Annotated in this window: 50 protein-coding genes, 1 other RNA gene and 3 pseudogenes (1 of these 54 only partly in view); 28 read left to right on the top strand and 26 right to left on the bottom strand. The window is 65.0% G+C overall.

The window, feature by feature from the left end; genetic code table 11:
* Positions 1–134, top strand: the end of a protein-coding gene (ligD, locus tag XBLMG947_RS12030; protein ID WP_065468921.1) for a DNA ligase D. 2,494 nt of this gene lie to the left of the window's left edge; only the last 134 of its 2,628 coding nucleotides appear in the window; its start codon lies off the left edge, out of view; its stop codon occupies positions 132–134.
* 206 nt (positions 135–340) lie between these two features.
* Here the strand turns inward: ligD and rnd are convergent, their stop codons facing one another.
* Positions 341–1,432, bottom strand: a complete 1,092-nt coding sequence (gene rnd / locus XBLMG947_RS12025; RefSeq protein WP_065468920.1) for a ribonuclease D — start codon at positions 1,430–1,432, stop codon at positions 341–343.
* A gap of 148 nt (positions 1,433–1,580) precedes the next feature.
* Between rnd and XBLMG947_RS12020 the strand changes: the two genes are divergently transcribed.
* Together XBLMG947_RS12020 and XBLMG947_RS12015 are read left to right on the top strand one after the other, a co-directional pair.
* Complete coding sequence (locus XBLMG947_RS12020) at positions 1,581–3,398, top strand: formylglycine-generating enzyme family protein (protein ID WP_245228178.1); 1,818 nt, start codon at positions 1,581–1,583, stop codon at positions 3,396–3,398.
* 527 nt (positions 3,399–3,925) lie between these two features.
* The gene (locus XBLMG947_RS12015; protein WP_065468918.1) at positions 3,926–5,188 is read left to right on the top strand and encodes a virulence factor; all 1,263 of its coding nucleotides are present in this window, start codon (positions 3,926–3,928) and stop codon (positions 5,186–5,188) included.
* A gap of 293 nt (positions 5,189–5,481) precedes the next feature.
* Here the strand turns inward: XBLMG947_RS12015 and xseA are convergent, their stop codons facing one another.
* Positions 5,482–6,819: an exodeoxyribonuclease VII large subunit gene (gene xseA, locus XBLMG947_RS12010; protein ID WP_065468917.1), complete on the bottom strand. Its 1,338-nt coding sequence runs from the start codon at positions 6,817–6,819 to the stop codon at positions 5,482–5,484.
* 143 nt (positions 6,820–6,962) lie between these two features.
* The gene (gene queG / locus XBLMG947_RS12005) at positions 6,963–8,030 is read right to left on the bottom strand and encodes a tRNA epoxyqueuosine(34) reductase QueG (RefSeq protein ID WP_065468916.1); all 1,068 of its coding nucleotides are present in this window, start codon (positions 8,028–8,030) and stop codon (positions 6,963–6,965) included.
* Positions 8,031–8,054: 24 nt separating this feature from the next.
* Here queG and XBLMG947_RS12000 point away from each other — a divergent pair, with 24 nt between their 5' ends.
* From XBLMG947_RS12000 to XBLMG947_RS11975, 6 genes are all read left to right on the top strand, one after another.
* The gene (locus XBLMG947_RS12000) at positions 8,055–9,542 is read left to right on the top strand and encodes a bifunctional ADP-dependent NAD(P)H-hydrate dehydratase/NAD(P)H-hydrate epimerase (protein WP_065468915.1); all 1,488 of its coding nucleotides are present in this window, start codon (positions 8,055–8,057) and stop codon (positions 9,540–9,542) included.
* Positions 9,539–10,039, top strand: coding sequence for a tRNA (adenosine(37)-N6)-threonylcarbamoyltransferase complex ATPase subunit type 1 TsaE (gene tsaE / locus XBLMG947_RS11995; RefSeq protein ID WP_065468914.1), 501 nt, complete (start codon positions 9,539–9,541; stop codon positions 10,037–10,039). Before XBLMG947_RS12000 ends, tsaE begins: the two co-directional genes overlap by 4 nt.
* A gap of 70 nt (positions 10,040–10,109) precedes the next feature.
* Entirely contained in the window at positions 10,110–11,804 is a 1,695-nt protein-coding gene (locus tag XBLMG947_RS11990) for an N-acetylmuramoyl-L-alanine amidase (RefSeq protein WP_181093239.1), read from the top strand.
* Positions 11,805–11,942: 138 nt separating this feature from the next.
* Positions 11,943–13,820 (top strand): DNA mismatch repair endonuclease MutL, encoded by a 1,878-nt coding sequence (gene mutL, locus XBLMG947_RS11985; protein ID WP_065468912.1) that lies wholly within the window; start codon positions 11,943–11,945, stop codon positions 13,818–13,820.
* Positions 13,820–14,755, top strand: coding sequence for a DUF1684 domain-containing protein (locus XBLMG947_RS11980; RefSeq protein WP_065468911.1), 936 nt, complete (start codon positions 13,820–13,822; stop codon positions 14,753–14,755). The genes mutL and XBLMG947_RS11980 overlap by 1 nt, the downstream gene beginning before the upstream one ends.
* Before the next feature lie 33 nt (positions 14,756–14,788).
* Positions 14,789–15,763: a TraB/GumN family protein gene (locus XBLMG947_RS11975; RefSeq protein WP_065468910.1), complete on the top strand. Its 975-nt coding sequence runs from the start codon at positions 14,789–14,791 to the stop codon at positions 15,761–15,763.
* Between the two features lie 44 nt (positions 15,764–15,807).
* Here the strand turns inward: XBLMG947_RS11975 and phaR are convergent, their stop codons facing one another.
* The 3 genes from phaR to gluQRS all read right to left on the bottom strand — a co-directional run bounded on the left by phaR (position 15,808) and on the right by gluQRS (position 18,272).
* Positions 15,808–16,383, bottom strand: a complete 576-nt coding sequence (phaR, locus tag XBLMG947_RS11970) for a polyhydroxyalkanoate synthesis repressor PhaR (protein ID WP_065468909.1) — start codon at positions 16,381–16,383, stop codon at positions 15,808–15,810.
* Between the two features lie 159 nt (positions 16,384–16,542).
* A complete protein-coding gene (gene phbB, locus XBLMG947_RS11965) occupies positions 16,543–17,283 on the bottom strand; it encodes a beta-ketoacyl-ACP reductase (protein WP_065468908.1) in 741 nt (246 codons plus the stop codon).
* A gap of 89 nt (positions 17,284–17,372) precedes the next feature.
* Positions 17,373–18,272, bottom strand: a complete 900-nt coding sequence (gene gluQRS / locus XBLMG947_RS11960) for a tRNA glutamyl-Q(34) synthetase GluQRS (RefSeq protein ID WP_065468907.1) — start codon at positions 18,270–18,272, stop codon at positions 17,373–17,375.
* Between the two features lie 97 nt (positions 18,273–18,369).
* Here gluQRS and htpX point away from each other — a divergent pair, with 97 nt between their 5' ends.
* Positions 18,370–19,248 carry a protease HtpX gene (gene htpX, locus XBLMG947_RS11955; RefSeq protein ID WP_065468906.1) on the top strand — a complete coding sequence of 293 codons (879 nt, stop codon included), beginning with the start codon at positions 18,370–18,372 and terminating at the stop codon, positions 19,246–19,248.
* Positions 19,249–19,350: 102 nt separating this feature from the next.
* Here the strand turns inward: htpX and XBLMG947_RS11950 are convergent, their stop codons facing one another.
* From XBLMG947_RS11950 to XBLMG947_RS11935, 4 genes are all read right to left on the bottom strand, one after another.
* The gene (locus XBLMG947_RS11950) at positions 19,351–21,420 is read right to left on the bottom strand and encodes an EAL domain-containing protein (RefSeq protein ID WP_065468905.1); all 2,070 of its coding nucleotides are present in this window, start codon (positions 21,418–21,420) and stop codon (positions 19,351–19,353) included.
* Positions 21,421–21,595: 175 nt separating this feature from the next.
* Positions 21,596–22,777, bottom strand: coding sequence for a BaiN/RdsA family NAD(P)/FAD-dependent oxidoreductase (locus XBLMG947_RS11945; RefSeq protein WP_065468904.1), 1,182 nt, complete (start codon positions 22,775–22,777; stop codon positions 21,596–21,598).
* Complete coding sequence (locus tag XBLMG947_RS11940; protein WP_017114650.1) at positions 22,774–23,322, bottom strand: YaeQ family protein; 549 nt, start codon at positions 23,320–23,322, stop codon at positions 22,774–22,776. Before XBLMG947_RS11940 ends, XBLMG947_RS11945 begins: the two co-directional genes overlap by 4 nt.
* 56 nt (positions 23,323–23,378) lie before the next feature.
* Positions 23,379–23,864: a YaiI/YqxD family protein gene (locus tag XBLMG947_RS11935; protein ID WP_065468903.1), complete on the bottom strand. Its 486-nt coding sequence runs from the start codon at positions 23,862–23,864 to the stop codon at positions 23,379–23,381.
* Positions 23,865–24,132: 268 nt separating this feature from the next.
* On the opposite strand from XBLMG947_RS11935, the gene XBLMG947_RS11930 reads away from it, so the two are divergent.
* On the top strand, positions 24,133–24,348 hold the full coding sequence (locus tag XBLMG947_RS11930; RefSeq protein WP_005923176.1) for a cold-shock protein: 216 nt from the start codon (positions 24,133–24,135) through the stop codon (positions 24,346–24,348).
* A 172-nt stretch (positions 24,349–24,520) separates the two neighbouring features.
* The gene (locus XBLMG947_RS11925; RefSeq protein ID WP_065468902.1) at positions 24,521–25,219 is read left to right on the top strand and encodes a glutathione S-transferase; all 699 of its coding nucleotides are present in this window, start codon (positions 24,521–24,523) and stop codon (positions 25,217–25,219) included.
* Between the two features lie 171 nt (positions 25,220–25,390).
* Here XBLMG947_RS11925 and XBLMG947_RS11920 read toward each other — a convergent pair whose 3' ends face one another.
* Positions 25,391–26,266, bottom strand: coding sequence for an alpha/beta hydrolase (locus XBLMG947_RS11920; RefSeq protein WP_065468961.1), 876 nt, complete (start codon positions 26,264–26,266; stop codon positions 25,391–25,393).
* Positions 26,267–26,560: 294 nt separating this feature from the next.
* On the opposite strand from XBLMG947_RS11920, the gene XBLMG947_RS11915 reads away from it, so the two are divergent.
* Both XBLMG947_RS11915 and XBLMG947_RS11910 read left to right on the top strand, forming a co-directional pair.
* Positions 26,561–28,117: a protein adenylyltransferase SelO gene (locus tag XBLMG947_RS11915; protein ID WP_065468901.1), complete on the top strand. Its 1,557-nt coding sequence runs from the start codon at positions 26,561–26,563 to the stop codon at positions 28,115–28,117.
* Positions 28,118–28,211: 94 nt separating this feature from the next.
* Positions 28,212–28,772: an adenine phosphoribosyltransferase gene (locus XBLMG947_RS11910; protein WP_065468900.1), complete on the top strand. Its 561-nt coding sequence runs from the start codon at positions 28,212–28,214 to the stop codon at positions 28,770–28,772.
* 101 nt (positions 28,773–28,873) lie between these two features.
* Here XBLMG947_RS11910 and dbpA read toward each other — a convergent pair whose 3' ends face one another.
* On the bottom strand, positions 28,874–30,250 hold the full coding sequence (dbpA, locus tag XBLMG947_RS11905; protein ID WP_065468899.1) for an ATP-dependent RNA helicase DbpA: 1,377 nt from the start codon (positions 30,248–30,250) through the stop codon (positions 28,874–28,876).
* A gap of 101 nt (positions 30,251–30,351) precedes the next feature.
* On the opposite strand from dbpA, the gene XBLMG947_RS11900 reads away from it, so the two are divergent.
* Positions 30,352–32,244 (top strand): ATP-binding cassette domain-containing protein, encoded by a 1,893-nt coding sequence (locus XBLMG947_RS11900; RefSeq protein ID WP_065468898.1) that lies wholly within the window; start codon positions 30,352–30,354, stop codon positions 32,242–32,244.
* Between the two features lie 38 nt (positions 32,245–32,282).
* Here XBLMG947_RS11900 and XBLMG947_RS11895 read toward each other — a convergent pair.
* From XBLMG947_RS11895 to XBLMG947_RS11885, 3 genes are all read right to left on the bottom strand, one after another.
* Positions 32,283–32,358: non-coding RNA, sX9 sRNA (locus tag XBLMG947_RS11895), on the bottom strand.
* Positions 32,359–32,416: 58 nt separating this feature from the next.
* Entirely contained in the window at positions 32,417–32,842 is a 426-nt protein-coding gene (locus XBLMG947_RS11890) for a barstar family protein (RefSeq protein ID WP_065468897.1), read from the bottom strand.
* Positions 32,839–33,279, bottom strand: coding sequence for a guanyl-specific ribonuclease (locus XBLMG947_RS11885; RefSeq protein ID WP_065468896.1), 441 nt, complete (start codon positions 33,277–33,279; stop codon positions 32,839–32,841). Before XBLMG947_RS11885 ends, XBLMG947_RS11890 begins: the two co-directional genes overlap by 4 nt.
* Before the next feature lie 253 nt (positions 33,280–33,532).
* Between XBLMG947_RS11885 and XBLMG947_RS11880 the strand changes: the two genes are divergently transcribed.
* Positions 33,533–34,144 (top strand): superoxide dismutase, encoded by a 612-nt coding sequence (locus XBLMG947_RS11880; RefSeq protein WP_065468895.1) that lies wholly within the window; start codon positions 33,533–33,535, stop codon positions 34,142–34,144.
* A 257-nt stretch (positions 34,145–34,401) separates the two neighbouring features.
* On the opposite strand, the gene XBLMG947_RS11875 is transcribed toward XBLMG947_RS11880, so the two are convergent.
* The gene (locus XBLMG947_RS11875; protein ID WP_065468894.1) at positions 34,402–35,235 is read right to left on the bottom strand and encodes an inositol monophosphatase family protein; all 834 of its coding nucleotides are present in this window, start codon (positions 35,233–35,235) and stop codon (positions 34,402–34,404) included.
* A gap of 116 nt (positions 35,236–35,351) precedes the next feature.
* Here XBLMG947_RS11875 and XBLMG947_RS11870 point away from each other — a divergent pair, with 116 nt between their 5' ends.
* Genes XBLMG947_RS11870 through XBLMG947_RS11860 form a run of 3 tightly spaced genes read left to right on the top strand, consistent with a single transcriptional unit; the run spans position 35,352 to position 39,211 of the window.
* Complete coding sequence (locus XBLMG947_RS11870) at positions 35,352–36,116, top strand: RNA methyltransferase (RefSeq protein WP_065468893.1); 765 nt, start codon at positions 35,352–35,354, stop codon at positions 36,114–36,116.
* A gap of 51 nt (positions 36,117–36,167) precedes the next feature.
* Positions 36,168–37,097, top strand: a complete 930-nt coding sequence (locus tag XBLMG947_RS11865) for a phosphate/phosphite/phosphonate ABC transporter substrate-binding protein (RefSeq protein WP_065468892.1) — start codon at positions 36,168–36,170, stop codon at positions 37,095–37,097.
* A complete protein-coding gene (locus XBLMG947_RS11860; protein ID WP_065468891.1) occupies positions 37,094–39,211 on the top strand; it encodes a putative bifunctional diguanylate cyclase/phosphodiesterase in 2,118 nt (705 codons plus the stop codon). Before XBLMG947_RS11865 ends, XBLMG947_RS11860 begins: the two co-directional genes overlap by 4 nt.
* Before the next feature lie 145 nt (positions 39,212–39,356).
* On the opposite strand, the gene epmB is transcribed toward XBLMG947_RS11860, so the two are convergent.
* Positions 39,357–40,385: an EF-P beta-lysylation protein EpmB gene (gene epmB, locus XBLMG947_RS11855; protein WP_065468890.1), complete on the bottom strand. Its 1,029-nt coding sequence runs from the start codon at positions 40,383–40,385 to the stop codon at positions 39,357–39,359.
* A gap of 101 nt (positions 40,386–40,486) precedes the next feature.
* On the opposite strand from epmB, the gene efp reads away from it, so the two are divergent.
* The 6 genes from efp to XBLMG947_RS11825 all read left to right on the top strand — a co-directional run bounded on the left by efp (position 40,487) and on the right by XBLMG947_RS11825 (position 45,507).
* Entirely contained in the window at positions 40,487–41,053 is a 567-nt protein-coding gene (efp, locus tag XBLMG947_RS11850) for an elongation factor P (RefSeq protein WP_065468889.1), read from the top strand.
* A gap of 4 nt (positions 41,054–41,057) precedes the next feature.
* Complete coding sequence (locus XBLMG947_RS11845) at positions 41,058–41,927, top strand: PA3715 family protein (protein WP_065468888.1); 870 nt, start codon at positions 41,058–41,060, stop codon at positions 41,925–41,927.
* A complete protein-coding gene (locus XBLMG947_RS11840) occupies positions 41,924–43,261 on the top strand; it encodes a TRZ/ATZ family hydrolase (protein WP_065468887.1) in 1,338 nt (445 codons plus the stop codon). Before XBLMG947_RS11845 ends, XBLMG947_RS11840 begins: the two co-directional genes overlap by 4 nt.
* Positions 43,262–43,291: 30 nt before the next feature.
* Complete coding sequence (gene ubiG, locus XBLMG947_RS11835) at positions 43,292–44,011, top strand: bifunctional 2-polyprenyl-6-hydroxyphenol methylase/3-demethylubiquinol 3-O-methyltransferase UbiG (RefSeq protein WP_065468886.1); 720 nt, start codon at positions 43,292–43,294, stop codon at positions 44,009–44,011.
* A gap of 85 nt (positions 44,012–44,096) precedes the next feature.
* A complete protein-coding gene (locus tag XBLMG947_RS11830; RefSeq protein WP_065468885.1) occupies positions 44,097–44,789 on the top strand; it encodes a phosphoglycolate phosphatase in 693 nt (230 codons plus the stop codon).
* Between the two features lie 28 nt (positions 44,790–44,817).
* On the top strand, positions 44,818–45,507 hold the full coding sequence (locus XBLMG947_RS11825) for an isoprenoid biosynthesis enzyme family protein (RefSeq protein WP_065468884.1): 690 nt from the start codon (positions 44,818–44,820) through the stop codon (positions 45,505–45,507).
* Between the two features lie 14 nt (positions 45,508–45,521).
* Here XBLMG947_RS11825 and XBLMG947_RS22650 read toward each other — a convergent pair whose 3' ends face one another.
* Positions 45,522–45,881 (bottom strand): hypothetical protein, encoded by a 360-nt coding sequence (locus tag XBLMG947_RS22650; protein WP_139074390.1) that lies wholly within the window; start codon positions 45,879–45,881, stop codon positions 45,522–45,524.
* Entirely contained in the window at positions 45,850–47,031 is a 1,182-nt protein-coding gene (locus tag XBLMG947_RS11820) for a putative acyl-CoA thioester hydrolase (RefSeq protein ID WP_065468883.1), read from the bottom strand. The genes XBLMG947_RS22650 and XBLMG947_RS11820 overlap by 32 nt, the downstream gene beginning before the upstream one ends.
* 398 nt (positions 47,032–47,429) lie before the next feature.
* Here XBLMG947_RS11820 and XBLMG947_RS11815 point away from each other — a divergent pair, with 398 nt between their 5' ends.
* On the top strand, positions 47,430–47,933 hold the full coding sequence (locus XBLMG947_RS11815; RefSeq protein ID WP_181093241.1) for a pyridoxamine 5'-phosphate oxidase family protein: 504 nt from the start codon (positions 47,430–47,432) through the stop codon (positions 47,931–47,933).
* Between the two features lie 338 nt (positions 47,934–48,271).
* Positions 48,272–48,562, top strand: coding sequence for a hypothetical protein (locus XBLMG947_RS11810; protein ID WP_065468881.1), 291 nt, complete (start codon positions 48,272–48,274; stop codon positions 48,560–48,562).
* A 55-nt stretch (positions 48,563–48,617) separates the two neighbouring features.
* Here the strand turns inward: XBLMG947_RS11810 and XBLMG947_RS11805 are convergent.
* The 7 genes and pseudogenes from XBLMG947_RS11805 to XBLMG947_RS23640 all read right to left on the bottom strand — a co-directional run.
* A pseudogene (locus XBLMG947_RS11805) lies at positions 48,618–48,815 on the bottom strand (ethanolamine ammonia-lyase light chain EutC); the annotation flags it as partial.
* A pseudogene (locus XBLMG947_RS11800) lies at positions 48,776–50,190 on the bottom strand (ethanolamine ammonia-lyase subunit EutB). The pseudogenes XBLMG947_RS11805 and XBLMG947_RS11800, both read right to left, overlap by 40 nt.
* Positions 50,190–51,549: pseudogene (gene eat, locus XBLMG947_RS11795) on the bottom strand (ethanolamine permease). Before eat ends, XBLMG947_RS11800 begins: the two co-directional pseudogenes overlap by 1 nt.
* Before the next feature lie 519 nt (positions 51,550–52,068).
* Positions 52,069–52,908 carry a M23 family metallopeptidase gene (locus tag XBLMG947_RS11790; protein WP_065468880.1) on the bottom strand — a complete coding sequence of 280 codons (840 nt, stop codon included), beginning with the start codon at positions 52,906–52,908 and terminating at the stop codon, positions 52,069–52,071.
* Entirely contained in the window at positions 52,908–54,257 is a 1,350-nt protein-coding gene (locus tag XBLMG947_RS11785) for a dihydroorotase (RefSeq protein ID WP_065468879.1), read from the bottom strand. The genes XBLMG947_RS11790 and XBLMG947_RS11785 overlap by 1 nt, the downstream gene beginning before the upstream one ends.
* Entirely contained in the window at positions 54,254–54,553 is a 300-nt protein-coding gene (yidD, locus tag XBLMG947_RS11780; RefSeq protein WP_167352023.1) for a membrane protein insertion efficiency factor YidD, read from the bottom strand. Before yidD ends, XBLMG947_RS11785 begins: the two co-directional genes overlap by 4 nt.
* A complete protein-coding gene (locus tag XBLMG947_RS23640; protein ID WP_245228172.1) occupies positions 54,553–55,149 on the bottom strand; it encodes a hypothetical protein in 597 nt (198 codons plus the stop codon). Before XBLMG947_RS23640 ends, yidD begins: the two co-directional genes overlap by 1 nt.
* A 184-nt stretch (positions 55,150–55,333) precedes the next feature.
* Here XBLMG947_RS23640 and dksA point away from each other — a divergent pair, with 184 nt between their 5' ends.
* Positions 55,334–55,696: an RNA polymerase-binding protein DksA gene (gene dksA, locus XBLMG947_RS23635; protein ID WP_223293187.1), complete on the top strand. Its 363-nt coding sequence runs from the start codon at positions 55,334–55,336 to the stop codon at positions 55,694–55,696.
* The last annotated feature ends 38 nt before the right edge of the window (positions 55,697–55,734 follow it).

The following is a 55,734-nucleotide window of genomic DNA, read 5'->3' as shown; positions in this document are numbered from 1 at the left end:
AGCTGCAGCGCGCCGATGCCTTCACCTTGCGCGATGTGCCGGAGAAGCTGCGCCGCCGCCGCAAGGATCCGTGGGCAGACATGGACCGCGTCCAGCAGAACCTGGCGCGCTGGGCGGAGCAGGATGAGGACTGACGCGACGTGCGGCGAACAACTATCGCGTAGCCATTCGGCGGGCGCGACCGTGATTGAACATCGGCGCGTACGGTTCATGCGATTCGCATCGTCCATGTCCAGCCGACGACGGCGCGTGACACGCTCTCAGCAAGCTTGGTGACGGCTCACCGGCACGTCACCAAGAGCAGGCATCGCTGCGCTTTGGGGTCAAAACCGCAGTAACGCTATGCCGCCGTCTCTTCCAGCAGCGGCATCAGCTGCGCTTGCAGTACCGCACGCCGCCACTCGCCCAGCGCTGTGGGCCAACTGCGGTGTTCGATCAAGGTTTCCAGGTGCCTGCGCGAGGCCAACAGGCCATCCGGCAGACCGAGTTCGCGGCTGCGCTGCGCCACGGCGTCCTGCAGGCGTTTGAGCACGGCCTTGTTGCCGTCGGTAGCGGCTTGCGCCAGTGGCGCATGCTCTTCGTCGGGCAGCGGGGTGTTGAGCGCGTCCCACACCGCATTGGCGAGCTTGCGCGGCGCCTTGGGAAATTTATCGAACTGGCGCAGCAAGGCGTCCAGATCGGCGGGCGGGAACCGCGCCAGTTGGCTGGCCAGTTCGTTGTCCAGAATCCAGCTACGCGGGCGATCGCTCTGACGCGCCTGCAGGTCGCGCCAACGCAGCAGGCGCAGCAGCCGCCGTTGCGCCGCGGGCTCCAGGAATTGCGCGGTGCGCAGGCTCACATGCGGCCAGCGTTCGCCATCGTCGTGCTCCACCGTGGCGAGCAGGCGTTCGGCATCTTCGGCCAGCCAGCCCAGGCGGTTCTGCTCGGTGAGGCGGCGGGTGAGTTCGTCGTGGATCGCGAATAGATAGCGCACATCGTCGGCAGCGTATTCCAGCTGCGCCGGCGACAACGGGCGGCGCATCCAGTCCGAACGCGTCTCGCCCTTGGTCAGCAAGGTGCCGGTCACTTCCTGCACCAGTTTCTGGTAGCCCATGCCGCCACCGACACCGGCGAGCGCCGCGGCGATCTGGGTGTCGAACAACGGCCGCGGCAACACACCACACGCGCACTTGAACGTGACCAGGTCTTCGCTGGCGCTATGCATCACCTTGACGATGTCGGTGGCGGTCAGCCACTCCTTGAGCGCCTCGTTCATGCCCGGGATCAGCGGGTCGATCAACAGGATCTCCTCGCCGATGGCCATCTGCACCAGCGCCAGTTGCGGCCAGTAGGTGCGTTCGCGAATGAATTCGGTATCCAGGCCGATGCGCGATGGACGCGCTGCCTGCAGGCGGTTGGTCAGCTCTGAGGGGTGGGTAATCCAATGGGGCACGTGATTTCCGTCGACAGCAAGGGTTTGCGCAGAACGCGCAGAATAGCCTAACGTCGCGATCGCCTGTCGTGCGGCAGAGCACTGGAAGGAGCAGGTGGTGGGCAACTGTGGCAAGCCGATCGTAGCGTGGGTATTGGTCGCGCTCAGCATGTGCGGCTGTTCGCGTGCTCCCGCACCGCCACCGGCACCCGCCGCCGCGCGCGCGCCGGCAGCGACTGCGCAGCCGGCCACGCCGAATGTGTTGATCGGCGGCGAAGAATCCGCCGAGACCGTTGCGCAATGGCAACCGCCGGCGGTGAATCTGGGCGATGAGCCGTTGGCGCAGGTGCGCAAACGCGCCGACCAGGCATTGCAGGAAGATCGCCTGTATCGCGATGCCAACGATGCGATCCCGCTGTATCTGGCGATCCAGCAGCGTGCCGGTGACAAGGATGCAGCCAGCCATCGCGGGCTGGAGCAGGCGCGCGGCCGGTTGCTCGAACGCGGCGCGGCCTTGGTCGAACAGACCGAGCGCCAGGACACGGCGTTGGAGCAGGCGCGCGAGGTGGCCTTCGTCGCGCTCGCCCTCGCGCCACAGGACCCCAAGGTGCGCGCACTGCAACGCCAGGTGGAAACTACACAGCGCGTGCTTGCGTTCAACCGCGCTGGCGAAGAGGACCTGCGCGGTGGACGGCTGGGCGAAGACGGCAATGGCGCGCTGGTGAATTTTCGCGATGCCGCGCAACTGGACCCCGACAACCCGCGTACCCGGCAGGGCTTGGCCGCAGTGGAAAGCGGACTGCTGGAGCGCGCCGAACGGGCGGCACAGGCAACCGACTTCATCGGTGCCCGCTACTGGCTGCAGATGGCTGGGCAGGTGCGCGATCGTGCGCCCGCCATTGCCGATGCGCGCGCGCGCGTGGAACGCATGCGCCGCGCGCAGATCGCCGCCTTGCACGATGCCGGTTTGCACGATCTGACCTCGCCGCGCGGGCTCAAGGCGGCCGGCGAAACACTTGCCGAAGTGCTGCGCATCGCCGACCCCGGCGACCCGGTGGCTGGCGATCTGCGTCGGCGCCTGGAGCTGGCCACGCACTACGGCAGCTTCCGTCCCGGACAGGTGTTCACCGACGGACTCAAAGTCGGTGGGCGCGGCCCGCAGATGCTCGTGGTGCCGCACGGTGCGTTCCAGATGGGTGCCGGCGATGCCGAACCGGGCGCATCCGACAACGAGCGCCCCGCCCATTACGTGCGCTTCGCACGCGGCTTTGCGTTGTCGATCACCGAGGTCACGGTCGCCGAGTTCCGCCAGTTCGTCGAAGCCACCGGTGCGCGCCCACGTGCCACCCGGCGCGGGCATTCGGTGGTGTACGACGAGCGCAGCGGCAACTTCATCCGCCGCAGCGGCGTGGATTGGCAGTCCGATTACAACGGCGCCCAGGCTGCGCCCAACAGCCCGGTGATGCACGTGAGCATTCGCGATGCCGAAGCGTATGCATCCTGGCTTTCGGAACAGACCGGCCGCCACTACCACGTGCCCAGCGAGGCCGAGTTCGAATATGCCGTGCGTGCCGGCACGACCGGCCGTTACCCGTGGGGCAATGCAGGCTCACCGCCGGCCGATGCCGGCAATTTCACCGGTGGCAACGACGTCTCGCGCAGCGGTCGGCACTGGAACAATGGGTTCGTCGGCTACGGCGACGGCTTCTGGGGCCCGGCGCCGGTCGGCAACTTTCGCGCCAACGCCTGGGGTTTGCACGACATGGGCGGCAACCTGAGCGAATGGGTGGCCGACTGCTGGCATGCCAGTTACCGCCGTGCGCCGGCAGATGGGGTTGCCTGGTACAACCCGGGCTGCCGGCAGCGCATGATCCGCGGCGGTAGCTGGGCCAATTCGCCGCAGCAGACGCGTGCGGCCTGGCGGCAGTCGCAGGATTCGGATACCACCAGTGCGCGTATCGGCTTCCGCGTGGCGCGCGGCATCTAGCGACTGCTGAGAGGGCGTGCGGCGCGGTGATCGTGGTCCCGCGTGACGGCCTCATCCGGCCTGCGATTGTAGTCGCCGGGGAGCGCTCTCGGGTCGAACGTGCGAACAGGGGATGGCGCTACCGAAGCATGTTCGCGCCGATAGAGTCCAGGCGTGGGCGGAAGCGAACGAGCTAGGCGCCTTTGCCGCACCAAGAGCGAACACCGCCGGAAGAACGCTGCACTCGCGCACGCGGTTTTTTTTGGTGCATGGAGTGCTTGCGGATGGCGGTTCGATTCCGTTTACCTCCACCAGCAATGCTCCTAGGAGGACCAAACCAAGGCCGGGAATTCTCGCTGATGGGCGTTCCCGGCCTTTTCATCGGCGTTGCCGCGGGGGAAATGCAGACTGCGTGCAGTGCCAGGCGAGCGCCCCAGGCAACGTGCGCGGATCGGCTGGCTTAACAGCAGCGAACAACGCGCGCATCACGGTGAAACCGGTCGTGTCTTGCTGTGGTCAAATTGCGACCGCTATCAAGGACTGCCGTGATGGGCATGGGGATTAAGATGTTTCGTTGGGTCATGGCGATCTTGCTGATCGGCGGCAGCGGCTATGCCGTGGCGCGGCATCTGCAGGACAGTAATACGGCCGGGCATTACGGTTCGGTGGAAGTCATCCGCCCGGAAGGCACGCCCAAGGCGATGGTGATCTTGCTGCCCGACAGCACAGATCCCCAGGACGGCCAGCGGCTGGCCGACACGCTCAGTAACGATGGCGCGCTGGTGGCAGTGGTCGATACCGCAAAGTATCGCGAACGTGTGCGTTCGCACCAAGCCGCCTGCAGCTCGCTGGCCGACGATGCCGAGCGACTGGGCAAGAAATTGTTGCGCGCCGAGCATGTCGATGCGTTCCTGCCGCCGGTGTTGGTCGGGCAGGGCGACGGCGCGGTGCTGGCGCGCCAGGCAGTGGCCTCGGCCGCGCCCGACGTGCTGGGTGGCGCGGTGGTCGCCGACGCCGGCAGCAAGGATCCAGGCCTGGCGTGCTCGCGCGACATGCCCAATGCCAGTCAGGGCTTTCTCGACGATCTGGCCGATAAATCCAGCCCGATGCAGATCGCCGCGGCCACACGCGGCCACTTCCTGGCTGCGCAGTCGCAAGGCCTGGGCGACCTACCGCTAGTAGAGCTGCACGCACCCGGCAGCGACCGTCTGGTGGTGATGCTGTCCGGCGATGGCGGCTGGCGCGAACTGGATAAAGGCATCGCCGCGCAGCTGCAGCGGCAGGGCGTGTCGGTGGTGGGCTGGAACAGCCTGCGCTACTTCTGGGGTAGCCGCACGCCGCAGCAGGTGGGCGCGGATCTGGACCGGGTGATCGCCAGCTATCGCCAGCGTTGGCATATTCAGCACGTCGCCCTGGTGGGCTATTCGTTCGGTGCCGATGTGTTGCCGTTTGCCTACCCGGAACTGTCGCCGCAGCAACGCGCCTCGGTGCAGTTCGTCAGCCTGCTCGGCCTTGGCCACCAGGCCGACTTCAAAGTGCGCGTCGGTGGCTGGCTGGGCTGGCATAACGATGCCGAGCGCGATGTGGAGCCGGCCATCCAGTCGCTGGACGTGCACCGTCTGCAATGCATCTACGGTGACGAAGAGAAAGACACGCTGTGCCCGGAACTGCGCGCACGCGGCGTGCAGGTGCTGGCACGCCCGGGTGGGCATCATTTCGACCACGATCCGGTGGTGCTGGCCGGGCTGCTGATGCAAGGCTGGCAGCACGCAGTGCAAACACCGATGGCGCAAACACCGAGCCGCTCATAACGCCGCCCGGAGCTCGCGACGCGCGGCATATCGGTCTCGCAAGCGTTCGATCGACACCCGGGAAATACCGCCGAGCACCTTTCAACAGGTGCAGGAGCTCGGCTCCTGGCATGAATGACCGCGGTGATTTAGCGAAACCCCCGAGCTCACTCGCCGGGGGTGAGGGAGTCAAAGATTCCCCGGCAGCGCGCCGACCCTGGCAGTGCCATGTGAAATTGAACTCTTCGAACGTTCATGTCACCGCCAAGCGCTGGCCGTATTGCCGGAAGCGTGTGGTCGTGCGTTGGTGGTTGTCAGCCTTCGTCCGATTCCACACGCACCTCGATACTGCCATCTGCCAGCTGTGCGCGGAGGCGTTCGCCTGCGACCACTTCGGCGGCGCTGCGTACCACGCTGCCATCGGCAGGGCGGGTCACGATGGCGTAGCCGCGCGCGACCGTCGCCAGCGGGCTGACCGCTTCCAGCGAGCGCGCAATGCCGCACAGTTGCAGCTGGTCGTGCTGCAGGCGCCGTTGCATCGCTGCTTGCGGATGCAATGCGCGCAAGCGTTGCTGCAAGCCGGCCAGATGGCGTTGCGGGTTGTGTGCCTGCAACTGCGCTTGCCCACGCTGCATGCGCACCTGCATGCGTTCGAGCACGTGCGCCATGCGCGCGCGCAGCTGGCGACCGGCGTCCTCCTGGCGGCGGTGCAGCAATTGCAGGCGCGCCTGCGGGCTGTGCGCACGCAGGCGCAACGCAAGCCGGTCGGCACGTTGCATCGCATTGCCCAGGGCGTGTTGCTGCAGTTGGGCCATACGCGCCTGTGCACGCCGTACGCGCGCGACCAGCTCGCGTTGATCGGGCACCAGTAATTCGGCCGCGACCGAGGGTGTGGGTGCGCGCACGTCGGCGACGAAATCGCTGAGGCTGAAGTCGGTTTCATGGCCGACTGCTGAGACTACCGGCGTCTGTGCGGCAGCAATCGCGCGCGCCAGGCGTTCGTCGTTGAACGCCCATAGATCTTCCAGCGAGCCGCCACCGCGGGTGATCAGGATGACGTCGTAGCGCCCGGATGCATCGGCGCGCTGCAGCAGCGAGGTGATCTGCGCGGCCGCGCTGTCGCCCTGCACCAGCGAGGGCAGCAGGTCCAGTTCCAGCAGCGGAAAGCGACGTGCCAGGACGCTGAGCACATCGCGCACCGCCGCGCCGCTGGGCGAGGTGATCACCGCGAGACGCTGCACATGCGCCGGCAGTGCCTGCTTGCGTTCGGCATCGAACAGGCCTTCGGCAGCAAGACGTGCGCGCAGTTCGTCGAAGGCGCCACGCAAGGCGCCTTCACCGGCTTCTTCCATGTGGTCGAGCACCAACTGATAGTCGCCGCGCGCTTCGTACAGGGTCAGGCGCCCACGCGCGAGCACGCGCAGGCCTTCGCGCGGCTGGAATTTCAGCCAGGTGCTCTTGGGCTTGAACATCGCGCAACGAATCTGCGCCCGTGCATCCTTCAGCGTGAAATACAGATGCCCCGACGATGGCCGCGTGACGCTGCTCAGTTCGGCTTCCACCCAGACCAACGGGAAGCTGCCTTCCAGCAGGTCGCGCGCCAGCGAATTGAGCTGGCTGGGAGTGAGGATCTGTTCGTTGCGGTCTGCCATCGCCGCATTATCCCGCAGCGAAGAAGATCGTGGGTGATCGGCTGAAGCAAGCCCATGCAATCGGTGGCTGCAACGATGGCCAGCGCGTGCCACGCAGGTATCGCAGACGCTTCATGCGTGCGGCGCGCTGACTAGAGGCCGGGTCAGAGGCCGTGTTGCGCCAGCGCCCAGCCAACGTGTTCGCGCACCAGCTCCGAGTCGTCGTGGCGGCGTGCTTCCAGTGCTGCGAGCACCTGCGGTGTGCCGGGCGCATTGCCCAGGCCGATGGCGATATTGCGCAGCCAGCGTTCGTGTCCGCTGCGGCGGATCGGGCTGCCCTCGGTGCGGTGCAGGAATTCGTCCTGGTCCCAAGCGAATAACTGCGGCAATGTCGCCACATCCAGGTCGTTGCGGGCGCGGAAATCGGCTTCGTCGGTGCGCTTGGCGAACTTGTTCCAGGGGCAGATCAGCTGGCAATCGTCGCAGCCGAAGATGCGGTTGCCGATCGGCTTGCGCATGTCTTCCGGAATGGCGCCGTCATGTTCGATGGTGAGGTACGCAATGCAACGGCGCGCATCCAAGCGGTACGGCGCGATGATGGCTTGGGTGGGACAGATATCGATGCAGCGCGTGCAGGTGCCGCAATGCGCGATGGCGGGCGTGTCGATCGGCAACGGAAGGTCGACATAGATCTCGCCGAGGAAAAACCACGAGCCGCCGTTGCGATCGATCAGGCAGGTGTGTTTGCCGATCCAGCCCAAGCCGGCATTGCGTGCCAACGCACGTTCAAGCACCGGAGCGGAATCGACGAACACGCGGAAGCCGAATGCGCCGATTTCGCCCTGGATGCGTTCGGCCAGCTTCTGCAACCGGTTGCGCATCAGCTTGTGGTAATCGCGCCCCAGTGCATAGCGCGCCACGTAGGCGCGGTTGCCGTCGTGCAAGGTGTTCCATGCCTCGGTGTCGTCCTTGCGGCCGTAATCCATGCCCACCGACAGCACCCGCAAGGTGCCCGGTACCAGCTCCTGCGGGCGCGAGCGTTTGTCGCCGTGCTGGGCCATCCAATGCATGGTGCCGTACAGCCCTTCTTCCAGCCAGCTGCGCAGATGCGCTTCGTCTTCGCCCAGCTCGATGCCGGTGATGCCACAGCGTTGAAAGCCTGCTTCGCGTGCAAGCACGCGAATGCGCGCGGCGGCATCGTGGGGGTCGGGGCGGGCGAGGGCAGCAGACATGGCGACAAGTATAGAATTCCCGGCATGTACGCACCGCTCGATCTTTACGACACCGCCGCCGCGCGCACGCTCGATGCGCAGGCCACCACGCTGCTCGGTGGCGACGGCTATATCCTGATGCAACGCGCCGGGCAGGCGGCGTGGCAGTGGTTGCTGGAACGCTGGCCGCGCGCGCGCCGCATCGTGGTGGTATGCGGCACCGGCAACAACGGTGGCGATGGCTATGTGCTGGCGCGCCTGGCCCAGCGTGCAGGGCGTCAGGTACGCGTGGTGCATCTGCCCGAGCACGGCCCCGGTTCGGACCTGGCGCAGCGTGCCTGCACCGACTACCTGGCGGTCGGTGGCGCGATTGAATTGTTTCCCTATCCGCTGGCGCAGGCCGATGTGATCGTCGATGCGCTGTTCGGCATCGGCCTGAATCGCGTGCCTGACGAGGCGACCGCCGCTTTGATCGACGCCATCAATGCGGCCGGCGTGCCGGTGTTCGCGCTGGATGTTCCCAGCGGCATCGATGCCGACCACGGGGTGGCCTTCGGTGCGGCGGTACGCGCTGCGCTGACCTTGCAGTTCATCGTGCCGCATCTTGGGCTCTACACCGGTGACGCGCTGGAACACGCTGGCGAGCGCGCCGTCGCGTCGCTGGAAGTGCCGGCGTCGGCATTCGATGGACTGGCGCCAGCCGCGCATAGTTGGAATCGCGATGCACTGGCGGCGCAGTTGCGTCCGCGTCGCCGCAACACGCACAAAGGCGAATCCGGGCGGGTGCTGTGCGTGGGCGGCAATCTCGGCAGCGGTGGCGCCATCCTGCTGACCGCCGAAGCGGCGTTGCGCAGCGGCGCCGGCTTGGTGCAGGTCGCGACGCGTGCCGAGCATGTGACTGCGTTGCTGGCGCGCTGCCCTGAAGCGATGGTGCGCGCCGTGCAGGCCGATGACGACATCCGCGCACTGGCGGAGGCCGCCGATGCAGTCGCACTCGGCCCCGGGCTAGGGCAGGACGCCTGGGCGCAGGCGTTGTGGCGTGCAGCGGTGGGCGCCGACACGGCGACGGTGATCGACGCCGATGGCCTGAATCTGCTGGCTGGCAACGCTGTACCGATGCGCGGTCCGCGCATCTTGACCCCGCACCCGGGCGAAGCCGGTCGTTTACTGGGGCTTTCGACCGGGCAGATTCAGCGCGATCGCCCGGCCGCTGCCGCCGCACTGGCAAAACGCTACGACGCAGTGGTGGTGCTCAAGGGCGCCGGTACCGTGGTCGCTGCGCCAGATGCGGTGCCGCGCATCATCGATGCCGGCAATCCAGGCATGGCGGTCGGCGGGATGGGCGATCTATTGACCGGCGTCATCGCGGCATTGCTGGGCCAGGGCTGGTCGCCATTCGACGCTGCCAGCCTTGGCGCCTTGCTGCATGCCTGCGCCGGCGATGCGGCTGCGCGCGCGGGCGAGCGTGGCCTGCTGCCCACCGACCTGCTTCCCGAGCTGCGCCGCCTCGCCAACGCTGGAGCCATTGGATGAGCGACCTTAACGGACACCTGCACGACGCGCAGGCCACCGAAATCCTGGGCCAGGCCCTGGCTGCGGCGCGGCCCGCCAGCGCGGTGGTGCAGTTGCATGGCGACCTGGGTGCGGGCAAGTCCACGCTCGCACGCGCGCTGCTGCGCGCACTCGGCGTCACCGGGCCGATTCGCAGCCCGACATACACCTTGGTCGAACGCTATCCGCTGAGCAGCGGCGATGAAGCCTGGCATCTGGATCTGTATCGCATCGGCCATGCCGGAGAGCTGGCCTTCCTCGGGCTAGACGAAGGCAGTGCGAGCCTGTGGTTGGTGGAATGGCCGGAGCGCGGTGCCGGGGTTCTGCCGCCGGTCGATCTGGATGTGGAACTGGCCGTTGCCGGCGAAGGTCGCAGCGTTCGGTTGCTCGGCCGCAGCGCGACCGGGCACGGCTGGCTGGAGCACCTGTCGCAGCAGCCCCAGTTGCGGGCTCTTTTTGCCGCCTCACGAGAAGAATGAACGCCAGGTTACGGATTATTAAGGGAAATTACCTTGCAATTCACGCAGTTGGATGATTGAATCCAGCGCCATGACACCGGGGATCCGCCACCTCTGTATTTCCGCCCTGACCGCCAGCCTGAGTCTGGCGGTTTTTGCTGCGTGGGCCGGCGAAATCAAGGCAGTGGGCGTGAGTGCCGGCGCAACCGGCACGCGTGCGGAAATCCAACTGGCCGGCAGCGGCGGCTTCAAGACCTTGTCGCTGGCGAACCCGAATCGCCTGGTCGTCGATTTTCCCGATTCCTCCGGTGTGCGCGGCCTCAAACTGCCGCCTGCTGCCGGATTGGTGACCTCGGTGCGCACCGGCCAGCCGGTGCCAGGAACGTTCCGCGTGGTGTTCGAACTGGCAACGCCGGTAACCCCGCTGAAGCCGCAGATGCAGACGATGGGCAGTGCGTCGACGTTGGTGATCGAATGGCCGGGCGATCCGGCCCCGTCAGCGACATCTACGGTTGCCGCAGCCACCGCGCCACCGGCTGCCCCGGCACCGCGTCCGCTCGATGCACAGACCGAGGCCGCACGCGCCACCGCTGCGTTGGCCGCGTCTGCGCAACGGGCCTCCTCCATGCCACCACCACAGCCAACGACTCCGCCGCCTGCGCCATACGTGCCGGCATCGGCGATGCCGACTGTTACGCAGGCTCCGGTGCCGACCACCGTTGCCACCGGTGTACCGACGCCGCGGCCTGGCACCATCATCAATCATGCAGCGCCGACCGGCGTCGCCGGCGACACGCCCAGCCGTTCCACCACGACCACGACCAATAGAGCGGTAGCGGGCAGTAGCGCGTCTGCAGCTGCCATCTTGAACGGCGGAAGTGCGCCGACGGGTGCGCTGTCCGGTGGTACCGCAGCAGTCAGCTCGACTCGTGCGGCAAGTGCGGTGGCTGAGGCGAACGACGACGACCTTCCACCGCGTCCGGTGCTGCCCAGCGAAGCGTCGCGGGTCAAGATGGCACCGGGCATGCGTCCGTTGATCGTGGCGATCGATCCGGGCCACGGCGGCCAGGATCCGGGCGCCATGGGGCCCACCGGCAAGCGCGAGAAGGATGTCACCCTGGCCGTGGGCCGTGAACTCGCACGCCAGATCAACGCCACGCCGGGCATGAAGGCCTTCCTGACCCGCGATACCGATGTCTTCATCCCGCTGCCGATGCGCGCGCAAAAAGCCCGCGCCGCCAAGGCCGACATCTTTATCTCCATCCACGCCGACGCCGCCGAAAACCGCAGCGCAACCGGCTCCTCGGTGTACGTGTTGTCGACCAAGGGTGCATCGTCGCAACGTGCGCGCTGGCTGGCCGACAAGGAAAACGCCGCCGATCTGGTCGGTGGCGTGCGCTTGCAACAGACCGAAAGCACACTGGCCAACGTCTTGCTGGATCTGGCCCAGAGCGGGCACATGAAAGCCTCCGAAGACGCCGCCGGCCATGTGCTGGGTGGGCTGAAGCGTATCGGCAACAATCACAAGCCGCAGCTGGAACGGGCTAATTTTGCGGTGCTGCGGACGTCCGACATGCCGGCAATGCTGGTGGAAACGGCCTTTATCTCCAATCCGGATGAAGAGCGTCGCCTGATCGACCCGGCCTACCAGCGCAGGATCGCCGCAGCCGTCTTGGACGGCATCGATACCTTCTTTACCCGCCAGCCCCCGCCGGGCACATTGTTCGCCGCGCGTGCGCAGGCCGAGGCCGATGCAGTCGGCACCGTGGCCGGCGGCAGCCGCTGACCCGCTCGGCTATCATCGCGTCCTGATTCCCGAGAGGTCGGCGCCTGTGCGCCGCCGGGTTGCCGTGCCGAGGTCTGTCTTGTCCGTGTCACCCCCGCTGTTCTGCATGCCGCGCGTCCTGCGCCGGAGTGCGCGCTGATGGCGATCCGTCAGTTGCCCGAGATCCTGATCAACCAGATCGCTGCCGGCGAGGTCGTCGAACGGCCCGCATCGGTGGTCAAGGAACTGGTCGAAAATGCGCTCGATGCCGGCGCCACGCGCGTGGATATCGAACTCGAAGAAGGTGGCGTGCGGCTGATCCGCATCCGCGACAATGGCGGCGGCATCACCCCGGACGAGCTGCCGCTGGCGGTGTCGCGGCATGCCACCAGCAAGATCGCCTCGCTGGACGATCTGGAAACCGTCGCCACGCTGGGATTCCGCGGCGAAGCGTTGCCTTCGATCGCCTCGGTCAGCCGTTTCACCCTGACCTCGCGCCGGCACGATGCCGAACACGGCTCCGCATTGGAAATCGATGGCGGCCGCCTGGGCGAGGTGGTGCCGCGTGCGCATGCGCCGGGCACCACGGTCGAAGTGCGCGAGCTGTTCTTCAACGTACCGGCGCGGCGCAAGTTCCTGCGTGCCGAACGCACCGAACTCGGCCATATCGAAGAGTGGCTGCGTTCGTTGGCGCTGGCGCGGCCGGATGTGGAATTGCGCGTCTCGCACAACGGCAAGCCGTCGCGTCGCTACAAGCCAGGTGATCTGTATTCGGATGCGCGGCTGGGCGAAACCCTGGGCGAAGATTTCGCACGCCAGGCCTTGCGCGTCGACCACAGCGGCGCCGGTCTGCGCTTGCATGGCTGGATCGCGCAGCCGCATTACTCACGTGCCAGCACCGACCAGCAATACCTCTACGTCAACGGCCGTTCGGTACGCGACCGCAGTGTGGCGCACGCGGTGAAGATGGCCTACGGCGATGTGCTGTTCCATGGCCGTCAGCCGGCCTATGTGCTGTTTCTGGAGCTGGACCCGGCACGCGTGGACGTCAACGTGCATCCGGCCAAACACGAGGTGCGTTTCCGCGAAGCGCGGCTGATCCACGATTTCGTCTATCGCACCTTGCAGGATGCATTAGCCCACACCCGCGCCGGCGCGACCCCCAATAGCATCGGCAGCGATGGCGTGGGCGATACGGGTGCGACCTCTGGCGGAATGGGCAGCCTCGCTGGCGGAGGCATTCCCAGCCATGGCAGCGCATCCGGTGTCAGCAATCGCGCGTACAGCTACGCCAGCTGGACGCCTTCGCAGACGCCATTGGGCCTGCGCGTGGACGAAGCGCGCGCCGCCTACAGCGCGCTGTATGCGCCGCCGCCGAGTAACGCACAGCCATCGGCGGGGATGCCGGCCATGGCCGGCACCGGATTGCCGGCAACCGCAGAAGACAGCGGCGTGCCGCCGCTCGGGTATGCCCTCGCACAGTTGCACGGTATCTACATCCTGGCCGAAAACGCCGAGGGTTTGATCGTGGTCGATATGCACGCGGCGCACGAGCGCATCGGCTATGAGCGGCTCAAAAATGCGCACGACAGCATCGGCCTGCACGCACAGCCCTTGCTGGTGCCGATGACGCTGGCGGTCGGCGAGCGCGAAGCCGACACCGCCGAGCGCGAGGCCGACACGCTGGCCACGCTCGGTTTCGAGATCACTCGCGCCGGCCCGCAATCGCTGCACGTGCGCAGCATTCCCGCGCTGTTGGCCAATGCCGAACCGGAGGCGTTGCTGCGCGACGTGCTGGGCGATCTGCGCGAGCATGGTCAAAGCCGCCGCATCGCCAGCGCACGCGACGAACTCCTCTCCACCATGGCCTGTCACGGCGCGGTGCGTGCGAATCGCCGCCTGACCGTGCCGGAAATGAACGCCTTGCTGCGCGACATGGAAACCACCGAGCGCTCGGGGCAATGCAATCATGGCCGACCGACCTGGGCGCGGTTTACGCTGAGCGATATCGATCGTTGGTTTCTCAGGGGACGTTGATGGCAGTGCACAGGGGAAAGCGCTGGCTGCTCGGCATGCTGGTGGTGGCAGTGTTGGTCGGGTGCGGGCGCGATGCACCACCGCCGGCCGCGCCGGTGGCACACGACAAGGCATTTCTGGCCGACACCGCCGCTTGGCGGCAAGCGCGCCTGAAAGAACTGAGCGCGCCCGACGGCTGGACCAGCCTGGTCGGCCTGCACTGGCTGTCGCTGAAGGCGCATTACATCGGCAGCAGTGCCGACAGCGGCATCAAACTGGCGGTGGGCCCGCCGAAGATGGGTATGGTGGCCACGGAGAACAACGCGGTCTGGTTCGTGCCCGAGCGTGGCGCGGCGCTGACCCTCGACGGCAAGCCGCTGACCGGCAGGATCCGCTTCCAGTCCGACCGCGATCCGCAGCCCACCCTCATCCATTTCGACGACGGCAAGGGTGTGCTCAGCCTGATCCATCGCGGCGACCGTTATGCGCTGCGCGTCAAGCATGCCGACGCGACGTCGCGCACGCACTTCGCGGGTCTGGATTACTGGCCGGTGGATCCCTCCTGGCGTATCGCCGCGCGCTATGTGCCCAATCCTGTCGACAAGACCATTCCGATCGTGGATATCGTCGGTATCAGCAGCGAGCAGCCGAACACGGGCGCGATCGCGTTCGAACGCGACGGCAAGACCTATCGATTGGAAACCATCGGCGAGCCGGGGCGGCCGATGTTCGTGGTATTCGCCGACCGCACCAGCGGCCACGGCAGCTATCCGGCCGGACGCTTTCTGGATCTGGACGTGCCCGACGCCTCCGGGCACGTGGTGGTCGATTTCAATCTCGCCTACAACCCGCCCTGTGCGTTCACCCCGTTTGCCACCTGCCCATTGCCGCCGCCGGAAAACCGCATCGACCTGGCGGTGTCGGCGGGCGAGAAATCCTACAAGGCGCCGCACTGACATGCGTGAGACTGACATGCGCGGAGGAACGCGATGAAAAAGCAACCGGCTACCTCGACGCGTCAACGTATCGCCGCCTGGTGCAGCGGCGCGCTGCTCGGCCTGACCTTGTGGAGCGGGGCGCTCGTGCCAGTGCTGGCGCGCGGTGCCAGCGATGCACCGGCCGGCCCGCCGGTGCCGCTGTTGTGGAAGGTCGATGGCAAGGGCGGCACGCTGTATCTGCTGGGCTCGTTCCATGTGCTCAAGCCCAGCGACTACCCGTTGTCGCCGGATGTGATGCAGGCCTTCGCCAAGGCCGACCGTTTGCTGTTCGAGTTGCCACCTGACGATGCGCAATCGCCTGAGCTGGCCAGCCGCATGTTGCAGGCCGCGCGGCGCACCGATGGGCACACGCTGCAGGCCACCCTGGATGCGAAGACCTGGCAGGCACTGAGTGCCTATGCGCGCAAGTACGGCATGTCGCTGGACAGCCTGCAGCCGCTCAAACCCTGGTTCGTGGCGCTGACGATCAGCCTGGCCGAGATGACCCGGCAAGGTATGGACCCGAACGCCGGGCTGGACCATTACCTGATGGAACAGGCGCAGACGCGCGGCAAGCCGGCCGACGGCTTGGAGCGCGCCGCCGAACAGATCGCTTTACTCGATGGCATGTCGCCGACCGAGCAGCATCAGTTGCTGGAAGAGTCCCTGGACGAGGCCGATGCCACCGACCAACTACGCCACTTGCATGCGGCCTGGCGCAACGGCGATGTGCATACGCTCTCTACGCAGATGGCCGAAGACATGCGCCGCCACTATCCGGCGCTGTATCAGGACATCAACGTCGAGCGCAATGCGCGTTGGGTGCCGCGTCTGGAACAGCGGCTCGGCAAGGGCGGTGGAACCACGCTGGTGGTGGTCGGTGCGCTGCACTTGCTGGGGAACGACGGGGTCGTGGAGCGTCTGCGCGCACGCGGCTACCACGTGGAGCGGATCTGCACGGCCTGCGCAACGCAGGCCGGCCGCTGATGGGCTGCGCCTAGGAGCGTGATGCTCCTGGCGCAGCGTTCGACTCAGCCTCGATTGCGTGGCTTGCCGGTTGTACCGTGAGTATTGCCGGCTGAGCCGTGCGTGCCGGTCCCCATCGGGCCGCTGCCCATGCTGCCGGCGCCCGGCGGAGTCGGCGGCGTGCCAGGGCCGCCCGGACGACCGAAGCCGGCGCCGAAGTTGCGCTGGAACTCCTGCCACAACTCCAGGTTGCGCTCGGTCAGCTGGTTCATCATTGCCCACGGGGTCTGCCCGAGCAGGTTGCCCATCTGCTGGCGGAACTGCTGCTGCTGGTCCAGGAAGACCTGCATGCTGCGCTCCAGGTAGTTGCCCATGAAGCCCTGCAGCGAGTCGCCATAGAAGCGGATGATCTGGCTCAGCAACTGGGTGGAGAGCATCGGCTCGCCGTCCTGTTCGCGGTCGGCGATGATTTGCAGCAGTACCGCTCGGCTGAGATCTTCGCCGCTCTTGGCGTCGCGCACTTCGAATTCTTCGCCATCGATGATCAGTTGGCGCACATCTTCGATGGTGATGTAGCTAGAGATTTCCGTGTCGTAGAGACGGCGATTGGGATACTTCTTGATGATGCGAAGTCCGGCCATGGAACGTTCACCCGCACTGATAGTGCGCGCAGGATGGCGCACCGCAGCAGTGCTTGCAACAGCCAAATAGCCTTATTTGCTTAAGCGGACACACTAAAAATGTTGCGCAGCATGATTTTTGCCGTGAATCCATGCTGCGCCGCAAAGTTGCAGCAAACCTTACCAGCCCATGTGATGGCCGCCGTTGATGTCCAGATTGGAGCCGGTGATCCATGCAGCCTCTTCCGCGACCAGGAACGCCACCGCGTAGGCGATCTCCTCCGGGCGGCCCAGGCGCCCGGTGGGGATCTCGGCCACGATCTTGGCGCGCACTTCCTCCGGGACTGCCATCACCATGTCGGTGGCCACATAACCGGGCGAGACCGTGTTGACGGTGACCCCGAACGCGGCGTTTTCGCGCGCCAACGAAATGGTGAAACCGTGCATGCCGGCCTTGGCAGCGGCGTAATTGGCCTGGCCGTACTGGCCCTTGAGCCCGTTGATGGAGCTGATCTGGATCACCCGGCCCCAGCCGCGCTTGCGCATGCCCTCGATCACCGGACGGGTGACGTTGAACACCGAATTGAGGTTGGTGTTGATGACGTCGTGCCACTGTTCGGCGGTCATGCGGTGGAAGGTGGTGTCGCGGGTGATGCCGGCGTTGTTGACCAGCACCTCGATCGGCCCCAGCGCCGCTTCGACGTCTTCCACCAAGGCGCGCGCATGCTCGGATGAGGCTACATCGCCGCGAAACAACGCGAAATCATAGCCCTGTGCCTGCATGCGCTGCTGCCAGTCGCGTGCCTTTTCTTCATTGCGGAAATTGCTGGCGACCCGGTGGCCCTGGTCAGCCAGGCGCTTGCAGATGGCGGTACCGATGCCGCCGGTGCCGCCGGTGACCAATGCGACGCGAGATGTCATGACGACTCCAATCAAAACAAGTGAGGCTGAGGGCGATCCGGGCGCGTGGCGACGCTGCCGCGCCCGGTCACCGGTGCTGGGGCGCAATTCTAGTCACGCTGGAGCCCGGATGCGCGCCTATCGAAGTCCAGCGAGCCTCGGCGCGGCAGCCGGTGTGGCGAAAAATGCTGCACGGCATGCTGCAGCAGCGTCTCCACCGCGGCATGCCGTGGCAGCGCGGCCGGCCGTTGGCCTAGCGCGGCCCAGGCGGCGTGCAGGGCCGGCAGTGGATCGGTATCGTCCAGCGGCGGTGCATCGTGCGATTTGGACAGTTTGCGGCCGTCGCCATCCAGTATCAGCGGCAGGTGCAGGTAGCGTGGCTGCGGCAGGCCCAGTGCGCGCTGCAGCAGGATTTGGCGCGGGGTGGAGTCGAGCAGGTCGGCGCCGCGCACCACGTCGGTCACGCCCTGCGCTGCATCGTCCACCACCACCGCCAGTTGGTAAGCCCAATAGCCATCGGCGCGGCGCAGCACCACATCGCCCACATCGGCGTAGACATCCTGCAGCACCCGGCCTTGTAGCGCGTCGTCGAAGCCGACCGCCGGTTGCGGCGGTACCCGTAGGCGCACCGCACGGCGCTTGCCCAACGGTGCGATGCAGCCGTGGTGGACGCCGCCCATGCCAGCCAGGTGGGCGCGGCTGCAACTGCACTCGAATGCGTGGCCGGTTTCCAGCAGGTGGGTGATGGCGGCGGTGTAGGTCGCATCGCGCTCGGACTGCCGGATTACCGGCATGTCCGAGTGCAGCCCGAACGCGGCCAGCGTACGCAGCTGCCGTTCGGAGGCGCCAGGTTCGGCACGCGGCGGGTCGATGTCTTCGATGCGTACGCACCAGTGTCCACCGGCGTGCCGTGCCAGCAGCCAGCTGCCGAACGCAGCCAGCAGGGAGCCGAAGTGCAGGGGGCCGGTAGGCGAGGGCGCGAAGCGCCCGAGATAGGAGGGCGATGGCATGGGCTGCTGAATCGTCGGTCAGGTGCTCGCTTGATTTCAAGCCGCGGCACCCGCAAATCCGCAACAGTTCACCCCGCATCCGTGGAGCCATCGCGCCATGTTCAACCGCATTTTCCTGTTCCTGCTGACCAACCTTGCGGTCCTGATGCTTGCCGGCATCGTGATGTCGGTGCTGGGCGTCAATCCTGCGCAAATGAGTGGTTTGTTGGTGATGGCCGCCATTTTCGGCTTCGGCGGCTCGTTCATCTCCCTGCTGCTGTCCAAGTTCATGGCCAAGCGCAGCACCGGTGCGCAGGTCATTACCGAGCCGCGCACGCCCATCGAGCGCTGGTTGCTGGAGACCGTGCGCCGTCAGGCCCAGGCCGCCGGCATCGGCATGCCGGAAGTGGCGGTGTACGACGGCCCGGAGATCAATGCGTTCGCGACCGGCGCCAACCGCAACAACGCCTTGGTTGCGGTGTCCACCGGCTTGCTGCAGAACATGGACCAGGATGAGGCCGAGGCGGTGCTTGGCCACGAGATCGCCCACGTCGCCAACGGCGATATGGTCACCATGGCGCTGTTGCAAGGCGTGCTCAATACCTTCGTGATCGTGCTCGCACGCGTGGTCGGCGGCATCATCGACAGCGCCGTGTCGGGTAACCGCGAAGGCGGGCGTGGCTTTGCGTACTACATCATCGTGTTCGCATTGGAGATGGTGTTCGGCATGTTCGCGACCATGATCGCCATGTGGTTCTCGCGGCACCGCGAATTCCGCGCCGATGCCGGCGGCGCGCAGCTGGCCGGCCGCAGCAAGATGATCGCTGCGCTGGAGCGTCTGTCGCTCAACCATGGCCAGAACACCTTGCCTTCGCAGGTGCAGGCGTTCGGCATCTCCGGCGGGGTGGGTGAGGGGCTACGCCGCCTGTTTCTGAGCCATCCGCCGCTGACCGAGCGTATCGCGGCGCTGCGTGCCGCCAACGGCACTACCATGTAAGTTGCCGAGGCTGTCGCTGCCTGCCAGCCAACAAAAAACCCGCGAGATGCGGGTTTTTTGTTGGCGCGCGATGTGGTGGAACGAGCGGGGTGGTGCCGGTTTTCAGCCGAATTCGTAATTCATCAACGGCCCCGTCGGCGCAACGAAATCACCTTGCACGTAGTCCACGCCGGCACTGAAAAAGCTGCTCATCGATTGCGCATCGGCGACGAATTCGGCCACCGTCAGGATGCCCGCCGGCTGCGCGCGCGAGGTGATCTCGCGAATCTTATCCTGGCTTTCCCGGGCCGAGGCGATGTCGCCGGTGATGCCGCGATCCAGTTTGAGGAAGGCGGGCTGGAAATGCGCCAGCAACTGGAACGAATCCAGACCCGAGCCGAACTGTTCCAGCCCAACCTTGCAGCCCATCGCCGACACCGATGCCAGGAACTGCTGCGCGTTGCGCAGATGCGTGAATACTTTCGATTCCGGCGTCTGCAGCCACAGCCGCTCACCGGGCACGCCGTAGACCGCCAATTGTTCACGGATGGTGTCGATCATCTGCGGGTCGGAGAACGAGTTCGGCCCGATGCGTACCAGCAGGTGCGTCTTGTGCCCGGCACGCTGGCGTTCGCCCAGATGCCGGATCGCGCGCGCCACCACCCAACGGTCGATCTCGGTGATCAGATCGTGTTCTTCGGCAATGGCCATGAAGGCGTTCGGCGACATCATTTCGCCATTGCGCTCCAGACGCAGGGAGGCCTGGTACAACTCCAGCGGATCGCCCTGCAGATTGAGCGCTGGCTGGTAATACAGCACAAAGCCATCGCCGACCAGGGCCTGGCGCAATTGCTCGACCCAGCGTTCGATCCGTTCTTCTTCCGCCCGGTCGGATGCGGCCGGGTCGTAGATGCTGATCGCATTTCCACCGAGCTCGGCGGTGGTACGTACCGCTTCAGTACCGCGATTGAGCACCTGACCGATGCTGGCAATCTTTTCGCCGATCTGTACGCCGCCGATGCTGACCGTCACCGTGGCAGAGCGCGTGCCGACGCTGAAGACATGCTGCGCGAACGCGTCGCGCACGATTTCCGCCAGTGCGTGCGTGCGCGCGTAATTGCCGTTCATCAGCAGCGCGAAACTGTGTTCGCCGAAGCGTGCGGCCACCACACTGTCGTCGAGCACGCTGGCCACGTGCGCGGCGAGCGCGGCAATCAGCGCATCGGCCGAATCCAGACCGAATTCCGGCAGGATGCGTGCGTAGTGATCCGGCTCGATCAGCAGGAAACCGGACTGGCCTTCGCTACGGCCAGCCTGCGCCACTGCCTGTTCCAGCGCCACCATGAAGGTGGGACGATTGAGCAGGCCGGTGACCTGGTCGCGCTGGCGCAGGTCCTCGACCTCGCGCGCCAGTTCCGGATCGAATTCCTCGCGACGCCGGAACACCACCTGAATGCACGGCTCGCCTTCGTAGGTGGCGGTGGCAAATTCCATCGTGGCCGGGAAGGTGTCGCCTTCCAGCCGACGCGCGTCGACCTTGTATTGCGCGGGCGGCGGCTCGCCCTTGGACATTGCCTTGAGCAGCTGTTTGAAATCGTCGACGTATTGCGCGGCGATCAGGTCCAGCAGCGAGATACCTTCGACATCATCGAACGACTCGAAGCCGAACATTTCCAGATAGGCGTCATTGGCGCGGATGTGCATGCCTTCATGCACGTAGGCGATCGGGTCGCGCGATGAGGCGATGAGTGCGTCGCAGCGGCGCTCGGTCTCGCGCATCTGCGCTTCGATACGGCGCAACCCGCGGCGTGCCTGCAGGTCGTCCCACTCCGAGCGCACCAGCGCGAGCAAATGTTCGGGGCGGTGACGCAATGCGATGGCACGCACGCCGTGCGAAGCGGCCTCGACCAGCGCATTCTCTTCGATCCGCTCGGCCAGCAAGATCATCGGAATGTCCTTGCCGCTGCCGGCGACTTGCGTCTGCAAGGCGCTCATGGGTATTTGTTGCGCCTGACCCAGGATGGCCAGATCGATCTGGCCCGACAGCATGCCGGCCAGCTCTTCCTGGTTTTGCGGCCGCGAAGGACGCACTGCAATCCCGCCGTTGCGCAGCGCGGTGACGATGGTCTCGGCACTCTCCACGCTGTCGTCGACGATCATCAGGCGGAGGGTGAGATCTTTGCCTTTTTGCATGCGAGTCTCCCTGGAGACGGGCTTTAATACACGAAGGGGGTTTGGCACGTCCACGTGTGTGGAGCATGCCGCATGGAGTGTGAGACGTGGGGCAAAATTTACGGGTGGGAGATGCCTTGCCTGTACGCACGCATGGCTTAAGTCGCTAGCCACCAGCGTCGTCTCGCCATCGGCGTTACGCCACGCTTCCTGCTGCATGGCCGGATGCCCACGCCCACTGGAAGTTGTAACCGCCCAGCCAGCCGGTGACATCCAGTACCTCGCCGACAAAATACAGGCCTGCCACCAGGCGCGACTCCATGCTCGCACTGGAGACCTGGTTGGTATCGACCCCGCCCAAGGTGACTTCAGCAGTCCGGTAGCCCTCGGTGCCGCTGGCGATCAACGGAAAGCTTCCGAGCAGCTCGGCAGCAGCGAGCAGCTGCGGCGGATCCAGCTGACGCACCGGCTTGTCTGGCAGCCACACCTCGCACAGGCGTTGCGCAAATCGCTTCGGCAGCACCTCGGCCAGCACGTTGCGCAGCTCGGTGGCGCCGCGTTGCTGCTTTTGTTCGCGCAGCCACGCCGCTGCATCGTGACCAGGTAACAGGTCCAGCCGTAGGTCGTCGCCCGGCTGCCAGTACGAGGAAATCTGCAGGATCGCCGGGCCGCTGACGCCGCGGTGGGTGAGCAGCATGAAATTGCGGAAGCTGACCCCGTTGCAGTGCGCTTCGACTGGCAATGCCAGCCCGGACAATTCCTGCAGACGCTCCTGATGCTTGCCGCTCAGGGTCAGCGGTACCAGCCCCGCACGCGTCGGCAGCAGCGTATGGCCGAATTGCTGGGCCAGCGCATAGCCGAAGCCGCTGGCGCCCATGCTCGGTATCGACAGCCCGCCGGTTGCCACGATCAAGGACTGCGCCTGTACGTGTCCCTGGCTGGTCCGGACCTCGAACCCATCGCTGCTACGCTGGACCGACAGCACCTCGCACTGGGTGCGGATCTGCACGCCTGCCGCGTCGCATTCGTCCAGCAACATGCGCACGATCTGCTTGGACGAGACGTCGCAGAACAACTGGCCCAGTTCTTTCTCGTGATAGGCGATGGCATGCCGTTCGACCAGTTCCACGAAATCCACCGGGCTGTAGCGCGCCAGCGCGGATTTGCAGAAATGCCGATTGGCCGAAATGAAATTGCCAGGCGTGGTGCCGGTATTGGTGAAATTGCAGCGTCCGCCGCCGGACATCAGGATCTTCTTGCCCACCTTGTTGGCATTGTCGATCACCAGCACCTGGCGGCCGCGCCGCCCGGCAGTGAAGGCGCTCATCAGCCCGGCGGCGCCGGCACCGATGACCAGCACTTCGCAACGCATGCTCATTCGGCAGGGGCTTGCCGCACCATCGGGGTCAGGGTGACGCTGCCGTGGTCGGCCAGCATCTGCACTTCGCCGTCCTGAATGATCACGTCAAAGCGCATGCCGCGCTGGATGAGTGCGCCGAGCGCTTCGGTAGCCTGCGAGTCGAGTTCGATCACGCGCAGGTTGCGGTGCCGACCCATGGCGTTTGCGTGCTTCTTCCACCAGGTTTCGGTGGCCTGGCCGCCGTAGCCGATCACCACCGCTTCTCGCGAGCGATTGCAGGCCTTGCGCACACGGCTCTCGTCGGGCTGGCCGAGGTCGATCCACAGATCCGGATCGCCGGTGTAATCGCGGCGCCATAGGTCGGGCTCGTCTTCGTTGCTGAGGCCGCGGCCGAATTCCAGACGGTCGTCGGCGAACAGCGCAAACGCCAGCAGACGCACCATCAGGCGCTCGTCGGTCTCAGAAGGGTGCTGGGCCAGGGTCAGCGAATGGTTGGCGTAATAGCCGCGGTCCATGTCGCTGATCTGGAGTTCCGCCCTGCGGACGGTGGCGGTGAGGGCCATCAGGATGCCGGTTGCAAAGGGCGCTCATGATACGCGCCCGCTTCAGCTGCGGCGCGTTACCTCGGTGCGTGCGGTTGCGCGGCCAGCCAGCGGTCCAGCTGGGCGGCGAAGGCCTGGCGATCGCGTGCATGTAATGCCGGCGGCCCGCCGGTCGCGATGCCGGCGCCGCGCAGCTCCTCCATGAAACCGCGCACCGACAGGCGCTCCTTGATGGTGTTGTCGGTGAACGCCTCGCCGCGCAGTCCGATCGCTGTGGCGCCGGCGTCCAGTGCGCGCGCAGCCAGCGGGATGTCCTGAGTCACCACCAGGTCGCCTGCGGTCACTCGTTCGGCGATCGCATCGTCGGCTGCGTCCGGGCCGCATGGCACCTGCCATGCGCGCACATGCGGCAGGCTGGGCGTGCTGAGAGAGTGGTTGGCGACCAGGGTCACGGCGATGCCTGTGCGCGCGGCGGCGCGGAACAGGATGTCGCGGATCGCCGCGGGGCAGGCGTCGGCATCGACCCAGATCTGCGCTGGTGTGGGGGCTTGAAGCGTATTCATGGGGCGATTGTGGATCGGGACGGGCCTGACAGACAGTCGGATTTGGCCCGACTGCAAAAGATTTGACGCAAGGTGTCGCTTTTTGCCGAAAACACGAGTACTGTGCACGCACTGTGTTTGCAAGGGTCACCGTGAATCGTGGCCTGGTGCAGCCGGATCGTTACAGATCTCGCTTCATCGTTCCGCTTTACCAACGCCTGCAACTCAGTCTCAGTTCCGGCTTTTCGGACGCTGCGATTTATCAATCTATAGTTCAGGAGTTAGTAAAATGTCAGATGCATCACGTCAGAGCGGTACCGTGAAGTGGTTCAACGATGCCAAGGGCTTCGGCTTCATCACCCCGGAAAGCGGCCCGGACCTGTTCGTGCACTTCCGTGCCATCCAGGGCACCGGCTTCAAGTCGCTGCAGGAAGGCCAGAAGGTCACCTTCGTCGCCGTGCAGGGCCAGAAGGGCATGCAGGCTGACCAGGTGCAGGCGGTCTAATCCGTCTGCAACCCTAGGGTTGCCAAAAACGCCGGTCGCGCAAGCGCCCGGCGTTTTTTATTGCCTGCAAGAAAAGTGGGGCAGCGTTGGTCAAGCGTCCGCCAGGCGCTACGTGCGCACAGCGACGACGTGTGGATCGGTAGGATGTGCACTTTCCGCGTGCAGCCATCTCATGATCACTGTTCACCATCTCAATAACTCCCGTTCCCAGCGCGTGCTGTGGCTGCTGGAGGAACTGGCGCTTCCGTACCGGATCGTGCGCCATGAGCGCGACCCCAAGACCATGCTGGCGCCGCCAGCGCTGCGTGCTATCCATCCGCTGGGCAAATCGCCGTTGCTTGTCGATGGCGATCTGGTGGTGGCCGAGTCGGGGGCGATCCTGGAGTATCTGACCGAGCGCTACGACACCGAGTGTGCGCTGTCGCCGTCGCCGCGGCCGCTGGATTCGCCCGAGCGCCTGCAGTTCCGCTATTGGATGCATTACGCCGAAGGCTCGGCGATGCCGCCGTTGCTCATGACACTGATCTTCGGTCGGATTCGTAGCGCGCCGATGCCGTTCTTCGCCAAACCTATCGCGCGTGCGATCGTGGACAAGGCGATGTCCGGCTTCGTTGGTCCGCAGCTCTCGCTGCATCTGGACTGGATGGAGCAGTCGCTGCAATCCAGGAGCTGGTTCGCTGGCGAACGCTTTACCGCTGCCGACATCCAGATGAGCTTCCCGGTACAGGCCGCGGCTGCACGCGGCGGCGGGCTGGAGAAGTACCCGCGTCTGCGCGCGTTTCTGCAACGGAGCGAAGCCCGTCCTGCCTATCAGGCCGCGCTGAAGAAAGGTGGCCCGTTCGAGTTGATGGGAGGCAAGTCGCCGACGTGATTTGCGCAGGGTCGTAGGGCGCAAGCCAGGGCGGGCGGAATGGATTGCGTTCTACCGCCACTGGGCGATGCATTCCCCAATCCCTAGACCAACGAGACCTTCGTCGGCATCGACTCTCTCAGTCATTGTCAGCAGGTAATCGTTGACCAGCCAGGTCAGGCGTATCCATGTTCAGGGCGCCCGACACTGACGTATGAACTGCAGCGTGTCGCTCAGCACCTGCGAGTGCTCGGGTGATTTGCGTAGCGCCAGCAGGATGCCGAGATGGCCCATGCCCGGGTAGACCTTCAGCTCGGCGGAGCCGCCTTCGCGTTTGAGCGCTCGCTGCAGCGAGATGCTGTTCTGTAGTTCGACCACGCGGTCGGCATCGCCGTGCAGCAACACCATGGGCGGTTCGTCGCCACCGACGTAGCGCACCGGCTGGGATTGCCGTTGCGCTGCCGGCGCGTCGCCGAAGATCTCGACCAATTCCGGGTCGGTCATCGGCATGAAATCGTAAGGTCCGGCCAGGCCCACCACGCCGCATAGCTGGTGGGGTTTGAGGCCTTGTGCCTGCAGCCAGCGGGCATCGGTGCCGAGTAACGCGGCCATGTGTGCACCGGCCGAATGGCCCATTACCGCCAGCCGGTTGGGGTTGCCACCGTAGGCGTGCGCGTGCCGGTAGCCCCATGCGGTGGCGCCTGCGGCGTCAGACATGAAGCCATGCAGTCCGACCTGCGGATACTTGCGGTAGTCGGCCACCATTGCCACGACGCCCTGGCGCGCAAGCGCGCGGCCAACCCAGCGATAGTTGGCGCGCGAACCGTGCTTCCAGGTGCCGCCGTAGAAGAACACCACCACCGGCGCGTCGACTGCCCCGCGCGGTTGGTAGACATCCAGTGCCAGGCCGTGTGCGGGATCGAACACCTGGTCGCGATGCTCGACGATACCGGCCCGGCTGGAGGTGGCGTTGATGCCGCCAAAGAAGACGCTGCTGCAGGCCGTCATCGTCAACGAACCGAGCAGCAGCATGGCAGGACGGAACCAGCGGGAGGTGCGCGAGGGCATGGGCAATATCGGCAGGAGGGCGGGAAAGGTGTTTGGTAGCAGTTGCGAACGCAACAGGCCAGGCAAGCGCAGACCGAGACGGTGGCGACCCGGCACTGCGGTCTCCGTCATCACCGGTGTCTGGTCTACATCGGATCCGCGGCCAGCGGCTATTAGCGGCTATCGCACGTCGCAAGCATGTGCAGGACGAGTCCGCTCGGTGCAAGCCAGTCGAGTGAAGATACGGTGCGCAGGCAGCACCGGATGCGGCGTTACCCATGTCAGGTTCACCGCCGGTGACCTAGGCTTGCGGACATGACACAACTGCACTTCGACAACCGCTTGCGCCAGCAGCTGCCCGGCGACCCGGAAGAGGGGGCACGCCGGCGCGAGGTGACTGCCGCCTGGTCGGCAGTGCTGCCGACACCGGTCGCCGCTCCTTGCCTGATTGCGCATTCGGCAGAAATGGCCCACGTGCTGGGCCTTGATGCAGCCGAGATAGCCAGTGCACGGTTCGCCCAGGTGTTCGGCGGCAATACGCTGTACCCAGGCATGCAGCCTTGGGCGGTGAATTACGGTGGTCATCAATTCGGGCATTGGGCTGGGCAGCTCGGCGACGGGCGGGCGATCTCGCTGGGCGAGGCGATTGGTGTCGATGGCGGGCGCTACGAATTGCAGCTCAAGGGGGCCGGCCCGACGCCTTATTCGCGCGGTGCCGATGGGCGTGCGGTATTGCGTTCGTCGATCCGCGAATTCCTGTGCAGCGAGGCCATGCATCATCTGGGCGTGCCGACCACGCGCGCCTTGAGTCTGGTCGGTACCGGCGATGCGGTGGTGCGCGACATGTTCTACGACGGCCGCCCGCAACGCGAGCCCGGTGCGATCGTGTGTCGTGTGGCGCCCTCGTTCATCCGCTTCGGCAATTTCGAATTGCCCAGCGCACGTGGCGATAGCGCCTTGCTGCGGCAATGGGTGGATTTCACCATTGCGCGCGATTTTCCGGAGCTGGCCGGTACTGGCGAAGCGCTCTACGCCGACTGGTTTGCACAGGTGTGCGAGCGAACCGCGGTGATGGTGGCGCACTGGATGCGGGTCGGGTTCGTGCATGGGGTGATGAATACCGACAATATGTCGATCATGGGGTTGACCATCGATTACGGCCCGTATGGCTGGGTCGACGATTACGACCCGGACTGGACGCCTAACACCACCGATGCGCAGGGCCGGCGCTATCGCTTCGGCACCCAGCCGCAGGTGGCGTATTGGAACCTGGGCCGGCTTGCGCAGGCGCTAGCACCGTTGTTCGCCGACCAAGCGCCGCTGCAACAGGGGCTGGATCGCTTCCGCGAGACCTATCTGGCGTGCGACCGGCGCGACGCCGCCGCCAAGTTGGGGTTGGCCGAGTGCCACGACGAGGATCTGCAGCTGATCGATGCGCTGCGCGCACGGATGCGCGACGCGCAGATGGATATGACCCTGACCTTTCGAGGCCTGATCGACCTGTCGCCCGAGCATCCGGACCCCGCGCAGCTGCGCGATGCTTTCTACGATGAAGACAAGCGCGCGGCGGATGCGCCGCAGTTGCAGGCGTGGTTGCAGCGCTACGCCGCGCGTCTGCAGCAGGACGCGCTGTCGCCCGAACAGCGCCGCGCGCGCATGCGCCTGGCCAATCCGCGCTACGTGTTGCGCAACTATCTGGCCCAGCAGGCGATCGACCAGGCCGAGCAGGGCGACCCGTCCGGGGTGCAGGAGTTGCTGGAAGTCATGCGCCGCCCTTACGACGATCAGCCCGGGCGCGATGCATTCGCTGCACGGCGGCCGGAGTGGGCACGCGATCGCGCCGGGTGTTCGATGCTGTCGTGCAGTTCCTGAGGCGCTCAGATGCAGGTATGCCGTAAAACCAACGGCAGCGGCGTGCGCGGCCTAGAATAGGTGCATCCCCACCGGCTAAGACGCCACCGCCCTCATGACTGACTGCAGCCGCTGCACCGGCACCAGCTCTTCCGGACCCAACCATTGGTCGGAACGGATCCGCGACATCGTCGATTTCCCCAAGCCGGGCATCGTGTTCAAGGACATTACGCCGCTGCTGTCCGATGGTCCGGATTTCGCTTCGGCGCTGGACGAAATGGCGCAGCCGTGGCGGACCACGCCGCTGGACGCGGTGCTAGGCATCGAGGCGCGCGGTTTCATTCTGGGCGCGGCCTTGGCGCGCGAACTGCGGACCGGTTTCGTACCCGTGCGCAAGCCGGGCAAGTTGCCCGGGCGCACGCTGATCCAGGAATACGCATTGGAATACGGCACCGATCGCATCGAAATGCACGAGGACGCGTTACCGCGCGGCGCGCGCGTGCTGATCGTCGACGATGTGCTGGCGACCGGCGGCACCTTGCGTGCGGCGCTGGGGCTGGCTGCACAGCTTGAGCTTGAAGTCGTCGGCGCGGCGGTGCTGGTCGAGTTGCAGGCGCTGCAGGGTCGCCAGAAATGGGCCGACGATGTGCCGTTGCTGGCGACGCTTTCTTACTGATTCGCGCGTTCTGCGGCGACCCTGGATGCGCGGATGTGCGCGCATCCAGGCGTGTTTTTACTGAGAAACATGCGGCCGTCAGCACGCCGGCCGCGCTGGAGTCAGAGCTTGCTGACCCGGAACCGGCGGCCCTTGATCTTGCCTGCGTGCAAGTGCGCCAGCGCCTTGGCGACCTGCGCACGGGCAATGGCGACATAGGAGCGGGTGGGGTAGATGGCGATCTTGCCGATCGCCGCGCCCGACAGGCCGGCCTCGCCGGTCAAGGCACCGAGGATGTCGCCGGCACGCAGCTTGTCGGTCTTGCCGCCGTCGATGCGCAAGGTGGTCATCGCCGCCTGCGGCAGTTGTGCGGGGCGGGCAGTGGCCAGCGGCGCACGCGACCACTTCAGTGGCTGGCCCTGTTCGGCCTCCAGTGCCTGCGCACGCGCGGTTTCGCGCGGTGCCACCAGGCTCAGCGCCAAGCCATGCTTGCCGGCGCGCGCAGTGCGGCCGATACGGTGGCGGTAGGTCTCGGTATCGGTGGGCAGCTCGTAGTTGACTACTGCGGACAGGTCTTCCACGTCCAGCCCGCGGGCGGCCACGTCGCTGGCCACCAGGACGTTGCAGCTGCGGTTGACGAAACGCACCAGCACCTCGTCGCGGTCGCGCTGCTCCATGTCGCCGTGCAGTGCCAGCGCGGAGAAGCCGAACTCCTGCAGCGAACCGGCCACCTCGTCGACTTCCTTGCGGGTATTGCAGAACACCACGCTGGATTCGGGATTGAAGCGCAGCAGCAGGCCGGCCACCGCTTTTTGCCGATAGGTGGGATCGACCTCGAAGAATTGCTGGTCGATTTCCGGGGCGTTGTCGGCGCCTTCGACGGTGATTTCAATCGGGTCCTTGAGGATCTCCCGCGCCAGCGTGCGGATGATGTCCGGGAACGTGGCCGAGAACAGCAGGCTCTGGCGATGTTTGTCGCAGCGGCTGGCGATCTCGCGGATAGGTTCTTCGAAGCCCATGTCGAGCATGCGGTCTGCCTCGTCCAGCACCAGCGTGCGCACGCCGCCCAGATGCAGGGCGCGCTTGCGGGCAAGCTCCTGGATGCGGCCGGGTGTGCCCACCACCACCTGCGGGTCGTGCGCTTCCAGCGAGGCCAGTTGCGGCCCCAGCGGCATGCCGCCGGTGAGCACCACCAGCTTCATGTTGGGGATGCCGGTGGCCAGCTTGCGCAGCTGCTTGCCGACCTGGTCGGCCAGTTCGCGGGTAGGGCAGAGCACCAGGGCCTGCGCGCGGGTCAGCGCAGGGTCGAGCTTCTGCAGCAGGCCCAGCCCGAACGCAGCGGTCTTGCCACTGCCGGTCGGCGCCTGGGCGATGACGTCCAGCCCCTGCAGGATCGGCGGCAGGCTCTGCGCCTGGATGGGAGTAAGGACGGTGTAGCCAAGGGCGTCGATGCCGGGGGCCAGGGCCGGCGACAGCGGCAGCGCGGAGAATTCGTTCATGGCGCATTTTAGCGGGAATCGTGAGTGGGGAATCGGGTATCGCAACGGCGAAGGCTTTTCCATTCCCGATTCACCATTCCCGATTCCCGTACAATTGCGCCATGCCTTTAATCACTCTGCAAAGCGTCGACTACAGCGTCGGCGGCCCCTTGTTGCTGGAAAAAACCGACCTCACGATCGAGCCGGGCGAGCGTATCGCCTTGATCGGCCGCAACGGCGCCGGCAAATCGACCCTGATGAAACTGATCGCCGGCGAACTGAAGCCCGACGATGGCGAAGTGCGCGTGCAACAGGGCGTGCGCATCGCGCGGCTGGAGCAGGAGGTGCCGCAGGGCACCGGCGGCAGCGTGTTCGACGTGGTGGCCGAGGGCCTGGGCGAGTTGGGTCATTGGCTGGCCGAATTCCACCAACTCAGCCATGCCGAGGTGTTCGACGGCGATGCATTCGGCAAGGTGCAGGCCAAGATCGACGCGGCCGATGGGTGGGCGCTGGATCAGCGCGTCACCGAGACGCTGACCAAGCTGGAACTGGATGGTGATGCGGAGTTCGCGCGGTTGTCCGGCGGTATGAAGCGCCGGGTGTTGCTGGCGCGCTCGCTGGTGTCCTCGCCGGATGTGCTGTTGCTGGACGAACCCACCAACCATCTGGATATCGAAGCCATCGATTGGCTGGAAACCTTCCTGAAGGGCTGGAGCGGCAGCGTGCTGTTCGTGACCCATGACCGGCGCTTTTTGCGTGCGTTGGCGACGCGGATCGTCGAAATCGATCGCGGCCAGGTCACCAGCTGGCCGGGCGACTGGGCCAATTACGAGCGTCGCCGCGAAGAACGGCTCAATGCGCAGGCGCAGGAAAACGCGCGCTTCGACAAGATGCTGGCGCAGGAGGAAATCTGGATCCGCCAGGGCATCAAGGCGCGGCGGACCCGCGACGAAGGCCGTGTGCGGCGCCTGGAATCGATGCGCAACGAGCGCGTGCAACGTCGCGATCTCACCGGCAACGTGCGCATGGAAGTCTCGCAGGGCGAGTCATCCGGAAAGAAGGTGATCGAAGCCAAGGAGGTCGGCTTCGCCTTCGGCGCACGCACGATGGTCAAGGACTTTTCCACCATCATCCAGCGTGGCGATCGCATCGGCCTGATCGGCCCCAACGGCAGCGGCAAGACCACATTGCTCAAGTTGTTGCTGGGCGACTTGCAGGCGCAACAGGGCGAAATCCGCATCGGCACCAATTTGCAGATTGCGTATTTCGACCAGTACCGCTCGACCCTGCGCGAGGACTGGAGCGCCATCGAAAACGTGGCCGAAGGCCGCGATTTCCTGGAGATCAACGGCAAGCGCAAGCATGTGCATGCCTATCTGCAGGACTTCCTGTTCACGCCTGAACGCGCACGCGCGCCGATTACGCGCCTGTCCGGTGGCGAGCGCAATCGCCTGTTGCTGGCGCGTCTGTTCGCGCAGCCGTCCAATCTGCTGGTGATGGACGAACCGACCAACGATCTGGATGTGGAAACGCTGGAACTGCTGGAAGAATTGCTCGGCGAATACACCGGCACCTTGCTGCTGGTGAGCCATGACCGCGACTTCCTCGACAACGTGGTGACCTCGACGTTGGTGATGGAAGGCGATGGCCTGATCGGCGACTACATCGGCGGTTACAGCGATTCGTTGCGCCAGCGCCGCACGCCGGTGGGGAATGCGATGGCGGTGGCCAAGGCTTCTGCCACTGCGGTGGCGACCGCAGCGGTGGTGGTTACGCCGCCAGCGGACGCCGCGCCCAAGCGCAAGCTCAGCTACAAGGATGCACGCGAGCTGGAGCAACTGCCTGCCCTGATCGAAACGTTGGAGCAGCAGGTCGCCGCGCTCACCGCGGCGATGAACGAGCCGGCGTTCTATCAGCGCGACAGCGCGGCGATGGCGGCCCACACCGCCGCGTTAGGCGATGCGCAGAAGCAGTTGGATGCGGCATACGCGCGCTGGAGCGAGCTGGATAGTTGATGGCTGGCCGGCACGTTCGCTGCGTGCCGGCCTAAAGCGGCTAACAAAACGTCGCGAGCGGTCGTCGGGCGGGTGCGGGCGGCGCGCGGGAACCGGATGGTACAAGGGGTACATCAGGATTCCCCGCACCGACCGCGCCTGCCTGGCCGCGCAGTGGTTTTGTCAGAGGCTCTTAGTCGCAGGCGCTCGCAGGCGCAACGAATGCCGCAAAGGTCAGCCCGCGTGCTGCCCAGGCAGTTGCCACTTCGTCGAGGATATCCAGCAAGGTGTCGCGGTCGTTGGGCGCCGCGCTGGCCAGCGCCTGGGCGCCGTCGATGAGCAGTGCATAGCCATGCGGGGAGGGTAGCCACGCCAGGTCGCGCAAGGCATCGCTGAGTGCGTCCCAGTTGCGCCCGAAGCTGGCCGGGAAATCCAGTTGCGTGGCCAGGCGCATCAGCAGCATGCGCTTATCGCTGCAGGTGGCCAGATCCACGCGCAGGATGCGCAGGCCGGCATCGCGCGCAAGCGCCGCCATTGTGTCCAGATCGTCGGTATCGGCCTGATAGACGCCCGACTGCTGCGGATCGGACAGATCCAGTGCGAAGTCGCCCGCGCTCATGGTGCCTGGTCCGGGGTCGGGCCATCGAAGGCTTTGAAGCTCTGGTAATGATCGTCGCTGTAGTACCACGCCTCGGGCGGGGTGCCGCCGGTGACGATACGGCGTGCGCCACGATCCGGACTGCCGGGCGTATCGACGGTGTATTCGCGGTAATAGCCGCGCGGGCGCTCGGGCAGGCGATGCTCGCGGTTGCCGAATACGCTGCCGTCCTGTGGATGCGGAAACGGCCCGCCGCGCTGGATCAGCACGATCGTCGTCATTGCCTCGATCGGCAGAAAGGCCGGCAGCCGTGGCACTTCACGCGTTGGCGTGGTCGCAATCGTCGGCGCGTCGAGTTGCGGTGCGAACTGCGGTTTGGGCGTCTGCATTGCGCGCATGCTCCACAAGCCGGCGACGAGCAGCGCGACGGCAACGATGAGCAAAGCTGGCTTGCGCATGAAGACGGTCCGAAGAAGGGTTACGGCAGCGCAAGTATGCCGACGTGCGGCTGTGCCGACTTTGAACGTGCCGGACGCCGGTGCGGTTCACGCCCAAGTAACCGGGGCATGGTGCAAGGTGTGCAGCGAACGACGCGCGGCATGCGATGGGATGAAGTTTTCCTGCCTGCACCCTTGGTAAGCGCTGTCGCCGTCCTTACCATCTACCCCGCAACGCCCGGTCTTCGCCGGGCGGCAAGTCCAGGAGACCCTCATGGCTTACACCCTTCCGCAGTTGCCCTACGCTTACGACGCGCTGGAACCGAACATCGATGCGCAGACGATGGAAATCCATCACACCAAGCATCATCAGACCTATATCAACAACGTCAACGCGGCGCTGGAAGGGACTGAGTACGCCGATCTGCCGATCGAGGATTTGGTCTCCAAGTTGAAGAGCCTGCCGGAAAACCTGCAGGGCGCGGTGCGCAACAACGGTGGCGGCCACGCCAACCATTCGCTGTTCTGGACCGTGCTGTCGCCCAATGGCGGTGGTGAGCCCAAGGGCGAGGTCGCCAAGGCCATCGACAAGGACATGGGCGGTTTCGAGAAGTTCAAGGAAGCCTTTACCAAGGCGGCTGTGAGCCGTTTCGGCTCGGGTTGGGCGTGGTTGAGCGTGACTGCGGACAAGAAGCTGGTGGTGGAAAGCACAGCCAACCAGGACAGCCCGCTGTTCGAAGGCAACACTCCGATCCTGGGCCTGGACGTGTGGGAACACGCGTACTACCTGAAGTACCAGAACCGTCGTCCGGAATACATCGGCGCGTTCTACAACGCCGTCAACTGGGAAGAAGTCGAGCGCCGCTATCACGCCGCGATCGCCTGAGTCCTGGGTCCGTGCAGTAATGCCAGAAGGCCGGGAGCGATCCCGGCCTTCTGCTGTGAGGCGGTCTGATTTTTTTCACAACGATGCGATTGCGCACGATGTGACGTGCCGGCCGCGCTTGAGGCACACACGCGCGCGGCGAAGAGGCCCTTTCCTGAGCTTCATACAACGCAGAAGGCCGGGTTTGATCCCGGCCTTCTGTATGGGTGTCCTGCTGCAGCGACATGCGGCGTGCGTTTCGCCGTCAGGCGCGGCACTCAGAACTTGGCCTCGAACTCGCGCGCATAGCCGGTGTTGACGATGACCTTCTGCAGCGCCTCGCTGATCTTGATGTTGCCCGCGACGATCTGCTGCGTTTCCGGACCCATGTTATCCATGCGCGGCGGGGTGGCGCCCTTGTAATCGCAGACGCGGCCACCGGCTTCGCGCACCAGCAAGACGCCGGCGGCGATGTCCCAGGCTTTGACGCCGGCTTCGAAATAAGCATCGGCGCGACCGCAGGCCACATAGGCCAGGTCCAGCGCGGCAGACCCAGTACGACGCACGTCTTCGGCCTGCACCAACAACGCATCCACGCACTTGAGCTGGGCACTGGCGCGCGCACGTTCGCGCGGCGGGAAACCGGTGTGAACCATCGCGCCTTCCAGATCCTTGCGTTCGGCGATGCGGATGCGGCGGTCGTTGAGCACCGCGCCGGCGCCGCGGCTTGCAGTGAACAACTCATTGCGTAACGGGTCGAAGATCACTGCATCGGTGGGTTCGCCGTTTTCCACCAGCGCGATGGACACGCAGTAATGCGGGAAGCCGCGCAGATAGTTGCTGGTACCGTCGAGCGGATCGATCACCCAGGTGTAGCGCCCACTCTTGCCGCCTTGCACGCCGCCTTCTTCGCCGAACACGGCGTATTCGGGGTAGCCGCGCTTGAGTTCCTTGATGATGACCTTCTCGGCATCGGCATCCACTTCGCTGGCGTAGTCCATGCGGCCTTTCTGCACCACGTTGAGCGCATCGAGCTTGTTGATACCGCGCAGCAGCACATTGCCGGCGAGGCGGGCGGCTTTGACCATGACGGTGACGGCGGGTTTCTGCATGGTTAAAGCTCCCGTGAAGGCAGAATCGGAAATGGCGAAGGTAAAAGAGCGGTCCGGCGCGAAAGCCGGCCGCGCAGTTTACCATCTACGGCCGAACTGCTCTCCAGTCTCCGTTCATGTCCGTCAGTCAGCGCATCCGTTTTGTTCTTGTCGGTACCCAGCATCCAGGCAACATCGGCGCGGCCGCGCGTGCGATGAAGACCATGGGGATTTCGCGCCTGGTGCTAGTGGCGCCCGAGCGCGCACTCGATGAAGACGCGTACCGGCGCTCGGCCGGCGCCGAGGACGTGCTGGGCGAAGCGCCGCTCTTCGCGACGCTGGGCGAAGCGGTGGCCGACTGCACGCTGGTGATCGGCTGCACCGCGCGCGCGCGCCGGGTGGCGCTGGAAGAATTGCTGCCTAACGAAGGCGCGCAACGCGCCCTGGCCAGGGCGAGCGAGCCGGCCGAGGTAGCGTTCGTGTTCGGCCGCGAACGCACCGGTCTGACCAACGACGAGTTACAGCTTTGCCATGCCGCGGTGCACATTCCCTCGGACCCGCAATTCAGTTCGCTGAATCTCGCCGCAGCCGTGCAGGTGCTGGCGTATGAGGTGCGGCTGGCGCAGCTGGCGGCAGGCCAGGCCGAGCCGGCACCGACGGCGGCCAGCGGCTTGCGCGACGGACCGGCCAGTCATGCGCAGCTGGAAGGCATGTTCGGCCAGTTGGGCGACACGCTGGACGAGATCGACTTCCATAAGGGGCGTGCGCCGGAGTCGGCGATGCGCAAGCTGCGTCGGCTGCTGCTGCGCGCCGAAATGACCGAGCAGGAGGTGCGGCTGATCCGTGGCATCCTGTCCGATGCGCAGCGGATGGCCATGCTCGCCAAGCAGGCTGGAAACTGACGTGTGTCACATCTTCATGGATTCGGCTAGGCTGTCCGCGGCTCTAGGGGAGTGTCCGTTTTGCGCGGTCTACAATGCTGTCTGATTGCCTGCTGGCTGATCGCCGGGACATGCTTGGCCGCGGCGGCTGCGGCCAAGCCCTCCTCGGTGCTGGTGCTTGGACGGATCAGCGATGATCCCGCTGCCCATTACGAGCAGCTCAAGCCCTTGCTGGATTACGTGGTGCCGCGAATGCGCGAGGTCGGGATCAGCCGTGGCGAAATTCTGATGGCCCCGGATGCGCGCCAGATGTCCAGCTACTTGCGGCGCGGTCGGGTCGATTGGGTCAGCGAGACCACCGGTGCGGCGATGCTGCTGGAGCAGCGCGGCAGCGCGCACCCCTTGCTGATGACCGAGCGTGGCGGCCTGCGCGACTTCCATACGTTGTTCTTCGTGCGCCGCGACAGCCCGATCCAGTCGCTCGCGCAGGTGCGCGGCCACACCCTCGCACTGCAGAACGCCTCGTCCACCAGCGGCTATCTGCTGCCGATCCTCGAACTGCTGCGCAACGGCATCGTGTGCGATGTACTGCTGTCGGCGGACGACACGCCGGCGCCCGGATCGGCCGGCTATCTGATGGTCGGGTCCAAATTGAACGTTGCCGCGTTCGTGCACAAACACCTGATCGACGTGGGCGCGCTCAGCAACGTGGATTGGGATGACGAACGCCAGATGCCACCGGTGTTCAAACGCGGTTTCCGCATCGTGCACCGCACGGCGCCGGTACCGCGCGCGGTGGAAATGGTGCGCGCGGGGATGGACCCGGCAGTGGAGCAGCGTCTGCGGGTGGTCTTGCTGCAGGCCGCCTCCGACCCCAAGGCGGGTCCGGCACTGAAGTGTTTCTTCGACACCACCGGGTTCCGTCCGCTGGATTCCACCAGCCGCCGTCGGCTACAGGAGTTGAGCACGGGCGTGCAACGCGTCAGGGAACACGTGGAATGACTCAGGTGCGCTTCGGCTTGCAGGCACGCTTCCTATTGGTGATGGCGCTGACGCTGCTGCTGGTCGGTGCGATTCTTGCCTCGCTGTTGCAGCGACAAAGCGCCATGCAGCGCGAGGTGCGCGGGTTGAGTGCGCAGATCCTGCACGAGCTGTTCGATCGCAGCCTGCGCACACGCGGCGAAACGCTGGCGACCGAACTGGCCTCGGGGTTGGCCAACCCCTTGTATTACTCCGACCTGGGAGCGGTCGGCGCGCTGGTGCGCAATGTCTCGCGCCAGCAGGTGGTGAGCTATGTGCTGGTGTTCGACCGCCATGGCCGGCTGGTGCATGACGGCACGCCGACCTTGCAGCGTTACGGCCAGGCCATGACCGATCCGCTCGCGGCCCAGGCGCGGGGCGCGCGTGCGATGGTGTTGCAATACTCGCCGGAGGTGCTGGATGTCACGGTGCCGATCAAGATCGGCGACCAGCGCATCGGTGGCGTGCGCGTGGGCATGTCGCGTGAGCGGGTGCGCAAGATCGAATCCGGCGCCAATCTGACATTGGTGCAGAACCTCAATGCCATCGGCAAGCGCGATCTAGGCTGGCTGCTGGTCCTGCTGGCCTCGCTGGTGGGGTTGGGGGTGTTGCTGGCCGTCTACGTGCAGCGCACGCTGGTGGCGCCGATCCGGCTGCTGGCGGCAGCGGCAAAACAAATCGAACGTGGCGACTACGCGGTACAGCTGCCGCCACACCCGCGCAACGACGAGATCGGTGAGCTCATTTCCGCGTTCGGGCGCATGAGCGAAAGCATCGCCCGCCATGACCGCGAAGTGCGGCACATGGCCTACACCGACGCGCTGACCGGTCTGACCAACCGGCTGGGCTTCCGCGAAGGGCTGGATCACCTGCTCAACACCGCGCGCAGCACCGGCAGCAAGCTGGCTTTGCTGTTCGCCGATATCGACGACTTCAAACGCGTCAACGACACGCTGGGCCACGAAGCAGGCGACGAAGCTCTGCTGCAGTTCGCCAGCCGCATCAATCGGGCGGTTGCTGCGCTGGGCGGCGACGATGCGATTCTGGCGCGCTTCGGCGGCGATGAGTTCGTGATCCTGTTGCAGAATGGCGACGTCAGCCTGCTGGCCGCGCAACTGGCCGATCGGTTGGTGCACGAATTGAGCCGGCCGTTGAACGTGCAGGGCCGTGAGGTATTCCTGGGCACCTCGATCGGCATCACGCTGTTCCCCGACGATGCACGCGACGCCACCGCGCTGCTGAAGAACGGCGACATCGCCATGTACCAGGCCAAGGTGGCCGGCAAAAATTGTCATCGCTTCTACAGCCGCGCCGCCGATCATGCCGTCGAGCGCCGCGTGCACATGGAGCACGAGCTACGCGGTGCCTGGGAACGCGACGAGCTGCGCCTGGTCTATCAGCCGATCTATCGCACCAGTGACCGCTTGCTGGTCGGCGTGGAAGTGTTGCTGCGCTGGCAGCACCCGGCACTTGGGACGATTGCACCGTCCACCTTTATCGATATTGCCGAGCAGAGCGGCTTGATCGAAGTGATCGGCCCCAAGGTGCTGCGTGCGGCCTGCCTGGAGGCGGCGCAATGGCCGGTGGTCGGCGAGGGGTTGTTTGTGTCGGTCAACGTTTCGCCGCGGCAACTGCGCAGTGGCGACCTGATCGACATCGTGGCCGAGTGCCTGGCCGAGTCCGGCTTGCCGGCCGCACGCCTGCATCTGGAACTGACCGAGACCGCGGTGATCGGCGACGAGATGATGGCCGCCAGCCTGCTCGACCAACTGCACCGGACCGGCGTGAAGGTCTGGCTGGACGACTTCGGGACCGGTTTTTCCGGGCTGAGCCATTTGCGCCAGGTGCCGGTGGACGGGGTCAAGATCGACAAGAGTTTCATCGCCGACCTGCAGCGCGACCCGGACGATCTGGCCCTGACCACCGCCATCATCAACATGGCGCATTCGCTGGGAATCACCGTCGTTGCCGAAGGGATCGAGCAGGAAGCACAGTTCAATCTATTGCGCGAGCGCGGCTGCGATCTCGGTCAGGGCTATTGGTTCAGCCGGCCGTTGAGCCCGGCCGATATGGTCAAGCTGATCGCCGCAGGTTGAGTGCTGCGGCCGCGCAGTCATGTGCTGACCACAGAGCAGCGCGCTTATCCGCGATGACGCATTGTCAGAAACGCCGCATCGCGCGCTACCGCGGTCTGGCGTCCTGGTTCGTTGCCGTATGGGCGAACAGCTGTTGCCGGAGCGATTACAGTGGCCGCTTGCCGGTATCGCCGGGAATTTCCCGCACCAATCGCGGCACCAGGTAGCCCGAAAGACGCGTGGCCAGTTCGGTATGCAGCGCGCGCGCGCGCGCGTCGTCCACTTCGAAATGCGCCACGCCGGCAACCCGGTCGAGCTGATGCAGGTAATAGGGCAGGACGCCGGCGGCAAAGCTGCGCTCGCTCAGCGCCGCCAGCGCATCCACGCTGTCGTTGACGCCCCGCAGCAGCACGGCCTGGTTGAGCAGGTGCGCGCCGGTGTCGCGCAACGCGTGCATGGCCGCGTCCACAGCGGAGTCGAATTCATTGGCGTGGTTGGCATGTAGCACGAACGCCACCGGCCACGGCAGACTGCGCAGCCAGAGCAGCAGTGGCGCATCCACGCGATCGGGTAGCACGATTGGCAGGCGGCTATGGATGCGCAGGCGTTTGAGGTGCGGGATGGCCGCCAGGGCGTCGGTGAGTTCGGCCAGCTTGGGCGTGGCCAGCGAAAGCGGGTCGCCGCCGGAGAGCAGTACTTCGTCGATGCCGGGGTCGGCGGCGATCGTGGCCACCGCCTCACGCCAGCCATCGCGTGCAGCGGTCTCTTCGGCGTATGGAAAGTGACGGCGGAAGCAGTAGCGGCAATGCACCGCGCAGCTGCCGGTGGCGATCAGCAGGGCGCGGCCGCGGTATTTCTGGATCACCCCGGCGGCGGTTTTGGCCGCGGCATCGCCCACCGCATCCAGGCCGAACCCTGGTACCGGCTGCATTTCCGCATCCAGCGGCAGCACCTGACGCAGCAGCGGGTCGTTGAGGTCGCCATGGCGCATCCGCGCCACGAACGCCTGCGGTACCCGCAGTGGGAACTGCGCTGCGGCGGCATCGCTGATCGCCGCAGCCTGCGCATCCAGACCCAACCGTTCCAGCAGCGCGCGCGGGTCGCGCACGGCGTCGCGCCACTGCTGCTGCCAGCGCGAGGGCTGCAGGGCAGGGGGCGGAGATGGCTGTAAGGCGAGGGGGGCTGCGGTTATCATGTGCGGTCACAAAACCAATGCCCGCCGGTTGCGGCGGGCGCCCCATTCTAATCCGACCTGCCCCCGCGTGGCGGGTCGTGGTCTTATCGAGGAGCTGCACCATGGCCACTGTTGGCATGAACGACGTCAAGAACGGCATGAAGATTCTGGTCAACGCCGAACCGGCGGTCATCACCGAGACCGAATACGTCAAGCCGGGCAAGGGCCAGGCCTTCACCCGCATGAAGTATCGCTTCATCAAGTCCGGGCGCGTGGTCGAAATGACCATGAAGGCGACCGACGACGTGGAAGTGGCCGACGTGGTCGATACCGACATGCGCTACCTCTACAGCGATGGCGAGTATTGGCACTTCATGGACCCGGACACCTTCGAGCAGGTGCAGACCGACAAGGCCGGCATGGGCGGCGCCGACAAGTGGCTCAAGGGCGAGGAAGACTGCATCGTGACGCTGTGGAACGGCGCGCCGATCTGGGTGCAGCCGCCGAATTTCGTCGAGCTCAAGATCACCGAGACCGATCCGGGCGTGCGCGGCGATACCTCCGGCGGTGGCGGCAAGCCGGCCACGCTGGAAACCGGCGCGGTGGTGCGCGTGCCGTTGTTCGTCAATCAGGACGAAATCATCAAAGTCGACACCCGCTCGGGCGAATACTCGGCGCGCGTCAAGTAATCAGATGCGCCTGGGACGCCGGTCCGGTCTAGCAATACGGAGTGCCAGTGTCCTGATGGTGCTGAGTGGCGCGCTTGCGGCGTGCCCGGCGTGTGCACAAGCCGCTGCCACCACCGCCTGCGACGCGAAAAGCGTCGCGGCGGTTGCAGCGGTTGCGGCGTTCAGCGGGACTGTCGGCGTCACAGAGACAATGCCGGTCGAACGTGTAGCGGCGCAGACCTGCAAACCGTGGCCGTACGACCCATCGATACGGCTGGCGGCGATTGCGTTTGCTGACGATGCCACGACCGAGGCAGGCCAACGCACCCTTCAATTGCGCGTTGCTATGCGCGATGCCGGTAGGGGTGAGGTGGCGTCGTCGTACGCGCAGGACATGGGCGAGGATGCCGCCTTCGAACGTGCTGCCGACAGTCTGCGCCTGGATACCGCGCGCTATGACGTGGCTCAGGGCGTCCGCGCGGTTGGCGTCGTGGTGCACAACGTTGCCCGTGGTGCCAGTTGCCCGGATGTCGACAGCAACGACGCACTGACCTTGTTGGTGCGCGAAGGGCGCCGATTGCGCCCGGTGCTGCAGCGGGATCTGACTGTCTGGCGGCAGGTGAAAGGCGAGCTTTGCAACTGGGGCGCGACGGGCGTGGTGACCGAGCGCGGCACGCTCACGCTATCGATGGACACAGCAACCCACGCCGGCTACGCCGATATCGCATTGACTGCCGATCTGGTGACCTCCACTACCGTCAAGGATGCGGACGATATCGAACGCACGCGCCGCCAACGCCAGGTGCTGCGCTACGACGGCATGCGTTATGTGCCTGTGCCACGCTCCAACGACTCCTGGCCGTTCGGCAACTCACTTCAATGGATCCACTCATGACCAATGCCCCGCCCGAACCTTGCGACCTGCTGATCGAGGCCGGCTATGTCGTGCCGATCGAACCGCATGCGGTGGTGCTGGAAGACCATGCCGTTGCGGTCAGCAATGGTGCGATCGCGGCGATCCTACCGACCGCCGAAGCGCGCGTGCGTTTCGCGCCGAAGCAGACCGTGTCGCGCCCGGACGCTGCGCTGATGCCGGGCCTGGTCAATGCGCATACGCATAACCCGATGACGCTGTTGCGCGGCATCGCCGACGACCTGCCGCTGATGGTGTGGTTGCAGCAGCACATCTGGCCGGTGGAAGCGGCGGTGATCGGGCCGGAGTTCGTGGCCGATGGCACCACGTTGGCGATCGCCGAAATGCTGCGCGGCGGAACCACTTGCGTCAACGAGAACTACTTCTTCGCCGATGTGCAGGCGGCGGTGTACAAGCAGCACGGCTTCCGTGCGCTGGTGGGCGCGGTGATCATCGATTTCCCCACTGCCTGGGCATCGTCGGACGACGAGTACTTCGCGCGTGCCGGCGAGCTGCACGACCAGTGGCGCGACGATCCATTGATCAGCACCGCGTTCGCTCCGCATGCGCCGTACACCGTGAACGATGCCAACTTCGAGCGCGTGCGCATGCTGGCCGACCAGCTCGATATCCCGGTGCATCTGCACACGCACGAAACCGCGCAGGAAGTGGCCGATTCGATCAAGCAATACGGTCAGCGCCCGCTGGCGCGACTGGATCGCCTGGGTTTGGTCAACGACCGCCTGATTGCGGTGCACATGACCCAGCTCACCGATGCGGAAATCCATTTGTGCGCCGAACGTGGCGTCAGCGTGGTGCATTGCCCCGAATCCAATCTCAAGCTCGCCTCGGGGTTCTGCCCGGCGTGCGCGCTGCAGCGTGCCGGCGTCAACCTGGCCATCGGCACCGACGGCTGCGCCAGCAACAACGACCTGGACATGTTCAGCGAGAACCGCACTGCCGCCATCCTGGCCAAGGCCGTGGCCAATGATGCGACCGCGCTGGATGCCACCACCACGCTGCGCGCGGCCACGCTGGGCGGTGCGCGTGCACTGGGCTTCGGCGACAGGATCGGCTCGATCGAAATCGGCAAGCAGGCCGACCTGATCTGCGTGGATCTGGCCGCACTGGAGACCCAGCCGCTGCATCATGTGTTGTCGCAGTTGATCTACTCGGCCGGCCGCCATCAGGTCACCGATGTGTGGATCGCCGGCAAGCCCAAACTGGTGCAGCGCGAACTCATTGACATGGATACCGCCGCCCTGGTTGCCAACGCGCGGCAGTGGCGCGAACGCATCCGCACCGTCCGCGCCTGAGTGCGCGTTACCGCATCACGGAGCCCCCGCATGAATTCGAATACGCAACCCACGTCCGGCAATTTCCATCAGAGCGAGCTGGATAAATTCGCCGCGCTGGCCAACCGCTGGTGGGACGCCGACGGCCCGCAGAAGCCGCTGCACGCGCTCAATCCGGTGCGTCTTGGCTATGTGTCAGCGCAGCTGGATCTTGCCGGCGCACGCGTGCTCGATGTGGGCTGCGGTGGCGGTCTGCTCAGCGAATCGATGGCGCGCCTGGGTGCACAGGTGACCGCAATCGACCTGGCGCCGGAGCTGGTCAAGGTGGCGCGTTTGCACGGTCTGGAATCGGGCGTGCAGGTGGACTACCGCGTGCAATCGGTGGAAGACCTCGCTGCCGAGCAGCCAGGCAGTTTCGATGCGGTGACCTGCATGGAAATGCTGGAGCACGTGCCGGACCCGGCCGCGATCATCCGCGCCTGCGCCAGCCTGCTCAAGCCGGGTGGCAAGCTGTTCCTGTCCACGCTCAATCGCACCCCGGCTGCATTCGCGCTGGCCGTGGTGGGTGCCGAATACATCGCGCGTCTGTTGCCCAAGGGCACGCACCACTACAAGGACTTCATCAAGCCCGCCGAGCTTGCGGCCTGGTTGCGCAACGCCGACCTGCAGCTCGAAGATGTCAGCGGCATGCTCTACGAGCCGTGGCGCAATCGCGCGCGTCTGTCCTCGCGTACCGAGGTGAATTATCTCGCGTATGCGGTGAAGCCGTGACGAACGGGGATTGGGGAGTCGGGATTCGGGATTGGCAAATGCAGTGGGCTGCGATGTTGATGTCTTCCGATTCCTGCCGGGTTGCTTGTCATTGGTCGCGGCTGGCGGGCTCGTGAGTTTTCCGCGTGCAGTATTGTTCGATCTGGATGGCACCTTGCTGGACAGTGCATCGGATATGTTGGCCACGGTCAACGCAATGCTGGCCGCGCGTGAGCGTGCGCCGATTGCGCTGGAACAGTTGCGCCCGGTGGTGTCGAAAGGCGCGCGTGCGATGGTCGGGGTGGCCTTTGCCGAGCTCGATGATGCAGCGCGCACCGCCCTGGTACCCGAATTCCTGCGTCGCTACGAAGGCTTGATCGGCACCCGGTCGACGCTGTTCGATGGTGTCGAAGAGCTGTTGTCGCAGTTGGAAGCGGCCGGTTGCCTCTGGGGCGTGGTCACCAACAAGCCCGAATATCTTGCACGCCTGATCCTGCCGCAGCTGGGCTGGGAGCAGCGCTGCGCAGTGCTGATCGGCGGCGACACGCTGGCCGAGCGCAAGCCGCATCCGTTGCCGCTGCTGACTGCCGCCGAGCGTCTCGGCGTTGCGCCTGCGCAGTGCGTCTATGTCGGCGACGACGAGCGCGACATTCTGGCTGCGCGCGCGGCGGCAATGCCGTCGGTCGCGGTGTTGTGGGGGTATCGCCTGGACGACGACGAGCCGTCGCGCTGGCAGGCCGATGTGCTGGTCGAACAGCCGCAGGCGCTTTGGAATCCGGCAACGTGGCCGCAGATCTGACTTCTCTTCGTTTTTTTCTGGACCCGCCATGAGCCAATCCAGCGCCCTCGACAGTTTTCTCGACAAGTGGGCAACCCGCTGGCCGGAATGGTCGGTTGCCGAACCCTTCGTTCCCGAGCCGCAACGCCGCCTGGCAGCTGCCTGGTTCGCGTTGCTGCAGGAATGGGAAGACATCATGAATATCGCCGGCGATCCGTTGCCGGCCGATGCCAAGCTGGCATGGTGGCAGCAGGAACTGCGCGACTGGTCGAATCAACGTTCGCGGCATCCGTTAGGGCGCGTGCTGGAGCCAGTGCGTGCGCCATGGTCACAGTTGGCCGACACTTTGCCGGCGATGCAGGCCGCCCGCGTGCAGCCGCAGTCGCTGCAGCATGCGCTGGAGGCATTGCGCGCGTTCGCCGAGGCCGTGGTTGCGGTGGAAGCGGTGCTGTTCGCACGCACGCGGCCTGGCGATGCCACTGCGGTGGCGGTGCAATGGCTGGACGCACGCCAACGCGTGGCCGGCGACAGCGCCGCGCCGGGCGGTGTCGCCACGGCCGCGTGGCGCAAGCAGTTGTTGCAGACCTGGCCGCGCAAAGTCGCGTTGGCGCGGCCGCATCGGGTGTGGTCGCGGCTGGCACGCCTGCGTCTGCAGCGCGAGCTGGCGGGTAAGGCCGCTTATCCGCCACCGGTTCAGCAGCTCTGGCATAGCTGGCGTGCGGCCAGCGGCGCGGATTGAACGCAGCCAATCCTTCAGTTGCGCTCAGCATGCGCGCCAGTTGTGGACGACAAGTGGGGCAGCTCAGTGGGTCTGGCGCAGATGGGCGAATCCGGCAGCACCGAGTGACGGGCCATGACGACGCAAACCGCACATCGGGCTTGGATCAAGCCGCCGCAGTGGAGCCGTTCGCACAGGCTCTTGTTGCAAGTTCGCAAGCTGCTGCCATTGCGGTCGAGCTGCTGGATGGACGTGCGCAACGCGAACAGCGCGAAAGCAACGCGATGGTATTTCAGGTACGCGTGCCACGCAGCAAGCACGGGCGATGCCCGGCTTGCTGCGCAGTCGAGGTAAAGCGCTGGATCAATCTGCTGCGCCGGCACCGCTATTTTCATACTCGTAAAAACGATTCGCCGAATTGGTGCAATTGCTGCTGCAATACGGGCGGCTGACCGTTGATGCATGCCATGGCGCGGTCTTGCGGATATGGCTGCCCAGCGTTGAATCACGCACCGTCACCTGGCCATTGGGCGAAGTGCCGTTGACGTAGGAGCTGAGGCTGCCGACACTTTCGTCCCAGGCACGTCCAAGATAGGTAGTGTTGTCCGGAGAACCGGAGACGCCGGTAAAACTGCTGTTGATCGCCAGAAAACCATAGCTGCTACCGGGGCGCGTGCTGGGTGCAAAAATATAGCCGCCGCGGCTGCTGCCCAGGCGTGCGCCGGTGGAACGGATGGTGGCACCATCGAATACGCCGACACCGGAGCCGAAGATGAAATCGACATCGCCCTCGATGGTGCTGCTCTTGAAATACGCACGGATCACATCGGACGCACTGGTCGCGCTGATCAACAAGGTGTCCTGGTTGCCGGTCACCAAGACATCTTGGAAGTTGGCCTTGTCTCCACGCACTGCCAGCGCCACCGCCGATTGATTGTTGTCGGTGTAGGTGCCTTCGACATAGTTGTTGTCCACGCGTAAGTGCCGTGCTTCGAAATTCGCCGCGCGCACCGTGACCGTTGCACTGTTGGAGGTACCCACCGTAGTGGCCGATGCGTTGCTGGCACATGGATGGCTGGCGGTGCCGGCTGGCTTGGGAGTGGGGTTGGCATTGTTGAAGCGGATGATGGTGTCGCCGGTGTTCGTGCCTAGCCCGAACAGCGTTAGCGGTGGCGCATTGCTCGGCACGCAGACCAGTTCGGTGTAGGTGCCGGCCTTGATGCTGATGTAGCGACGCGTCTTGCCGCCTGCAGCGACGGCAGCGTCGATAGCGGATTGCACGCTGCGGTAGCGCGTGGAGCCGTCGGCAGCCACCGCATAATCGGCACTCAGCAGGGCAACACCTGCGGTGGGGTTCCAGTTGTCGGTCACCAATGCGTTGATCGGCCCGGCTTTGGCCAAGGCTTTGGCGATGGTGTAAGTGCCTGCTTCGCTGCTGGTCAGTTGCGGTCGCGTGGCAGTGCCGGTCAATGCCATTGCCGTGGCGCTGACAAGACTCAGTAATGCGGCTGCGATGCAGGTCGTGCGGAGATGAAGTGCAGACATGGGATGGCGCTCTCTCTCGGAGGAAGTGCGTATCGGGGATACGTGCTGGACACGGAAGGCAAGGCGAGACAGACGGCGTGCGACGACACCGCACAGGCGGCAATGCCAGGCTGCCTTACGGCAATACATTTCAGTAATGTATAAGAATCGACGCGATCGTATTGCCGGGTTCGTGTGTCCTGATCAAACAGGCTGGTGCGATATCCGAGACCATCGGTGTCATCACGGTTTTCGGCGGTTTTTCTTCGCAAATGTAGGTTGCGTGTTGCGATGCCACATGCTTTTGCATCAATGGCGAATCGCGCACCGTGTTGCGGGCGTGTGCAGATGACGGTGGGCATCGTCACGTGTCGTGGTCGGTCGGGCTTCCAGACTGGGTCACCCGCGTAGACCTACGCATGCCAGGAATTAAAATGACCGACCCCAAAGAACTGCAGGACAAATTCTGGAAGGCGCTCAAATCCGATCGGACCGTGATGCTGGGCCTGGATGGTGTGGAAGACGGCCATGCGCGCCCGATGACCGCACAGATCGAAGGCGATAGCGGTGGACCGATCTGGTTCTTCACTTCCAAGGACAACGCGCTGCTCGCGATGCTGGGGCAGGGCCGCCGCGTCATTGGCGCCTTCAGCAGCAAGGGCCACGATCTGTTCGCCAGCATCAGCGGTTCGCTGCGCGAAGATACCGACCCGGCGATGGTAGATCGGTTATGGAATCCATATGTCGCCGCCTGGTACGAAGGCGGCAAAACCGATCCGAAACTGGCGCTGCTGCGCCTGGATGCCGATCACGCGCAGATCTGGCTCAATGAGTCGAGCCTGCTGGCCGGGATCAAGGTGTTGTTGGGCGTAGACCCAAAGAAGGACTATCAGGACAAAGTCGCGGACGTTCCGCTGCGCTGAGGTTTTATGCACGCACACGCGACCCTGGGGTTGCATGTGCGTGTTTGCGTCTGACCGCACCAACTCTATATCGGTCATCGGTCGAGCCGCACACCTTACTCACCGAAACGCCTGCACGCAGTGTGGCGACACCGCCCATGGATGGGTGGATGCGTTCGCTTGCTGCAACCCGAGAAAGTTCAAGCGCGCGATGTGGCAGCCGGCCTGCATGTGGATTGACGCGTCTCCCTGCCTACGCCGCACTGATCTGTGCTTCACCACGTTCCAACACGCCGGGAGACGATGATTTATCACCGGCACAGCGCGCCGCGCGGTCAAGCAACGTTAGGAGAGGCAACATGCAACAGCTTGAGATTGGCCAGATGGTGTTTCTGCGCGATGGCGAGGTAGACGTGGGTGCCATCCGCGAGATCCGTAACGACGGGACCGAGCTGGTCATCCATATCGAAAACGGCGGTGACTTCGTTCTGCCTGCCTCAGTGGTGCGCGATGTGCATTCGGGCAAGGTGATGCTGGAGGTCGACCAGCGTCCTGATGAGGTGCGCAATGCCTTTCGACATCCGCATGACAGTGAATTGCAGACCAGCACCTATGCGGCCAGCAATCCACAGGATGGCGCACTGAAGTAATGGCTTGACTGCGTGCTGAGTGTGGTCGATTCCTGATCGACAGAAGCCGCGCAGTTCAGTCCGGCAGCAGGAATGTGCGCGGCGCAACATCGGCAGGCCCTGCGTGCAGTAACGCAGGCTGCTCGGCTTCGTCTTTGAGTTGCACGCCGGAGAGTTTCCGGCGAAATGCTTCGCGCAGCAGATACCCCAGTTTGTGAGTGGTCTCCGCGTAGCTCAATCCTTCGCTACGGATATTGGAAATGCAGTTGCGTGCGCCAATGCACGCCGAAACGGCGCAGGCACCTCGCTGCCGAGTTCGAAGCGGCCATCGCGTAGCTGCAGGATGCCTTGCTGCTCCAGCCACTGCTCGAACTCGGGCGCCGCACGCAGCCCGAGCGCCTGGCGTGCATACAGCGCATCGTGAAACGAGGTGGTCTGATAATTCAGCATCACATCGTCGGAGCCGGGAATGCCCATGATGAAATTGATGCCGGCCGTACCGAGCGAGGTCAGCAACATATCCATATCGTCCTGATTGGCTTCGGCATGATTGGTGTAGCAGATGTCGCAGCCGATCGGCACGCCCAGCAACTTGCCGCAGAAGTGATCTTCCAGCCCGGCGCGGATGATCTGCTTGCCGTCGTAAAAATATTCCGGGTCCATGAAGCCCACCACGGTGTTCACCAGCAGCGGTTTGTAGTGGCGCGCCACCGCATACGCGCGTACCTCGCAGGTCTGTTGATCCACGCCGTGGTGTGCATTGGCCGACAACGCACTGCCTTGACCGGTTTCGAAATACATCACGTTGTCGCCGACATTGCCACGGCGCAACGACAAGCCCGCCTCATAGCCCTCCTGCAGCAAGGCCAGGTTGATGCCGAAGCTGGTGTTTGCCGCTTCGGTGCCGGCAATGGACTGAAACACCAGATCCCCCGGCACGCCGCGGCCGATCGCCTCGATGGTGGTGGTGATATGCGCAAGCACGCACGATTGCGTGGGGATCTGATAACCGCTGATCACCGCATCGAGCATGCGCAACAAGGCGGTGGTTGCAGCCAGACTGTCGCTGGCCGGGTTGATCACCGCATCGCCATTGCCGTACAACAGTCCATCCAGCACGCTGGCGGCAATGCCGGTGGCATCGTCGGTGGGGTGGTTGGGTTGCAGGCGCGTCGACAAGCGTCCGCGCAAACCGAGCGTGTTGCGAAAGCGGGTGACGACCCGGGTTTTCTGCGCCACCAGGAGCAGGTCTTGCACCCGCATCACTTTGGATACCGCGGCCACCATTTCCGGCGTCAAACCGGGGCCAGGGCGGTCAGTGCCGCTTCGTCGGCCTGTGCACTCAGCAACCAATCGCGAAAGCCGCCCACGGCGAGATGCGCCACGGCAGCGAACGCAGCGGCGTCGTGCTGGTCGATGATCAGGCGCGTCACTTCATCCGCTTCGTACGGCAAAAACGCTTCCTGCAGAAAGTGCCGTAGCGGTAGATCGGCAAGCGCCATCTGCGCGGCCACACGTTGCAGGCCGGAGTCGGCGGCAAGCCCGGCCAACTGGTCGTCAGACCGCGCCGGCTTCGCCTTGGCGAGCAAGGTCTTGAGGTCGGCAAACCGAAACTGTTCGCCGCCTGCGGTGAAGGCGAAACCGCTCATCAGCTGGTGGCCGCGATGGTGGTCTGGCTGCGCAGGCTCAGCACGCAGCATGCCGCGCCGAACAGCAACAGGCCCAGGAAGATCAGCGCCACGATCGGGTTGAACCACATCATCGCCACCAGGCACACCAGCGCCAGCAGCAGGGCGATGGCCGGCACTAGGGGGTAACCCGGCGCGCGGAAACTCCGCTCCAGGCCCGGCTCGGCGCTGCGCAGCTTGAACAGGCTGAGCATGCTCATCACATACATCACGATCGCGCCGAACACCGACATGGTGATCATCCCTGCGATCAACGACAAGCCCTGGATCTTGACCACGCTGTCGCTGCAGATCGCGGCAATGCCGATGACGCCGCCGGCCAAAATGGCGCGATGCGGCGTGCGAAAACGCGATAGCTTGGCCAGCCCATGCGGCAGGAAACCGGCACGCGCCAATGCGAAGAACTGCCGCGAATAGCCCAGGATGATGGCGTGGAAACTCGCCACCAGCCCGAACAAGCCGATCCACACCAGCATGTGCAACCAGGTGGAGCTGTTGCCGACCACCGCCTTCATCGCTTGCGGCAGTGGGTCGTCGATGTTGGAGAGCTGGCGCCAGTCGCCGACGCCGCCGGCAAACACCATCACCCCAAGTGCCAGGACCACCAGGGTGAGAATGCCGGCGATGTAGGCGCGCGTAATCGTGCGTTTGGGGTCCTTGGCTTCTTCGGCCGCATCGCTGCGCCTTCGATGGTCAGAAAGAACCAGATCGCAAACGGAATTGCGGCAAAGATTCCTGAAATGGCCGCCGGCCCGAACGCATCGCCGCCGGCCCAGCCGTTGGCGGCGAAGCGCGCCACACTGAAACCGGCGCCATGACACCCATGAACACCAGCAGTTCGATCACCGCCAGCAAGGTCACGATCAGCTCGAAGGTGGCTGCAATCGCCACACCGACGATGTTCAAGCTCATGAAGACAGGGTAGGCGCCGATCACGGCGATGCGCGGGTCCAGGGTCGGGTACTGCACATTCAGATAGGCGCCGATCGCCATCGCGATGGCCGGCGGCGTGAAGACGAATTCAATCAGCGTGGCCAGGCCCGCCAGCATCTCACCGTAGGTGCCGAATGCACGCAGGCTATAGGCGAACGGCTCGCCCGCATTGGGAATGGCGGTGGTCAATTCGGTAAAGCTGAAGATAAAGCAGGTGTACATCACCGCAACCAGCAATGTGGTCACCAGAAAACCGAGCGTGCCGGCGGTGCCCCAGCCGTAACTCCAGCCGAAATATTCGCCGGAAATCACCAAGCCCACGGCGATGCCCCACAATTGCCAGGTGCCCAGGGTCGGTTTGAGTTGCTCGTTGCGCATGTCGCATATCTCCTGCAGTCGGGGGAGGGGAGATGAAGCACGCCGGACGCCGAAGCGACGGACCGACCGTCAGCGGCCGAGCCCCCGCGTGCAGCGACGCGCGACAGTCGTTTCGGTCATACCGCAAAGCCCGTTGGCGAACACAAGCACAACGGATAGGTGGCCGTTGACCGGGTTGTGCAGCGTTCCGGCGCACCGACTGGCGGCTCAAACCCGCTATCGGCGCTTAAGCCCCTCTCCTCGCGGGAGAGGGATTGGGGTGAGGGTAGGCTCGCTCACCCGACTAGTCGCCTTTGCACAAAATCATGCATCGCATCAATGATCAGCATGTGCCAACCATGCATCACGAACGTTGTCGCTAGGCAATCATTTGGCTGCTGCTGCCCGCTGCCTGCCAAGCGCAGTCATTCGCCGCGCCCAAGCAGCAAAGCTGATTTGATCCGCCCGCCGAGCCACGCCGGAGCAAAGCGCAGAACAGGATCTGTTCAGAGCGCTACCGCACGTCAGGAAGGACAATTGCCGAACGCCCTACTTGGTCCGCTCAAGCACCAACAACGGGTCGATTCGCACATCGAACCAGTTCATTCCCCAGTGCAAATGCGGCCCGGTCGCACGTCCGGTCGCGCCGACGGCAGCGATGACCTGGCCTTGCTCGACCCGATCGCCCACCTTCACGTCGATGCGCGATAAGTGCAAAAAGTTCGAGCTCACGCCGAAGCCGTGATCCAGTAGCACCGTGCCACCGGTCAGATACAGATCCGGTGCTGCGAACGTCACCACGCCGGCGGCCGGTGCTTTCACCGGTGTGCCGGTGGGAACGGCGATATCCATGCCCGAATGGCCGGCTCCGGGCTGGCCGTTGTACACGCGCGCGTTGCCGAAGCGGCCGCTGATGCGGCCCTGTACCGGCCAAATGAAGGGCTGTGCGAAATCGGTACGTGCATCGTCGCGATCGCGCGCCGCCGTGACCTGCGCTTGCTCGCGCTTGATCCGTTCGGCGACCGCCGGCGGTGGATTGACTGTCTTGGGCGGGACGCCGTTGACGCGCTCGATCGGCCAGTCGCGCGGCGTGACTGCGATGCTGACGGTCTGCGCGCTGCCGCCGGGCGGGGTGATCTGCACCTGCAATGGCCCGGTGGCATCGCGGCCGATACCGAACACCACGCTTCCATAGTTGCTCACACGCAGGGTCCGGCCAGCGTACTGCACCTTGCTGCCCGCCGGCACCTTGCCGATCACCAGCGCCCCTTGCGATGCGCTTTGCGGAAACATGACGTCGGCTGCGGCGACGGTTTGCGCTTCAGCGCGCCCAGCCACAAGCGACATGGGCGCCAGCATCATCCAGGCACCCAACAGGGCTGCGCGCATCAGCGGTCGAAGGTCAGGCGCTGGCCGGCAGCGTTGCCCACCAATTGCTCGCCATCCCACACCTGCTGGCCGTTGACCCAGGTTGCGGCAATGCGCGAACGGAAGGTGGTGCCTTCGAAGGGCGACCAGCCGCACTTGGACAGCACCTGTTCGCGCTTCACGGTAAACGGGGTGTTGTCGATCATCACCAGGTCGGCGAAATAGCCTTCGCGCAGGAAACCGCGTTCTTCTACATCGAACAACTGCGCCGGCGCATGCGCGAACTTCTGCACGATGCGGGTGATCGGCAGCTTGCCTTCGTGCACCAACTCCAGTGCGGCGACCAGTGCGTACTGCACCAGCGGCAGGCCCGAGGGGGCTTGCGCATAGGGCTTTTGCTTCTCTTCCCACGTATGCGGGGCGTGGTCGGTGGCCAGCACGTCGATGACGTCCTCTGTCAGCGCATCGATCAGCGCCAGACGATCTTCGGCGTCCTTGATCGCAGGATTGCATTTGATCAGGTTGCCCAGTCGCGCGTAGTCGCTGCGGTCGAAGCGCAGGAAGTGGATGCAGGTCTCGGCGGTGATGCGCTTGCGCAGCTTGCCGTCGGCATCCACCAGTGGGCCGGCTTCGAACAGCGCCAATTCATCGTCGGTAGAGATGTGCAGCACGTGCAGGCGGGTGTTGTGCTTGCGCGCCAGCGACACCGCCAGTTGCGAGGACTTCAGGCAGGCCTGCCGCGAGCGGATGTCCGGATGCATCTCCGGGGTCAGCGCATCGCCGTATTTTTCCTTGTACTGCGCCATCGTTGCATCGATGGTGGGGGTGTCTTCGCAGTGGGTGATGATCGGCGTAGGCGCGTCGCGGAAGATGGCGTCCAGCGTTTCCGGGTTATCGACCAGCATGTTGCCGGTGGAGGCACCCATAAACACCTTGATGCCTGGCGCGGTTTTGGGGTCCAGCGACTGGATATGGGCCAGGTTGTCGTTGCTGGCGCCCATGTAGAAGCCATAGTTGGCCCAGGCGCGCCCGGCGGCGGCATCGTACTTGGCCTGCAGCGCAGCGGCGTCCAGGGTCGGCGGATTGGTGTTGGGCATGTCCATGAAGCTGGTCAGGCCGCCGGCGACAGCTGCGCCGGATTCGGTCGCGATGTCGCCCTTGTGGGTCAGGCCGGGCTCGCGGAAGTGTACCTGGTCGTCGATCATGCCTGGCAGCACCCAGCGTCCGGCGGCGTCGACCACGGTATCGCCAGCGGCGGGCGTGATCTTGCTGTCGATCTTGGCGATGCGGCCGCCCTCGATCAGGAGATCGGCGTCGAACTCCTTGCCTTCATTGACCAGGCGGGCATTGACGATGACGGTTCGGCTCATGGATGAGGTCCTTTGCAGCTGCAGGAAGAGGGCGAGGGAGGGGATGCGGAGCCGGGCGCATCGGGCACCGGATCGAAGCCTCCCGGATGGAAGGGATGGCAGCGACCGAGCCGGCGCGCGGCCAGCCAGCACCCGCGGAGCGGGCCAAAGCGGCCGATGGCGGTCATCGCGTACTCCGAGCAGCTTGGCGCAAAACGGCAACGCGGCCCGAGCAGTGGGCTGATGAACAGCTTGTAAAAGCGCAGTACCGCGAGGAGCAGGCGTGAGATCACTTGCCAATGATATGCCAGTTGCATTAATAGGTGGTTGCCGGGGGTCCGCGGGGTACGTTATAAAGGCCCGCTTTCCCGGGCCCCGGGGGAACCAAGGATGAGCGTTTCGTGGCTGCTAAAAAACCTGCAAAAAAGGCCGTAGAGGCCGCCAAGAAGTCCGCCAAACCCGTTGCGAAAAAGGCAGCGGCGCCTGCCGCTGCAAAACCGGCCGCCAAGCCGGCGACCAAGCAGCCGGCTGCCAAGAAGGCACCTGCCAAGAAGGCACCTGCCAAGAAGGCACCTGCCAAGAAGGTGGCTGCCAAGCCGGCGCCGGCTTCCAAGGCCACCGCGTCCGCAGCCCCCAAGCCAGTGAAACCCGTCGCCAAGAGTGCTGCCAAGCCGGCGGCGAACAAGAAGGCAGCTCCGGCTGCCGCCAAACCGGCCGCCAAGCCGGTGGCGCCCAAGTCCGTACCGAAGCCGGCCACCAAGCCGGCTCCGGCCAAGTCAGTCCCGGTCAAGGCCGAGAAGCCCGCGCCCGCACCGGCCCCCAAGGCCGTCCCTGCGAAGCCGGCAAAGCCTGCGACCCCGTCACCTAAGAATCCCGTGCCCGTTTCGAAATCTTCCGCAAAAACGCCAACCAAAACCGAAGCCCCCGCCAAGCCTGCTGCGACCCGTCCGGTCGGCAAGGTGGCCGTGGCCGTGACCTCCAAGCCGTCCAGCGCGGCCCCCAAGACCAAGTACAAGGTGGTCGAGTACAAGACCGACGAAGCAACCGGTCGCCCGATCCTGCCGCAGGGCTACAAGCCTGCCGCGGATGAGGAGTACATGAACAAGCTGCAGCAGGAATACTTCCGCCAGCGTCTGCAGAGCTGGCGTAACGAGATGGTGGAGGAATCCAAGCAGACCATCGAAAACCTGCGCGAAGAAGTCCGCGACATCGGCGACGAAGCCGAACGCGCCACCCGCGAGACGGAAAATTCGCTGGAACTACGCGCCCGTGACCGTGCACGCAAGCTGATCTCCAAGATCGACAGCACGCTCAAGCGTCTGGAGGATGGCGACTATGGCTATTGCGTGGACACCGGCGAAGAGATCGGCCTGGATCGCCTCGAAGCGCGTCTGACCGCAGAACGCACCATCGACGCCCAGGAGCGTTGGGAGCACCTGCAGAAGCAGCAGGGCGACTGAGCGTTCGCCTGGCTCACTGAAAAGCCCCGCCACGTGCG

Origin of the sequence: Xanthomonas bromi (assembly GCF_900092025.1) — a bacterium.
GTDB classification, from domain to species: domain Bacteria; phylum Pseudomonadota; class Gammaproteobacteria; order Xanthomonadales; family Xanthomonadaceae; genus Xanthomonas; species Xanthomonas bromi.
This window is presented reverse-complemented; position numbering and strand designations above follow the sequence as displayed.

What these genes read in the sequence shown, in the direction of transcription:
- XBLMG947_RS11875 (WP_065468894.1), bottom strand. Translation starts at nt 35,235, where the DNA reads ATGCAGAAACCCGCCGTCACCGTCATGGTCAAAGCCGCCCGCCTCGCC.
- XBLMG947_RS11950 (WP_065468905.1), bottom strand. Translation starts at nt 21,420, where the DNA reads ATGCAAAAAGGCAAAGATCTCACCCTCCGCCTGATGATCGTCGACGAC.
- XBLMG947_RS11900 (WP_065468898.1), top strand. Translation starts at nt 30,352, where the DNA reads ATGCCTTTAATCACTCTGCAAAGCGTCGACTACAGCGTCGGCGGCCCC.
- gluQRS (WP_065468907.1), bottom strand. Translation starts at nt 18,272, where the DNA reads ATGCCATCGCCCTCCTATCTCGGGCGCTTCGCGCCCTCGCCTACCGGC.
- XBLMG947_RS11925 (WP_065468902.1), top strand. Translation starts at nt 24,521, where the DNA reads ATGATCACTGTTCACCATCTCAATAACTCCCGTTCCCAGCGCGTGCTG.
- XBLMG947_RS11975 (WP_065468910.1), top strand. Translation starts at nt 14,789, where the DNA reads ATGAAAAAGCAACCGGCTACCTCGACGCGTCAACGTATCGCCGCCTGG.
- mutL (WP_065468912.1), top strand. Translation starts at nt 11,943, where the DNA reads ATGGCGATCCGTCAGTTGCCCGAGATCCTGATCAACCAGATCGCTGCC.
- dbpA (WP_065468899.1), bottom strand. Translation starts at nt 30,250, where the DNA reads ATGAACGAATTCTCCGCGCTGCCGCTGTCGCCGGCCCTGGCCCCCGGC.
- xseA (WP_065468917.1), bottom strand. Translation starts at nt 6,819, where the DNA reads ATGGCAGACCGCAACGAACAGATCCTCACTCCCAGCCAGCTCAATTCG.
- XBLMG947_RS12020 (WP_245228178.1), top strand. Translation starts at nt 1,581, where the DNA reads ATGTGCGGCTGTTCGCGTGCTCCCGCACCGCCACCGGCACCCGCCGCC.
- XBLMG947_RS11880 (WP_065468895.1), top strand. Translation starts at nt 33,533, where the DNA reads ATGGCTTACACCCTTCCGCAGTTGCCCTACGCTTACGACGCGCTGGAA.
- XBLMG947_RS11785 (WP_065468879.1), bottom strand. Translation starts at nt 54,257, where the DNA reads ATGAGCCGAACCGTCATCGTCAATGCCCGCCTGGTCAATGAAGGCAAG.
- XBLMG947_RS11930 (WP_005923176.1), top strand. Translation starts at nt 24,133, where the DNA reads ATGTCAGATGCATCACGTCAGAGCGGTACCGTGAAGTGGTTCAACGAT.
- yidD (WP_167352023.1), bottom strand. Translation starts at nt 54,553, where the DNA reads ATGCAACTGGCATATCATTGGCAAGTGATCTCACGCCTGCTCCTCGCG.
- XBLMG947_RS11945 (WP_065468904.1), bottom strand. Translation starts at nt 22,777, where the DNA reads ATGAGCATGCGTTGCGAAGTGCTGGTCATCGGTGCCGGCGCCGCCGGG.
- XBLMG947_RS11810 (WP_065468881.1), top strand. Translation starts at nt 48,272, where the DNA reads ATGCAACAGCTTGAGATTGGCCAGATGGTGTTTCTGCGCGATGGCGAG.
- XBLMG947_RS22650 (WP_139074390.1), bottom strand. Translation starts at nt 45,881, where the DNA reads ATGAAAATAGCGGTGCCGGCGCAGCAGATTGATCCAGCGCTTTACCTC.
- XBLMG947_RS11870 (WP_065468893.1), top strand. Translation starts at nt 35,352, where the DNA reads ATGTCCGTCAGTCAGCGCATCCGTTTTGTTCTTGTCGGTACCCAGCAT.
- dksA (WP_223293187.1), top strand. Translation starts at nt 55,334, where the DNA reads ATGAACAAGCTGCAGCAGGAATACTTCCGCCAGCGTCTGCAGAGCTGG.
- XBLMG947_RS12015 (WP_065468918.1), top strand. Translation starts at nt 3,926, where the DNA reads ATGGGCATGGGGATTAAGATGTTTCGTTGGGTCATGGCGATCTTGCTG.
- tsaE (WP_065468914.1), top strand. Translation starts at nt 9,539, where the DNA reads ATGAGCGACCTTAACGGACACCTGCACGACGCGCAGGCCACCGAAATC.
- XBLMG947_RS11820 (WP_065468883.1), bottom strand. Translation starts at nt 47,031, where the DNA reads ATGTCTGCACTTCATCTCCGCACGACCTGCATCGCAGCCGCATTACTG.
- epmB (WP_065468890.1), bottom strand. Translation starts at nt 40,385, where the DNA reads ATGATAACCGCAGCCCCCCTCGCCTTACAGCCATCTCCGCCCCCTGCC.
- ubiG (WP_065468886.1), top strand. Translation starts at nt 43,292, where the DNA reads ATGAATTCGAATACGCAACCCACGTCCGGCAATTTCCATCAGAGCGAG.
- XBLMG947_RS11920 (WP_065468961.1), bottom strand. Translation starts at nt 26,266, where the DNA reads ATGCCCTCGCGCACCTCCCGCTGGTTCCGTCCTGCCATGCTGCTGCTC.
- XBLMG947_RS11840 (WP_065468887.1), top strand. Translation starts at nt 41,924, where the DNA reads ATGACCAATGCCCCGCCCGAACCTTGCGACCTGCTGATCGAGGCCGGC.
- XBLMG947_RS11815 (WP_181093241.1), top strand. Translation starts at nt 47,430, where the DNA reads ATGCCAGGAATTAAAATGACCGACCCCAAAGAACTGCAGGACAAATTC.
- XBLMG947_RS11910 (WP_065468900.1), top strand. Translation starts at nt 28,212, where the DNA reads ATGACTGACTGCAGCCGCTGCACCGGCACCAGCTCTTCCGGACCCAAC.
- efp (WP_065468889.1), top strand. Translation starts at nt 40,487, where the DNA reads ATGGCCACTGTTGGCATGAACGACGTCAAGAACGGCATGAAGATTCTG.
- XBLMG947_RS11790 (WP_065468880.1), bottom strand. Translation starts at nt 52,908, where the DNA reads ATGCGCGCAGCCCTGTTGGGTGCCTGGATGATGCTGGCGCCCATGTCG.
- queG (WP_065468916.1), bottom strand. Translation starts at nt 8,030, where the DNA reads ATGTCTGCTGCCCTCGCCCGCCCCGACCCCCACGATGCCGCCGCGCGC.
- XBLMG947_RS12000 (WP_065468915.1), top strand. Translation starts at nt 8,055, where the DNA reads ATGTACGCACCGCTCGATCTTTACGACACCGCCGCCGCGCGCACGCTC.
- XBLMG947_RS11825 (WP_065468884.1), top strand. Translation starts at nt 44,818, where the DNA reads ATGAGCCAATCCAGCGCCCTCGACAGTTTTCTCGACAAGTGGGCAACC.
- XBLMG947_RS11860 (WP_065468891.1), top strand. Translation starts at nt 37,094, where the DNA reads ATGACTCAGGTGCGCTTCGGCTTGCAGGCACGCTTCCTATTGGTGATG.
- XBLMG947_RS11935 (WP_065468903.1), bottom strand. Translation starts at nt 23,864, where the DNA reads ATGAATACGCTTCAAGCCCCCACACCAGCGCAGATCTGGGTCGATGCC.
- XBLMG947_RS11915 (WP_065468901.1), top strand. Translation starts at nt 26,561, where the DNA reads ATGACACAACTGCACTTCGACAACCGCTTGCGCCAGCAGCTGCCCGGC.
- XBLMG947_RS11990 (WP_181093239.1), top strand. Translation starts at nt 10,110, where the DNA reads ATGACACCGGGGATCCGCCACCTCTGTATTTCCGCCCTGACCGCCAGC.
- htpX (WP_065468906.1), top strand. Translation starts at nt 18,370, where the DNA reads ATGTTCAACCGCATTTTCCTGTTCCTGCTGACCAACCTTGCGGTCCTG.
- XBLMG947_RS11845 (WP_065468888.1), top strand. Translation starts at nt 41,058, where the DNA reads ATGCGCCTGGGACGCCGGTCCGGTCTAGCAATACGGAGTGCCAGTGTC.
- phbB (WP_065468908.1), bottom strand. Translation starts at nt 17,283, where the DNA reads ATGACATCTCGCGTCGCATTGGTCACCGGCGGCACCGGCGGCATCGGT.
- XBLMG947_RS11980 (WP_065468911.1), top strand. Translation starts at nt 13,820, where the DNA reads ATGGCAGTGCACAGGGGAAAGCGCTGGCTGCTCGGCATGCTGGTGGTG.
- XBLMG947_RS11890 (WP_065468897.1), bottom strand. Translation starts at nt 32,842, where the DNA reads ATGAGCGCGGGCGACTTCGCACTGGATCTGTCCGATCCGCAGCAGTCG.
- phaR (WP_065468909.1), bottom strand. Translation starts at nt 16,383, where the DNA reads ATGGCCGGACTTCGCATCATCAAGAAGTATCCCAATCGCCGTCTCTAC.
- XBLMG947_RS11885 (WP_065468896.1), bottom strand. Translation starts at nt 33,279, where the DNA reads ATGCGCAAGCCAGCTTTGCTCATCGTTGCCGTCGCGCTGCTCGTCGCC.
- XBLMG947_RS11940 (WP_017114650.1), bottom strand. Translation starts at nt 23,322, where the DNA reads ATGGCCCTCACCGCCACCGTCCGCAGGGCGGAACTCCAGATCAGCGAC.